Origin of the sequence: Gemmobacter lanyuensis (assembly GCF_014652355.1) — a bacterium.
Taxonomy (GTDB): domain Bacteria; phylum Pseudomonadota; class Alphaproteobacteria; order Rhodobacterales; family Rhodobacteraceae; genus Gemmobacter; species Gemmobacter lanyuensis.
This window is the reverse complement of the sequence record NZ_BMYQ01000014.1, coordinates 1-56879: the sequence shown is the minus strand read 5'-3', so window position 1 is coordinate 56879 and position 56879 is coordinate 1. Positions and strand designations below refer to the sequence as shown.

The 56879-nt window shown below is 63.2% G+C and carries 51 protein-coding genes (1 of these 51 running past the window's edge); 20 read left to right on the top strand and 31 right to left on the bottom strand.

Annotation, left to right across the window (positions count from 1 at the left end):
- Both IE101_RS16810 and IE101_RS16805 read right to left on the bottom strand, forming a co-directional pair.
- Positions 1–583: the 5' portion of a DODA-type extradiol aromatic ring-opening family dioxygenase gene (locus IE101_RS16810; RefSeq protein ID WP_189635010.1), read on the bottom strand. The gene continues 194 nt to the left of window position 1, outside the view; only the first 583 of its 777 coding nucleotides appear in the window; the start codon lies at positions 581–583; the stop codon falls past the left edge of the window.
- Positions 580–1545: a glutathione S-transferase family protein gene (locus IE101_RS16805; protein WP_308429880.1), complete on the bottom strand. Its 966-nt coding sequence runs from the start codon at positions 1543–1545 to the stop codon at positions 580–582. Before IE101_RS16805 ends, IE101_RS16810 begins: the two co-directional genes overlap by 4 nt.
- A gap of 116 nt (positions 1546–1661) precedes the next feature.
- Here IE101_RS16805 and IE101_RS16800 point away from each other — a divergent pair, with 116 nt between their 5' ends.
- Positions 1662–2555, top strand: a complete 894-nt coding sequence (locus tag IE101_RS16800; protein ID WP_189635008.1) for a LysR family transcriptional regulator — start codon at positions 1662–1664, stop codon at positions 2553–2555.
- On the opposite strand, the gene IE101_RS16795 is transcribed toward IE101_RS16800, so the two are convergent.
- From IE101_RS16795 to paaN, 7 genes are all read right to left on the bottom strand, one after another.
- The gene (locus IE101_RS16795; protein ID WP_189635007.1) at positions 2552–4495 is read right to left on the bottom strand and encodes a 3-hydroxyacyl-CoA dehydrogenase NAD-binding domain-containing protein; all 1944 of its coding nucleotides are present in this window, start codon (positions 4493–4495) and stop codon (positions 2552–2554) included. The genes IE101_RS16800 and IE101_RS16795 overlap by 4 nt on opposite strands.
- Before the next feature lies 1 nt (position 4496).
- Positions 4497–5198 carry an ABC transporter ATP-binding protein gene (locus tag IE101_RS16790; RefSeq protein ID WP_189635006.1) on the bottom strand — a complete coding sequence of 234 codons (702 nt, stop codon included), beginning with the start codon at positions 5196–5198 and terminating at the stop codon, positions 4497–4499.
- Positions 5185–5961 carry an ABC transporter ATP-binding protein gene (locus tag IE101_RS16785; protein ID WP_189635005.1) on the bottom strand — a complete coding sequence of 259 codons (777 nt, stop codon included), beginning with the start codon at positions 5959–5961 and terminating at the stop codon, positions 5185–5187. The genes IE101_RS16790 and IE101_RS16785 overlap by 14 nt, the downstream gene beginning before the upstream one ends.
- A complete protein-coding gene (locus tag IE101_RS16780; protein ID WP_189635004.1) occupies positions 5958–6914 on the bottom strand; it encodes a branched-chain amino acid ABC transporter permease in 957 nt (318 codons plus the stop codon). Before IE101_RS16780 ends, IE101_RS16785 begins: the two co-directional genes overlap by 4 nt.
- 2 nt (positions 6915–6916) lie before the next feature.
- Complete coding sequence (locus IE101_RS16775) at positions 6917–7789, bottom strand: branched-chain amino acid ABC transporter permease (protein WP_189635003.1); 873 nt, start codon at positions 7787–7789, stop codon at positions 6917–6919.
- A gap of 85 nt (positions 7790–7874) precedes the next feature.
- Positions 7875–9017 carry an ABC transporter substrate-binding protein gene (locus tag IE101_RS16770; RefSeq protein WP_189635002.1) on the bottom strand — a complete coding sequence of 381 codons (1143 nt, stop codon included), beginning with the start codon at positions 9015–9017 and terminating at the stop codon, positions 7875–7877.
- A 35-nt stretch (positions 9018–9052) separates the two neighbouring features.
- A complete protein-coding gene (gene paaN / locus IE101_RS16765) occupies positions 9053–10705 on the bottom strand; it encodes a phenylacetic acid degradation protein PaaN (protein ID WP_189635001.1) in 1653 nt (550 codons plus the stop codon).
- 114 nt (positions 10706–10819) lie between these two features.
- On the opposite strand from paaN, the gene paaG reads away from it, so the two are divergent.
- The 4 genes from paaG to IE101_RS16745 all read left to right on the top strand — a co-directional run bounded on the left by paaG (position 10820) and on the right by IE101_RS16745 (position 14105).
- Positions 10820–11608 (top strand): 2-(1,2-epoxy-1,2-dihydrophenyl)acetyl-CoA isomerase PaaG, encoded by a 789-nt coding sequence (gene paaG, locus IE101_RS16760; protein ID WP_189635000.1) that lies wholly within the window; start codon positions 10820–10822, stop codon positions 11606–11608.
- A gap of 14 nt (positions 11609–11622) precedes the next feature.
- Positions 11623–12054 carry a hydroxyphenylacetyl-CoA thioesterase PaaI gene (gene paaI / locus IE101_RS16755; RefSeq protein ID WP_373296133.1) on the top strand — a complete coding sequence of 144 codons (432 nt, stop codon included), beginning with the start codon at positions 11623–11625 and terminating at the stop codon, positions 12052–12054.
- Positions 12055–12084: 30 nt separating this feature from the next.
- Positions 12085–13395, top strand: coding sequence for a phenylacetate--CoA ligase PaaK (paaK, locus tag IE101_RS16750; RefSeq protein ID WP_189634998.1), 1311 nt, complete (start codon positions 12085–12087; stop codon positions 13393–13395).
- Between the two features lie 110 nt (positions 13396–13505).
- Positions 13506–14105, top strand: coding sequence for a TetR/AcrR family transcriptional regulator (locus IE101_RS16745; protein WP_189634997.1), 600 nt, complete (start codon positions 13506–13508; stop codon positions 14103–14105).
- Here IE101_RS16745 and IE101_RS16740 read toward each other — a convergent pair.
- From IE101_RS16740 to IE101_RS16655, 18 genes are all read right to left on the bottom strand, one after another.
- Positions 14089–14709 carry an acyltransferase gene (locus tag IE101_RS16740; RefSeq protein ID WP_189634996.1) on the bottom strand — a complete coding sequence of 207 codons (621 nt, stop codon included), beginning with the start codon at positions 14707–14709 and terminating at the stop codon, positions 14089–14091. The genes IE101_RS16745 and IE101_RS16740 overlap by 17 nt on opposite strands.
- Entirely contained in the window at positions 14706–16784 is a 2079-nt protein-coding gene (gene paaZ / locus IE101_RS16735) for a phenylacetic acid degradation bifunctional protein PaaZ (RefSeq protein WP_189634995.1), read from the bottom strand. The genes IE101_RS16740 and paaZ overlap by 4 nt, the downstream gene beginning before the upstream one ends.
- Before the next feature lie 78 nt (positions 16785–16862).
- Complete coding sequence (locus tag IE101_RS16730; RefSeq protein WP_189634994.1) at positions 16863–17621, bottom strand: Phenylacetic acid catabolic protein; 759 nt, start codon at positions 17619–17621, stop codon at positions 16863–16865.
- Positions 17622–17632: 11 nt separating this feature from the next.
- On the bottom strand, positions 17633–18709 hold the full coding sequence (gene paaE / locus IE101_RS16725) for a 1,2-phenylacetyl-CoA epoxidase subunit PaaE (protein ID WP_189634993.1): 1077 nt from the start codon (positions 18707–18709) through the stop codon (positions 17633–17635).
- Between the two features lie 37 nt (positions 18710–18746).
- A complete protein-coding gene (gene paaD / locus IE101_RS16720) occupies positions 18747–19271 on the bottom strand; it encodes a 1,2-phenylacetyl-CoA epoxidase subunit PaaD (protein WP_189634992.1) in 525 nt (174 codons plus the stop codon).
- Between the two features lie 4 nt (positions 19272–19275).
- On the bottom strand, positions 19276–20067 hold the full coding sequence (paaC, locus tag IE101_RS16715; protein ID WP_189634991.1) for a 1,2-phenylacetyl-CoA epoxidase subunit PaaC: 792 nt from the start codon (positions 20065–20067) through the stop codon (positions 19276–19278).
- On the bottom strand, positions 20067–20351 hold the full coding sequence (paaB, locus tag IE101_RS16710; protein ID WP_189634990.1) for a 1,2-phenylacetyl-CoA epoxidase subunit PaaB: 285 nt from the start codon (positions 20349–20351) through the stop codon (positions 20067–20069). Before paaB ends, paaC begins: the two co-directional genes overlap by 1 nt.
- Positions 20352–20418: 67 nt before the next feature.
- Complete coding sequence (gene paaA, locus IE101_RS16705; RefSeq protein ID WP_189634989.1) at positions 20419–21420, bottom strand: 1,2-phenylacetyl-CoA epoxidase subunit PaaA; 1002 nt, start codon at positions 21418–21420, stop codon at positions 20419–20421.
- 16 nt (positions 21421–21436) lie between these two features.
- Positions 21437–22642: a 3-oxoadipyl-CoA thiolase gene (pcaF, locus tag IE101_RS16700; RefSeq protein ID WP_189634988.1), complete on the bottom strand. Its 1206-nt coding sequence runs from the start codon at positions 22640–22642 to the stop codon at positions 21437–21439.
- Positions 22643–22809: 167 nt separating this feature from the next.
- Positions 22810–23652, bottom strand: a complete 843-nt coding sequence (locus tag IE101_RS16695) for a PaaX family transcriptional regulator C-terminal domain-containing protein (RefSeq protein WP_229804261.1) — start codon at positions 23650–23652, stop codon at positions 22810–22812.
- A 145-nt stretch (positions 23653–23797) separates the two neighbouring features.
- The gene (locus IE101_RS16690; protein ID WP_189634987.1) at positions 23798–24703 is read right to left on the bottom strand and encodes an FAD:protein FMN transferase; all 906 of its coding nucleotides are present in this window, start codon (positions 24701–24703) and stop codon (positions 23798–23800) included.
- A gap of 2 nt (positions 24704–24705) precedes the next feature.
- Positions 24706–25272, bottom strand: a complete 567-nt coding sequence (locus IE101_RS16685) for a nitrous oxide reductase accessory protein NosL (protein ID WP_189634986.1) — start codon at positions 25270–25272, stop codon at positions 24706–24708.
- Entirely contained in the window at positions 25269–26090 is an 822-nt protein-coding gene (locus IE101_RS16680) for an ABC transporter permease (RefSeq protein WP_373296132.1), read from the bottom strand. Before IE101_RS16680 ends, IE101_RS16685 begins: the two co-directional genes overlap by 4 nt.
- Before the next feature lie 2 nt (positions 26091–26092).
- A complete protein-coding gene (locus IE101_RS16675; protein ID WP_189634984.1) occupies positions 26093–26983 on the bottom strand; it encodes an ABC transporter ATP-binding protein in 891 nt (296 codons plus the stop codon).
- The gene (locus IE101_RS16670) at positions 26949–28283 is read right to left on the bottom strand and encodes a nitrous oxide reductase family maturation protein NosD (RefSeq protein WP_189634983.1); all 1335 of its coding nucleotides are present in this window, start codon (positions 28281–28283) and stop codon (positions 26949–26951) included. Before IE101_RS16670 ends, IE101_RS16675 begins: the two co-directional genes overlap by 35 nt.
- A complete protein-coding gene (gene nosZ / locus IE101_RS16665) occupies positions 28283–30217 on the bottom strand; it encodes a TAT-dependent nitrous-oxide reductase (protein ID WP_189634982.1) in 1935 nt (644 codons plus the stop codon). Before nosZ ends, IE101_RS16670 begins: the two co-directional genes overlap by 1 nt.
- A gap of 13 nt (positions 30218–30230) precedes the next feature.
- Positions 30231–32423, bottom strand: coding sequence for a NosR/NirI family protein (locus IE101_RS16660; protein ID WP_189634981.1), 2193 nt, complete (start codon positions 32421–32423; stop codon positions 30231–30233).
- Complete coding sequence (locus tag IE101_RS16655) at positions 32420–32896, bottom strand: hypothetical protein (protein WP_189634980.1); 477 nt, start codon at positions 32894–32896, stop codon at positions 32420–32422. Before IE101_RS16655 ends, IE101_RS16660 begins: the two co-directional genes overlap by 4 nt.
- A 212-nt stretch (positions 32897–33108) precedes the next feature.
- Between IE101_RS16655 and repA the strand changes: the two genes are divergently transcribed.
- Together repA and repB are read left to right on the top strand one after the other, a co-directional pair.
- The gene (repA, locus tag IE101_RS16650) at positions 33109–34281 is read left to right on the top strand and encodes a plasmid partitioning protein RepA (protein ID WP_373296130.1); all 1173 of its coding nucleotides are present in this window, start codon (positions 33109–33111) and stop codon (positions 34279–34281) included.
- A 1-nt stretch (position 34282) separates the two neighbouring features.
- The gene (gene repB, locus IE101_RS16645) at positions 34283–35320 is read left to right on the top strand and encodes a plasmid partitioning protein RepB (protein WP_189634978.1); all 1038 of its coding nucleotides are present in this window, start codon (positions 34283–34285) and stop codon (positions 35318–35320) included.
- A 60-nt stretch (positions 35321–35380) separates the two neighbouring features.
- Here the strand turns inward: repB and IE101_RS16640 are convergent, their stop codons facing one another.
- Positions 35381–36175 carry a pyrroline-5-carboxylate reductase family protein gene (locus IE101_RS16640; RefSeq protein ID WP_189634977.1) on the bottom strand — a complete coding sequence of 265 codons (795 nt, stop codon included), beginning with the start codon at positions 36173–36175 and terminating at the stop codon, positions 35381–35383.
- Between the two features lie 167 nt (positions 36176–36342).
- On the opposite strand from IE101_RS16640, the gene hpbA reads away from it, so the two are divergent.
- A complete protein-coding gene (gene hpbA, locus IE101_RS16635; RefSeq protein ID WP_189634976.1) occupies positions 36343–38379 on the top strand; it encodes an N-methyl-L-proline N-demethylase HpbA in 2037 nt (678 codons plus the stop codon).
- Positions 38380–38474: 95 nt separating this feature from the next.
- Here the strand turns inward: hpbA and IE101_RS16630 are convergent, their stop codons facing one another.
- Entirely contained in the window at positions 38475–39701 is a 1227-nt protein-coding gene (locus tag IE101_RS16630) for a replication initiation protein (protein ID WP_189635045.1), read from the bottom strand.
- A gap of 658 nt (positions 39702–40359) precedes the next feature.
- Between IE101_RS16630 and IE101_RS16625 the strand changes: the two genes are divergently transcribed.
- Together IE101_RS16625 and IE101_RS16620 are read left to right on the top strand one after the other, a co-directional pair.
- Positions 40360–41739: an AAA family ATPase gene (locus tag IE101_RS16625; RefSeq protein ID WP_189634975.1), complete on the top strand. Its 1380-nt coding sequence runs from the start codon at positions 40360–40362 to the stop codon at positions 41737–41739.
- Between the two features lie 2 nt (positions 41740–41741).
- Entirely contained in the window at positions 41742–42791 is a 1050-nt protein-coding gene (locus IE101_RS16620; RefSeq protein WP_189634974.1) for a ParB/RepB/Spo0J family partition protein, read from the top strand.
- A gap of 4 nt (positions 42792–42795) precedes the next feature.
- On the opposite strand, the gene IE101_RS16615 is transcribed toward IE101_RS16620, so the two are convergent.
- Positions 42796–43350 carry a helix-turn-helix domain-containing protein gene (locus tag IE101_RS16615; RefSeq protein WP_189634973.1) on the bottom strand — a complete coding sequence of 185 codons (555 nt, stop codon included), beginning with the start codon at positions 43348–43350 and terminating at the stop codon, positions 42796–42798.
- Positions 43351–43550: 200 nt separating this feature from the next.
- On the opposite strand from IE101_RS16615, the gene IE101_RS16610 reads away from it, so the two are divergent.
- The gene (locus tag IE101_RS16610; protein ID WP_189634972.1) at positions 43551–46001 is read left to right on the top strand and encodes a GcvT family protein; all 2451 of its coding nucleotides are present in this window, start codon (positions 43551–43553) and stop codon (positions 45999–46001) included.
- A gap of 62 nt (positions 46002–46063) precedes the next feature.
- Positions 46064–47053: a GlxA family transcriptional regulator gene (locus tag IE101_RS16605; protein ID WP_189634971.1), complete on the top strand. Its 990-nt coding sequence runs from the start codon at positions 46064–46066 to the stop codon at positions 47051–47053.
- 3 nt (positions 47054–47056) lie between these two features.
- Here the strand turns inward: IE101_RS16605 and oiaX are convergent, their stop codons facing one another.
- A complete protein-coding gene (gene oiaX, locus IE101_RS16600; RefSeq protein ID WP_189634970.1) occupies positions 47057–48316 on the bottom strand; it encodes a 3-oxo-isoapionate-4-phosphate decarboxylase OiaX in 1260 nt (419 codons plus the stop codon).
- A 132-nt stretch (positions 48317–48448) separates the two neighbouring features.
- On the opposite strand from oiaX, the gene IE101_RS16595 reads away from it, so the two are divergent.
- From IE101_RS16595 to IE101_RS16560, 8 genes are all read left to right on the top strand, one after another.
- Positions 48449–49390: a D-ribose ABC transporter substrate-binding protein gene (locus tag IE101_RS16595; protein WP_189634969.1), complete on the top strand. Its 942-nt coding sequence runs from the start codon at positions 48449–48451 to the stop codon at positions 49388–49390.
- Between the two features lie 55 nt (positions 49391–49445).
- Positions 49446–50102 carry a DUF2291 family protein gene (locus tag IE101_RS16590; protein WP_189634968.1) on the top strand — a complete coding sequence of 219 codons (657 nt, stop codon included), beginning with the start codon at positions 49446–49448 and terminating at the stop codon, positions 50100–50102.
- Positions 50102–51637 (top strand): sugar ABC transporter ATP-binding protein, encoded by a 1536-nt coding sequence (locus tag IE101_RS16585; RefSeq protein WP_189634967.1) that lies wholly within the window; start codon positions 50102–50104, stop codon positions 51635–51637. The genes IE101_RS16590 and IE101_RS16585 overlap by 1 nt, the downstream gene beginning before the upstream one ends.
- Positions 51634–52698, top strand: a complete 1065-nt coding sequence (locus tag IE101_RS16580; protein ID WP_189634966.1) for an ABC transporter permease — start codon at positions 51634–51636, stop codon at positions 52696–52698. The genes IE101_RS16585 and IE101_RS16580 overlap by 4 nt, the downstream gene beginning before the upstream one ends.
- A 4-nt stretch (positions 52699–52702) precedes the next feature.
- A complete protein-coding gene (locus tag IE101_RS16575) occupies positions 52703–53719 on the top strand; it encodes a Gfo/Idh/MocA family protein (RefSeq protein ID WP_189634965.1) in 1017 nt (338 codons plus the stop codon).
- Positions 53719–55479, top strand: a complete 1761-nt coding sequence (locus IE101_RS16570; RefSeq protein WP_189634964.1) for a D-apionate lactonase family protein — start codon at positions 53719–53721, stop codon at positions 55477–55479. Before IE101_RS16575 ends, IE101_RS16570 begins: the two co-directional genes overlap by 1 nt.
- A gap of 21 nt (positions 55480–55500) precedes the next feature.
- Complete coding sequence (gene nanR / locus IE101_RS16565) at positions 55501–56274, top strand: transcriptional regulator NanR (RefSeq protein ID WP_189634963.1); 774 nt, start codon at positions 55501–55503, stop codon at positions 56272–56274.
- 158 nt (positions 56275–56432) lie between these two features.
- Complete coding sequence (locus tag IE101_RS16560; RefSeq protein ID WP_189634962.1) at positions 56433–56615, top strand: hypothetical protein; 183 nt, start codon at positions 56433–56435, stop codon at positions 56613–56615.
- Positions 56616–56879 lie beyond the last annotated feature (264 nt).

The window sequence follows — 56879 nt, the reverse complement described above, 5'->3', positions numbered from 1 at the left end:
GGGTAACGCCCTGCACGATCCAGTTGTCAAAGGCGCGGGCCCAATCGGGGGGCGGGCTGCCTTCGCGGCCGATACCACGCAGGTTATGCACCGTGGCGCCCGACCCGATGATCAGCACCCCCTGTTCCCGCAAGGGCGCGAGGGCCTGACCCAGCGCAAAATTCTCGCGCGCGGAGGCGCCGTGGCGCAGTGACAGCTGGATCACCGGAACCTCAGCCTGCGGAAAGGCGAGAAGGAGCGGAATCCATACCCCGTGATCATAGCCGCGCCGACCATCGCGGGCATGGGGCACCCCGGCGGCGGTCAGGGCGGCAGCGACCTCATCAATCACCGCGGGATCGGTCCGGGCGGGATAGCGCAGATTGTAAAGCGCCGGGTCAAACCCGCCGAAATCATGGATGGTTTCGGGGTGCGGCGCGATGCCGATGGTATTGACCCGATCTTCCCAATGCGCGGAAATCACAAGGATCGCGCGCAGGTCAGGGTAGCGGGCGCCCAAACCTTCCGTGAAGGCCCGCGCGGGCGTGCGCGAAAACGGCAGATCCGGCGCGCCATGGGCCAGAAAAAGGCTGGGCAGGGTCATGTCCGGTCCCCCAGCAAGGCCGCGACATGATCAGGTCCGGCAGGTACGATGCCCGATGGGTTCAGCGCCTTGATCGAATAATACCCCGCCTTGATGTGATCGAGGTTGACCGTCTCACGCACCCCCGGCAGCGCAAGCATCTGCCGCAGGAACGCGGTCAGACGCGGGTAATCGGCGATCCGTCGCAGGTTCGTCTTGAACAGCCCGTGATAGGCCGCATCGAAGCGGATCAGCGTGACAAAGAGGCGGATGTCGGTTTCGGTCACCCGGTCGCCAAACAGGAACGGCCCCTGCAGCGCACCCTCCAGCCGGTCGAGCATGGCAAAGACGCCGGCCACCGCCTCATCATAGGCAAGCTGGGTCGAAGCAAAGCCTGCCTTGTAGACGCCGTTGTTCAGCTGGTCATAGATCTCGGGGTTCCAGGCGTCGATCTGCAGGCGCAGGTCTTCGGGATACAGATCAACCGTTTCCGGCACTTGATCCGCAAAGGCGGTGTTGAACATCCGCAGGATATCGGCGCTTTCGTTGCTGACGATGGTCCCGGTCTTTTCATCCCACAGCACTGGAACAGTGGCCCGGCCATTCACTTGCGGGTCGGCATGGGTATAGATCTCATGCATCCATGTCGCGCCGAACACCGGATCGGCATCAGCGCCCGGATAGCCGCCAAAGCGCCAGCCCTCTTCCCCCAGCACCGGGTTCACCACAGTCACGGCGATAAAGTCGTCCAACCCCTTGAGCTTGCGGGCAATCAGCGTACGCGACGCCCAGGGGCAGATCAGCGCGACATAAAACCGGTAACGGCCCTTTTCGGCGACATAGCCCCCCGTCCCGGTCGGCCCCGGCGCCCCATCCGGGGTGATCCAGTTGCGGAAGGTCGACGTTTGCCGCACGAAGCGACCCTGTTCATCCTTGGCCTGCACCGGGTGCCAGTTGTTCTGCCAGATTCCATTCACCAGCATCGTCATTCTCCTTTCGGGGCGGGTCACCCCGGTTGGAAGGAACTATGCGTCCGATTGTTTCCCGTTGAAATGGCGCATATGGTGAATGACTGTCGCCAATATGTTCGGAATTACTGATGGACCTTGTGGATGGAATCCGCGTCTTTGTGACCACGGTGGAAACCGGATCTTTCGCAGCGGCGGCAGCACGACTGGGGATATCCCCCAAGCTCGCATCGAAATACATGGCTGAGCTTGAGGATCGGTTTGGGGCACGATTGCTGCAACGCACCACGCGGCGGATCGGGCTGACGGCGGCGGGCGAACGGCTGCTGCGCCGTGCCCCCGACTGGCTGGAAACGCTGGAGGATATGCGCGGCGATCTGCGCGAAAGTGGCGCGCGGTTGTCCGGCACCCTGCGCGTTTCCGCCCCGCTCAGCTTTGGTGAAATGCACGCAGCCCCGATGCTGCGGCGGTTCCAGGCCCGGCATCCCGATCTGACGGTGGACCTGCGTCTGTCGGACCAATTTGCAGACCTCGCGGCCGAGGGCATCGATCTGGCGCTGCGGATCGGGCAGTTGCAGGATTCGGCGCTGATCGCGCGAAAACTGGGCGAAATCGTGCTGCTGCTGGTGGCGGCACCCGCCTATCTGGACCGCGCGGGGCGGCCGCTTCAGGCGCAGGATCTGACGGCGCATGACTGCATCCGGGACACCAACCTCCGCAGCAGCGGCGGCTGGCCCTTGGTCGAGGCCGGGGTGCCCCGGCGCATCCCCGTTTCGGGCCGGTTTCTGGTGAATAGCGCGCGGGCGACCCGCGACCTTGCGCTGGAAGGGGCGGGCATCGCACTTTGCCCCGATTACATGATCGGCCCGGACCTTGCCGCAGGACGGCTGGAACGGGTGCTGCCTGAAACCGAAGGCGCCCGGCTGGATGTGCACGCGCTGCACCTTGACCACCGGCGCATGGCGCGGCGGACCCGCGCCTTGCTGGATTTCGTGGTGCGTGACCGGTTCGACAGCCTGCTTTAGCCACGCGGGGTGGTGGCGAACATCGGTCCGCCGCGCCAGCGCGGAAAGCCATAGCCATGGATTTCCGTCAGGTCGATGTCGGAGGGTTGGCGTGCGATGCCCTCCGCCAGAATGGCGTGCCCCTCGGCGGCCATTTCGCCCACCAGATGTTCCGCAATCGCGGCGCGGTCCATCTGTCTGGGTGCGGCCAGACGGTCACCCAGCAACTCGGCGACAGTGGCCGAAGGCTGCGGCTTCCGGTCGCCCGGGGTATAATCATACCAGCCGCCGCCGGTCTTTTGCCCTTTGCGGCCTGCACGGACGAGCACATCACCCAGCGTTTCCGCCACCTCTTGCCCCGCCGCCCGCGCGCCTTCGCGCTGCAGGAAGGCGATATCAAGACCACCCAGATCCTGCGCCTCAAACGGGCCCATGGCAAAACCGTAGCCGCGCATTGCCGCATCAATCTCTGCAATGGCCACACCGCTGCGGACCAAGGCCTCGGCGCTAGCGCGATAGCGTTTCAGGATGCGGTTGCCGATGAAGCCCTCGCAAATTCCGGCCTGCACCGGCACCTTGCCGAGGCTGCGCGCCAAGGCAAACCCGGTGGCCAGCGTTTCGGGCGCGGTATCGGGGGTCGGCACGATTTCCAGCAGTTTCATCACATTGGCAGGGCTGAAGAAATGCAGCCCGATGAAGCGGCCGGGGTTCACCACGCCCTCGGCGATCAACCGCGGGTCGAGGTAGGAGGTATTGGTGGCCAGCACCGCATCCGGGCGACAGGCGGCCGACAACTGGGCAAAGACCGCGCGCTTCACCGCGATGTCTTCAAAGACAGCCTCGATCACCAGATCGACCTCGGCCAGTGCGGCGTAATCGGTGGTGCCGGTCACACCCTCCATCCGCGCGGCGGCCTGGGTTTCGGTCAGGCGACCGCGTTTGACTGCACCGGCAAAGATGCTGCGCAGGTTTTCCAGCCCACGGGCCACGGCGGCGTCATCGCGTTCGATCAGCACGACCGGAAGTCCCGCATCCCGCAGTGCAGCGGCGATGCCCGCACCCATGGTGCCACCGCCGACAACGGCCGTCTGGCGCAGAGGCAGGGACTTGGCATCCGCAAGATGTGCCGGTCGCGGGGCGGCGCGTTCGGCAAAGAACACCGCCCGCAAGGCCGCCGCCTGATCCGAGGCGCGCAGGTCAAGGAAGGTGGCGCGCTCGAAGGCCATCGCCTCGGCGAACGGAGCCTCGGCCGCCTTGCGCAGACAGGCGAGCGCCCGCAGGGGCGCAACTTCACCCTTTGCGCGCTTGGCAATCACGGTTTCCTGTTCCGCCCAGAAGCCTGCATCGGGGGCCTCAACCGCACGATCTGCGGCTTTCGCGGGCAGCGGTTGGTCAAGTGCGGCGCGGGCGAAGGCCACGGCCTCGGTCCGCAGATCGCCCGTTACCACCGCATCGATCAGGCCCAGCGTCAGGGCGCGGGCAGCCTTGGCGGGTTTGCCCGTGGTCACCAGCTCGACCGCCGCAGCCACGCCGGCGACGCGGGGCGTCCGCACCGTGCCTCCGGCACCGGGAACGATACCCAAGGTCACCTCGGGCAGGCCCACAGAGGCCGCTTCATCCGCAACGCGGAAGCGGCAGCCAAGCGCCACCTCGAACCCGCCACCAAGGGCCGACCCGTGGATGGCGGCGATCCACGGCTTGGTCGCTGCCTCGATCCGGGCCACGACATCGGGCAGATGCGGCTCCATCGGGGGTTTGCCGAATTCTGACACATCCGCCCCGGCGATGAAGGTACGCCCGGCGCAGATCAGCACCACCGCCCGCACCGCAGGATCGGCGTCTAGCGCAACGGCCGCATCCCAAAGACCCTGACGCAGCGCCTGCGACAGGGCATTGACAGGGGGGTTGTTCACGGTGACGACGGCAATATCCTGATCGCGGTCGATGGTGACGATGGTCATGTCAGATCCCCAGATAGGCTTCGCGGATGCGCGGGTCGGCAATCAGCTCGGCCGCCGTGCCTTCCATGGTAATGTGGCCGGTTTCCATCACATAGCCCCGATCCGCAATCTTCAATGCGCCAAAGGCGTTCTGTTCCACCAGCAGCACGGTGACGTTCAGCGCCTTCAGGCCCTTCACCACATCAAAGATCTGCTGCACGATGATCGGCGCCAGACCCATCGAGGGTTCGTCAAGCAGCAGGCACGACGGCCGCCCCATCAGCGCCCGTGCCATGGCCAGCATCTGTTGCTGCCCACCCGAAAGGCCCCCCGCGGCGAGATTGCGCTTTTCCTTGAGGATCGGGAACATCTGGAAGGCGTCTTCCATATCCCGGTCAACCCGGTCATCGCTGAAAAGAAACGCGCCAAGACGCAGGTTTTCCTCAACCGTCAGGTTGGTGAAGATCTGCCGCCCCTCGGGCGATTGGGCAAGTCCCCGGCGCAGGCGCTTGTAGGCGGGAACGGGGGTCAGAACTTCACCCCGGAAGGTGATCGACCCGCCCGACACCGGCTGCACGCCCGAAAGGCAGCGCAGCAGCGTGGTTTTGCCCGCGCCATTCGCGCCGACGACGGTGACGATCTCGCCGCTGTCCACATGCAGATCGATGCCGTGCAGCACCTCGATGCGCCCATAGCGCGAGCGCAGCCCCTCAACCGTGAGCATGTTCCGCCTCCGTCCCCAGATATGCGGCAATGACAGCCGGATCGCGGCTGACGGTGGCCGGATCGCCTTCAGCGATCTTTTCACCATGGTCCAGCACGACGATATGGTTCGAAATCCGCATGACCATCTTCATGTCATGTTCCACCAGCAGGATCGCCACGCCCGACGCTGCGACCTCGGCAATCAGGTGGTCGATCTCTTCGGTTTCAACCGCGTTGCAACCGGCGGCCGGTTCGTCAAGCAGCAGCACCTTCGGTTGCAGCGCCAGCGCGCGGGCAATCTCTAGACGTTTCAGCGCGCCGTACGAGAGGTTCGCCGCCTCGCGTTCGGCGGCACGGTCCAGACCCACCCGGGCCAGCAGCGCCCGCGCGCCTTCTTCCGCAGCCCGCGCCCTGCGGCGCGAGGACGGAAGGCCCAGCAGGTCCGCCAGGATCGGCCCGCGTTCCTGCAGGTGATAGCCCGACACGGCGTTTTCCAGCACGGTCATGCCCTGAAAGATCTGCAGGTTCTGGAAGGTGCGCGACATGCCGCGCCGCGCCAGAAGATGCGGCGACATCGCCGTCACATCTTCGCCGCTCAGCACCACCTTGCCCGCGCCGGGCTGATAGACGCCCGAAATCATGTTGAACAAGGTGGTCTTGCCCGCGCCATTCGGCCCGATCACGGAAACGATCTCGCCGGGCTTGACCTTGAAGCTGACATCATGGACAGCGCGCAGGCCGCCAAAGGTGATGCCAAGACCCTGAATTTCCAGCAGGCTCATTCGCCCCTCCCCCGGATCTTGCGGAGCACCGAGGGCAGCAGCCCATCCCGCATGAAGATCATCACCAGCATCATCACCGCACCCAGCATCAGCTGTTCATATTCGGCAAAGACGGTCAGCACCTGCGGCAGCAGCGTCAGGATGCCTGCGCCGAAGATCGCGCCTAGCACCGACCCCGCACCGCCCAGAACGGCCATGGTCACCATTTCGATCGAATGCATGAAGCCTGCGACATCGGGAGTGACGAACTTGTTCATCAGCGCCAGCAGCGATCCCGCAACCGAGGCATAGACCGCAGAGATGACAAAGGCCTGCAGCTTGAGCTTTGCCACATCGACGCCCACGGTACGGGCGGCAATCTCCGACCCGTGCAGGGCGCGCAGGGCGCGGCCCGTAGGGCTGTTATACAGGTTCAGCACCAACCACGCGCCGATCAGCAGGCAGATGCCGCTGAAAAAATACCAGAATTCGCCATTCGCCAGCTTCAGGCCCATGTCCTTCAGCAGGTCACGCAGGCCCAGATCCGGCACTTCGATCCCGTCGGGGCCCTTGGTCAGCCAGCGCTCGTTCGACAGCACCATCGACACGAGGATGCCGAAGCCGAGGCTCGCCACACCCAGGTAATAGCCCTTGAGCCGCAGGATGGGCCGACCGACCAGCCAGGCCATGATGGCAGAAATCACGGCGCCCAGCACGATGGCCAGCGCGGGATGCAGGCCCAGATGCACCGGCGCCAGCGCGCAAGCATAGGCGCCGATCCCGGCAAATCCGGCATGGCCAAGGCTGACCTGTCCGGCATAGCCGGTCAGGATCACGATCCCCAGAACCGACAGGCCGTTGACGAAGATCAGGGCGCCCACTCGATAATAATAGCCCGAGGGGAAGAACAGGGGCGTCAGCGCGATCAGCGCCGCCAGCACCAGAAGCGTTGCAGTTTTCGGGGTCAGTTTCATGGTCACACCCGATCCGTGGATTTGCGGCCGAACAGGCCCTGCGGCATGAAGAACAGCACGCCCAGAATGACGATGAAGGCCGCCGCATCCTTGTAGGTCGAACTCAGGTAGCCCGCCGTCAGCGACTCCAAGAGGCCCAGCAGGATACCGCCCACCAGCGCGCCCTTGGGATTGCCCATGCCGCCCAGCATCGCCGCGGCAAAGCCCTTCAGCGCCAGCGCGATCCCCACGTCATAAGAGGTCATGGTGATCGGCGTCACCAGCACCCCGGCCAGTGCGCCGATGCCCGCCGACAGGGCAAAGGACAGCGTCATCACCCAATTCGTGTTGATGCCCACCAGCTGCGCCGCGAGTCGGTTGTTCGAGGTCGCAAGCACCGCCCGCCCCGTCAGAGTCCGGGTGAAGAACAGCCAGAGCGCCACGAACACGACCAGTGCGCCACCGATCACCCAGAGGCTCTGCGGCAGGATCGTCGCGCCCAGGATGTGAAGCGGGTCGTCGCCGGTGAAGGCCGGGAAGCGGTGGATCTGCTTGTCGAACACCAGCTGCGCAGCGCCGCGAATGAAGATCGATGCGCCGATGGTGATGATGATCAGCGACACGACCGGCGCGCCGCGCGCGGGTTCGATGGCCAGCTTGTTCAGCGCCACCCCTAGGGCCGAGGTCGCCACAACCGCAACCAGCGCCGCCAGCGGCAGCGGAAGCCCCGCCGCATGGGCAAAAACCGTGGTCATACCGCCCAGCATGACGAATTCGCCCTGCGCGAAGTTCACCACGTCAGAGGCATTGTAAATGATCGTAAAGCCAAGAGCGACGAGCGCATAGACCGCGCCCACTGTCGCCCCCGACAGAAGGAATTGCATAAGTTCCGACATGAGAACCGCTCCGGCTGGCGTCAGGGGGGCATGGGGCGGCCATATCGGGCCGCCCCGGTCCGGCCCGATTACGGGCCGGGATGGCTCACTCGACGATGGTCCATTTGCCGCCCTTGATCTCGAGCATGCGGAACGCCGAGAGATCAAGGCCGAGGTGGTTTTCCGGCGACATGGTATAGACGCCGGTGGTGCCGACCAGACCCGAGGTCGCCTCGATGGCGTCCCGGATCGCGGCGGGTTCGGCGGAACCCGCGCGGGTGATAGCATCCTTCAGGATCAGGAAGGCATCATGCGCGTAGCCGCCAAAGGTGCCGACCGGGGTGCCGGTCTTGGCCTCGAACGCGGCCTTGTAGGCGGTGACGACCGGCTTTTGCGCGTCGTCTTCCGGCAGGATGTCGGCGATCAGCAGCGCGGTGCCCGGCAGGCGCACGCCCTCGGCCGCATCGGCACCGGCCAGTTCGATGAACCCGTCCGAGGCCACGCCATGCGACTGATAGAGCGGCAGGTCGATGGCCAGCTGCTTGTAGTTACGTGTCACGATCGACGGGCCTTGGCCAAAGCCGGGGTTCAGCACCGCCTGAATGCCATCGGCGCCCTTGATGTTGGTCAGCTGGGCGGTCATGTCGGCATCTTTGGGATCATAGGTTTCGTCGGCGACGATCTCGATCCCGTAGTTCCCCACGACCGATTTGCACTGCGCCTGCATCGAGGCGCCAAAGCCGTCGGTGCCAGAAATCATGCCGACCTTGGTGAAGCCGCGCTTCTGCATGTCTTCGAAGATCTTTTCGCAGGCCATGCGGTCAGTATGCGGGGTCTTGAAGGTGAAGGGCTTCACCGGCTCGATGATCTCGACCGCACCGGCGAGCGAAATGAAGGGCACTTCGGCGTCTTCCGCAACCGAGATGATCGACATGGTGGTGCCGGTGGTCGAACCGCCGATGATGGCGACGACTTCGTCATCTTCGACCAGACGGGTTGCGAAGGTGCGGGCTTTGTTCGGATCACCGCCGTCATCATAGAGCACCAGCTCGACCTTTTCGCCATTGATGCCGCCGGCGGCGTTCAGCTCTTCCACCAGCATTTCCAGCGTCTTGGCTTCCGGATCGCCCAGAAACGAGGCCGGGCCGGTGGCCGAAACGGTCGCACCAATCTTGATATCGGCCATGGCGGCCGTGGCCAAGCCAAGCGCCATGAGGGTGCCGAGGGCAGTCGTCGTCAGGGTCTTCATGAAGTTCCTCCTCCCAGAGAACAGTTTGGAACGGGTCAGGCCGCCACCGGCATCCGCCACATCACGCGGCGGAAACGGGGAGCGACGAAATCGGTATCGGTCAGGCTGGCATTCCCGGCGGGGTTCGCGCCGGTGACGTGGAAGTCGCTGAATGCGGCTGATTGGTTGACGAAGATATTGCCGGTCAGGTTGACTGACAGGTTTACCCCCGCCCGGGCAAAGGCCTGCACGGCGCGGCCGATGCGGGCGGAATCGGTGTCATAAAGCGCAGCGGTGATGGCGCCCTTGGTTTCGGCCAGCGCAGCCGCACGGGTGATCCCCGCATCGGCATCGGCCACCGGCACGATAAAGGCGACAGGGCCGAAACATTCATCCTCGGCCGCCTTGGCCCCCTGCCCTTCCGGCACGACCAGCAGCGGCGTCGCACTGCGACCCTGCGCCAGTGGCGCCGAGGCGCGGATCACACGGCCGAGGGCTTGGGCAGCCTCGACCCGGGCAAGGGTTGCCGGGTTTGCAACCGCACCGCAGACCCCCGCCGCGCGGGCAGGATCGGCCAGCAGACGGTCGATGGCAGAGGCCAGACCTTCGGCCACGGCGTCAAAGCTGAGATGGCCACCCTCTGTCTCAATCCCGTTTTCGGGCACAAAGATCGTCTGAGGCGACGTGCACATCTGCCCGGAATAGAGCGAGAGGGAGAAGGCAAGGTTATCGCACATGCCCGCGAAATCATCGGTCGCGGCGATGGTGACCGTGTTCACCCCGGTTTCTTCCGTAAAGAGCTGCGCCTGCGCCGCATGGCCGCGCAGCCAATTCCCGAAGACCGAAGACCCGGTATAGTCGATCAGCTTTACCGCCGGATCGGTCGCCAGAGTCTTGGTGATTTCGGCCCCCGCCTCATCCACGGCCAGCAGCACGGCATCGGCAGGAAGACCTGCCTCGACCAGAACCTCACGCGCGACACGCACGGTCAGCGCCAGCGGCAGGATCGCCGAGGGGTGCGGCTTGACGATGACCGGGTTGCCAGTCGCAAGGCTGGCGAAAAGGCCCGGATAGCTGTTCCAGGTCGGGAAGGTATTGCAGGCAATGACCAGCGAAAGACCGCGCGGCACGATGGTCCAGTGCTTTTCCATCACGATGGGCGCGGCCTTGCCTTGCGGTTTTTCCCAACGCGCGGTGGCGGCAAAGCGGGTCATTTCGGCATGGGCCATGGCGACGGCCTCAAGCCCGCGGTCCTGCGCATGCGGGCCACCCGCCTGAAATGCCATCGGGAAAGCCTGCCCGGTCGTGTGCATGACGGCATTGGCCATGACGAAGGACAGACCATTGAGGCGCTGCAAGATCTCAAGGCAGACGCCGACGCGGGCTTCGACCGAGGCGGCCGCCAGCGCGGGTGCGGCCGTACGGGCCGCAGCAATCAGCGTGGCGGGTTCGGCGGTGGGGTAGCGAATCCCCAGCTCCGGACCCCAGGGGGAAATCTCAGCCCCGAGGCGCTGTGATTCGGGGTGACCAGGCAGATCGAAGGGTTTGGCCAGCAGTGCGGCATAGGTCGCATCGCCGTCGGCCTTGGCGGTTTCGCCATAAATCTTGCCGCTTGGCACTTCCGGGAAGGGCGTCCAGAATCCGCGTGCGTAAAGGGCCGCAGTTGCGGCTTCCAGCATCGGGCGATGGCGTTCAAAGAAAACGGTCATGGGCGTCCTCCTCCCTGTTGCGCTTTATCATTGACCGGCCGGTCGGTTTATGCAACAAAAAACTTAAGGCGCCGGGAACAGATCTTCTGCTAGGCGAGGGAGAGAGGAAAGATTATGTCCGACACGGTGCTGCAAAGCCTGAATGCTGGCGTGCTCCAGCTGACCCTGAACCGCCCCGACAAGCTGAATTCCTTCAACGAAGAGATGCACCTTGCGCTGCGCGCGGGCATCCAGCGCGCGCATGACGATGCCGAGGTGCGCGCCGTTCTGCTGACCGGTTCGGGACGCGGCTTTTGTGCCGGTCAGGATCTGGGCGACCGTGACCCCCGCAAGGGCGGACCGGCCCCAGATCTGGGCCATACGCTGGACACCTTCTACAATCCGACCCTGCGCCTGATCCGTGCGCTGGAAAAACCCGTGGTTTGTGCCGTCAATGGGGTGGCCGCGGGTGCGGGCGCGAACATTGCCTTTGCCTGCGACATCGTGCTGGCTGCGCGCTCGGCGAAGTTCATTCAGGCTTTCGCCAAGATCGGCCTTGTCCCCGATGCGGGCGGCACCTGGAACCTTGCGCGGATTCTGGGCGAGCCGCGCGCCAAGGCGCTGGCTCTGACGGCCGAACCCCTGCCCGCCGAAAAGGCCGCGGACTGGGGTCTGATCTGGAAGGCCGTCGAGGATGCAGATCTGTTGGCCGAGGCGACCGCCCTTGCCAGCAGCCTTGCCGCCGGGCCGACGCTGGGCTTGGGCCTGACCAAGCGCCTCATTCAGGCCGCCGCCACCACCTCCCTTGACGAACAGCTGGATCTGGAGCGCGATTGCCAGCGCACCGCCGGGCGCAGCGCCGATTATGCCGAAGGCGTGACCGCCTTCCTTGAAAAGCGCAAGCCGGAGTTCCGCGGCCAATGACCGATCTCGCCCAGATGACCCCGCAACAGATTGCGGAAGCCAGCGCCGCCGCCATGTGGAATGGCGACAGCACCTCGCAGCGGCTTGGCATGACGCTGGATCACGTCGCGCCGGGCGCCGCGACCCTGTCGATGACCGTGACCGAGGCCATGTCGAACGGCCACGGCAATTGCCACGGCGGCTACATCTTCACGCTGGCCGACAGCGCCTTCGCCTTTGCCTGCAACAGCCGCAATCAGGTTGTCGTGGGTCAGCACTGCTCCATCACCTATCTAAACCCCGTCCGCATCGGCGACCGTCTGACCGCCGCCGCTACCGAGATTTCGCTGCGCGGCCGGTCGGGGATCTATGATATCCGCATCACCAATCAGGACGGTGTGCATGTGGCCGAATTCCGCGGCCATTCACGCAGCGTCAACGGCACCCATCTGCCGGTCACCGCCTGACCGGCGCACAGCATTCCAAGGGAGGACACCATGGAAGACCTCACCCCCCGCAAGCAGGATCTCGACCCGATCGAGATCGCCTCGCGCGATGAAATCTCGGCGCTGCAATTCCACCGCATGAAGCGGTCTCTGAAGCACGCCTATGAAAACTCGCCCTTCTACCGCAAGCGGTTCATCGAACATGATGTCCACCCAGAAGAGCTGAAGTCGCTGTCCGATATCGCGAAGTTCCCCTTCACCAACAAGCAGGACCTCCGCGACACCTATCCCTTCGGAATGTTCGCCGTGCCGCAGACCAAACTGGTCCGCATCCACGGCTCGTCCGGTACCACCGGCAAGCCCACCGTCGTTGGCTATACCGCCAATGATATCGATGTTTGGGCCAACCTGATCGCACGCTCGATCCGCGCGGCGGGCGGGCGCCCCGGTGACATCCTGCATAACGCTTATGGCTATGGCCTGTTCACCGGCGGTCTGGGCGCCCATTACGGCGCCGAACGTCTGGGCTGCACCGTGGTGCCGATCTCGGGCGGGATGACGGAACGTCAGGTGACCCTGATCACCGACTTCAAGCCGCGCATCATCATGGTGACGCCGTCCTACATGCTGTCGATCCTCGACGAATTCCGCCGTCAGGGCATTGATCCGCGCGAATCCTCGCTGAAGGTCGGCATCTTCGGGGCCGAACCCTGGACCAATGCCATGCGCCAGGAAATCGAGGAAGCCTTCGACATGCATGCCGTGGACATCTACGGCCTGTCCGAAGTGATGGGCCCCGGCGTGGCGCAGGAATGTGTGGAAACCAAGGATGGCCTGCACATCTGGGAAGACCACTTCTACCCCGAAATCATCGACCCGGTGACGGGCGAGGTTCTGCCCGACGGCCAGATGGGCGAGCTGGTCTTCACCACACTGACCAAGGAAGGTCTGCCGATGGTGCGCTACCGCACGCGCGACCTGACGCGCCTGCTGCCCGGCACCGCCCGGTCCATGCGCCGCATCGACAAGATCACCGGCCGCAGCGATGACATGATCATTCTGCGCGGCGTCAATGTCTTCCCGACCCAGATCGAAGAGCAGATCCTGAAGTGCAAGGGCCTTGCCCCGCATTTCCAGATCGAGCTGACCCGAACGGGCCGGATGGACAATATGACCGTCCATGTCGAATGCACGCCGGATATGGCAACCGAAGACGCCCGCGCGAAATCGGCCAAGGAACTGGGCCATCACATCAAGAGCGTGGTGGGCGTCACAACCCGCATCGAAGTGCGCGATCCGAACACGGTTGCCCGTTCCGAAGGCAAGGCCAAGCGCGTCGTCGACAATCGCCCCAAGGAATGACGCAAGGGCAACGGATGGGCGGTGACTCGGCCCGAACAGTCCGTTAAAGCTGGGGGGCCTCGCGCCCCCCTAATTTTTGCGGAGTAGCGACAAGCGACACGGTGACAGGAATGGCTCGAACAAGAGCAAGCGACTTTGAGGAAAAACAGCGCGGTCTGCTGGATAAAGCAGCCGAGGTCTTTGCCGAACAGGGCATGGAGAAAGCCTCGATGTCGCAGATCGCAACACATGCGCAGGTATCAAAGGCGCTGCTGTATCACTACTATCCCAGCAAGGATGCGCTGATCTTCGCGATCATCATGACGCATCTGGAAGAGCTGGATGTGGCGATCGAGGCGGCAGATGACCCCGCCCTGCCCCCCCAACAGCGGCTGCGGAAACTGGTCGGCACTGTGCTTGAGGCCTATCGTGGCGCCGACAACCAGCACAAGGTGCAGTTGAACGGCACCACGGCGCTGTCGGACGAACAGAAGGCGGAAATCACCGCGCTGGAGCGGAGCATCGTCAAGCGATTTTCGCTGGTGCTGGACCAGATCAATCCCGATCTGAACACCAAGGAACGGCCGCTGCTGATGCCGGTGACCATGTCGCTGTTCGGGATGATGAACTGGGTCTACATGTGGTTCCGCGATGGCGGACGCATCAGCCGCGAAGATTATGCCGATGTGGCAACAACCCTGATCCTGGAAGGGATCAAGGCTGTTCGCTGAACCGCGCGCGTTCCAGAACCAGCGGATCATAGGCCGGCGCGGTTGCGCGGCGACGGTCTGGTTCGGCCTCTGTCAAGGGCACAGCAGGGACCAGCTTGTCGCGCGCCTCCAGTGCGAGGCGCTGATAGATCGCTGTGCCGCGGCTTTTCCAGGCGATTTCGTCTTCGGTCAGCGCGCGGATAACCTTGGCGGGGGACCCCACCGCCAGACTGCCGGGCGGGATCTGCGCCCCGGCCTTCACAAAGGCCATGGCCGCGACGATGGTATTTTCACCGATCACGGCCTCGTCCATCACCACGGCATTCATGCCGATCATGGCGTTGCGGCCGATATGGCAGCCGTGCAGCACCGCGCCATGGCCGATATGTCCCGCCTCCTCCACCACGACATCCTTGTCGGGGAAGGAATGGATGACACAGGTTTCCTGCACGTTTGACCCGCGCTGCAGCAGGATCCGCCCGAAATCGCCCCGCAACACGGCGCCTGGCCCGACGTAAACCGCCGGGCCGATATGCACGTCACCGATCACGACCGCCTCGGGGTGGACGAAGGCGGCCGGATCGATGACCGGCACCAGGCCGTCATAGGCGTAGATGCGGCTCATTCCGCAGCCTGGGCGGCCACGGGGGGCCATTCTTTCGCGACCATGGTCAGCACGTCATATTGCGCGACCACGGCCCCATTCTGGTTGGTGACCTGACAATCCCAGCGCACCTCGCCGTGTTCGGCATTGGCGCGGGGGTTGATCTCTTTGCAGGTCAGGCGGACTTGCAGCGTGTCGCCGAAATAGACCGGGGTCAGGAAGCGCAGGTTATCCACACCGTAATTCGCCAGCACCGGGCCGGGGTTCGGTTCGACGAACAGCCCCGCCGCGAACGAGGCGATCAGATAGCCATGCGCCACGCGGTCATCAAAGAACGGGTTCGCCTTGGCGGCGGCACTGTCCATATGAGCGTAGAAGGTATCGCCGGTGAAATGGGCGAAGTGTTCCACATCCTCTTGCGTGATGGTGCGCTTGGCGGTGATCAGCTGATCACCGATCCGCAGTTCGGCCAGTGATTTGCGGAACGGGTGGATGTCGTAGAAGGCATCGGCCCCTTCGATCCAGCGGCCAGTCACGGCCGACAGCAGACGCGGGCTGCCCTGCACGGCGGTGCGCTGCATGTAATGCTTCACCCCCCGCATGCCGCCCATTTCCTCACCCCCGCCGGCGCGGCCGGGGCCGCCGTGGATCAGACCCGCAAGCGGCGACCCATGCCCGGTCGAGGATTTCGCCGAAGCGCGGTTGCCGATCAGCACGCGGCCGTGGAAGGGCGCAACGCCCAGCACGACGGATTCCGCCACTTTCGGATCATCGGTAAAGACCGAAGACACGAGCGAGCCTTTGCCGCGCTTGGCCAACGCCACCGCCTCTTCGATGTCATCATAGGGCATGACGGTCGAAACCGGGCCAAAGGCCTCGACATCGTGGACCGCGGTCGCCGCGAAGGGCTTGTCGCAATACATCAGCACGGGGTTCAGGAAGGCCCCCTTGGCCGCATCGCCCGACGTGACGCGCACATCATCGGGATTCCCAGCCACGATTTCGGCATCGGCCTGCAGATCCTTGATGCGGGCGCGCACTTCATCGCGCTGATCGAGGCTCGCCAGTGGACCCATGCGCGTTGCCTCTTCGCCCGGCAGGCCAAGGGCGGTCTTGCCCAGGCGGTCGCGCAGTGCCTCGACCAAGGCCTGAACATGCGCGCGGGGCGCAATGACGCGGCGAATGGCCGTGCATTTCTGCCCCGCCTTGACCGTCATCTCGCGCGCGACTTCCTTGACGAACAGGTCGAATTCAGGCGTGCCCGGCCCGGCATCGGGGCCGAGGATCGAGGCGTTGAGGCTGTCGGCCTCCATGGTAAAGCGCACCGAATTGGCGATCACCGCCGGGTGGGACTTGAGCTTGCGCCCCGTCCAGGCCGAACCGGTGAAGGTCACGGCGTCCTGTTCGGTGACATGATCCAGAAGATCCCCGACCGATCCGCAGATCAGCTGCAGCGCGCCATCGGGCAGGATGCCCGTTTCCGCGATACGGCGCACCATCAGTTCCGTCAGATAGGCGGTCTGGCTTGCGGGCTTCACAAGGCAGGGCACCCCGGCCAGCAGCGTCGGCGCAATCTTTTCCAGCATCCCCCAGATGGGGAAGTTGAAGGCGTTGATATGCACCGCCACACCCTGCAGCGGCGACAGGATATGCTGCGCGGCAAAGCTTCCGTCCTTGGAGAGAACCTCAACCTCGCCATCCACCAGCACGCGGGTATTCGGCAGTTCGCGCCGCCCTTTCGAAGCGAAGGAGAGCATGGTACCGATCCCGCCTTCGATATCGACCCAGCCATCGGTGCGGGTGGCACCGGTATGCAGGCTTTCTGCATAGAATTCTTCTTTCATGCCCATCAGCGCCATCCCCAGCGCCTTGAGCATGGCCGCCCGGTCATGGAACGACATCGCCCGCAGACGCGGACCCGCGACCTCGCGCCCATAGGCGAGCGCGGCGGCAAAATCGATCCCGGTGGAGTCGATGAAGGCCACGGGGTCGCCCGTCGCGGCATCCAGAAGGGCCTGCCCCTCGCGGGCGCCCGGGGTCCATTGTCCGCAGACAAAGCTTTCAAGACGGCGCGGGGTGCGGGCCGGTGCGGTCATGGCGTTTCCTTCAGTCTTGGTCTTTCAGGGGCAGTCTGGTCAAAAACGGGGGGCGCGAACCGCGCCCCAACCGTGCAATCATCCGTTCAGGTCAAGCCGCGTGAACAGGTCATCGACCTGCCGCTGCCACATCGCCAACAGGGTCTCATTCGGCGCATGGCGCAGGCCGAACTTCGCCAGCGTCTCAAAGCGCGCGGAAGCTGCAACACCAAAGCTCGCCGCAACGCGGGGGCGCCAGTAGGCGATAGCGGCGCGCACATCGCCGCGGCCCGCGTCCGAGACGATCAGCCGTTCCAGACCTTCGATGCCAAGTTCGGCATGGCGGGCTTCACGCGGCGCGATCTCGCGGAAGACCTCGGCCAGCGGACCGTAAGAGACGCGGGTCAGTTCGGTCATCTGCACGCCGGTCGCAAGGCCCATCAGCACATTCATAACCACCGCATCGGCCCAGCCGATGATCGGGTAATGGAAGACAGACAGACGCATGTCGCCACCACTGCGCCGGGTACCAAGATCGGCATCCCGCGCCTCACGCGCAGCCCAGTCATGCTGCACCTGATACCGGGCCGTATCGGTGCCGAAGCTGCCCATCACGGTCAGGACGCGTTCGGCATGATCAGCCTTTTCCAGCGTGATGCGGCTTGCGGCGATGCGCTCTTTGATCCCGGGGGCAAAATTGATCGCCCCCGCAAATCCGGCCGAGGCCGCAAGTTCGCTATCCACGAAAGACCCCATCAGGCGCAGCAGTTCCCCGCGATAGCGCGGCGGAACATTGCCAGGCGAGGTGAGCACCCCGCCCTGGGCCAGATAGTCGTCGATGTTCATCGTCTCGGTCATGGGTCAACCCTTCATTCGTCGAAGGTGACGACGACGCGGTCGGTCAGCGGCGTTGCCTGGCAGGACAGCACATAACCCGCGCGAACTTCGTAATCTTCCAGCGCATGGTTCACGGCCATCTCAACCTCGCCTTCCAGCACCTTGCAGCGGCAGGTCGAACAGACCCCGGCCTTGCAGGAATAGGGCGCGTCCATATTGGCATCGAGGGCCGCATCAAGGATCGACTGACCCGAACGCGGCATGGTGAAGCTGCGGGTTGCCCCGTCCAGCGTGACCGTCGCCTCGGTTCCGGTGCCGGGCGCGATCGCCACCTTCGAGACGGCCTTGGCGCGCGCGCGGCCCGGCTGACCGCTGGCGAAGAGTTCAAACTTGATCTGCGCGTCGGTCAGGCCATGGTCGCGCAGGCTGGCCGCAATCGCCAGCATCATCGGCTCGGGGCCACAGATAAAGGCAGTGTCCACCGTTTTCGGGTCAATCCAGTGCTGGAACAGCGCCTTCATCTTCTCGGCATCGACGCGCCCGGTGAAAAGGTCGATCTCCTGCGCCTCGGCCTCGAGCACATGAAGCACCGAGAACCGGCCCAGATAGGCGTTCTTCAGATCCTCAAGCTCTTCCCGGAACATGATCGAATTGATCTGCCGGTTGGCATAGACCAGCGTGAAGCGGGCTTTCGGTTCGCGCGCCAGCACGGTCTTGATGATCGAAAGCACCGGGGTGATGCCCGATCCGCCCGCAAAACCGAGGTAGTGCTTTTCGGCCTCGGGCTCGATGGCGGTGTAGAATTTGCCCATCGGCGGCATGGCGTCGATTTCATCGCCCGGCGCAAGGTTTTCATTGGCCCAGGTGCTGAAGGCGCCGCCTTCGACACGTTTGATACCCACCTTGAGCACGCCTTCATCCTTGCCGGCGCAGATGGAGTAGGAGCGGCGCAGCTCTTCTCCGTCGAAATCGCGGCGGAAGGTCAGATACTGGCCTTGGGTAAAATCGAACAGCGCGCGGTCTTCGTCGCGCGGGGCAAGCGTCACCACCACGGCGTCACGGGTTTCGCGGCGGACATCGGTGACCTTCAGGGAATGGAAGCGTGCCATTGGGGTGTCCTGCTAAGAAGGGTCGGCAAGCGCAGCGTCAGATGCACTTGAAATAGTCAAAGGGTTCCAGGCAGTCGGCGCAACGATAGCTGGCCTTGCAAGGGGTGGATCCGAACTGGCTGACTTTCTCGGTCTGAGTCGACCCGCAGCGCGGGCAGGCGATCACCAGGTTCGAGGTGCCCGCCAGGCGCGCGGCGCGGCCCAGAAGCCGGCCATCGGCGGCGGTGCCATCCACCGGGGGGGCGATGCCATAGACGCGCAGCTTCTCGCGCGCTTCGGCCGTGATCCAGTCAGTCGTCCAGGGCGGCGACAAGCGGCGATCGAGCCGAAGCTTGGTAACGCCGTGGTCGCGCAGGGCCTTTTCGATGTCGAGGTTGATGACCGTGGTTGCCGGGCAGCCCGAATAGGTGGGCGTGACCGTGACAACCAGCGTATCATCTTCCCAGGCGACATCGCGGATGATGCCCAGATCCGTCAGGGTGATGACGGGGATCTCGGGGTCTGGCACCTGCGAGAGCCAGTGCCAGACCTGCGCCAGTTCGGGACGGGCCGCGCTGTCCATGGCGTTACCAGGTGCCGCCCGGATAGGCGCGTTGCAGGAACTGCATCTCGGCCAGGATATAGCCCAGATGTTCACTGTGAACGCCCCGTTTGCCACCACCAGCGCCCGATACGCCATGTTGCCAGACCTTGCCCGGAATGGTCAGCGTGGCTTCGGTCAGGACCGAGGTCACCGTCGCCTCCCACGCAGCGTGCAGGGTTTGCGGCAGCGGGGCGATCGCGGCCTGAGCGATGGCTTCGTCCACGGCATCGCCAAGGAAAAGCTCGCCCGTATAGGCCCAAAGCCCATTCAGCGCCTTCTGCATCCGGGCATGGCTTTCTTCGGTGCCATCGCCAAGCGCGATCACCAGATCAGCCGAGCGTTCCAGATGGTAGGCAACTTCCTTATCGGCCTTGGCCGCAATTTCGGCCACGCGCGGATCGGACGAGGATTTCAGCGCACCCAGCAGCGCGTGATGCCAGGCGTCGAACAGGAACTGGCGCATCAGCGTATTGCCGAAATCGCCATTCGGGCGTTCCACCAGCAGCACATTGCGGAACTGCGCCGCGTCGCGCAGATAGGCAAGTGCATCAGCGTTGCGGCCCTTGCCCTCAACCTCACCCGCCAAGCCCAGCCAAAGCTGGCATTGGCCAATCAGGTCAAGCGCGGTATTGGCCAGCGCGATGTCCTCTTCCAGCACGGGGGAATGGCCACACCATTCCGAAACCCGGTGACCCAGGATCAGGGCATTGTCGCCCACCCGCTGCAGCCATTCGAAATAGGCGGCCGGATCGACCGCAGGAACTGCGGTTGCCATCACATATGCCCCACTTCGGCAGGAATGTCGAAGAAGGTCGGATGACGATAGACCTTGGAGTTCGACGGCTCGAACAGCGGGCCTTTTTCCGACGGCGCCGAGGCGGTGATGTCGTTCGACTTCACCACCCAGATCGACACGCCCTCATTGCGGCGGGTATAGACATCGCGGGCATTGCGGATCGCCATATCGGCATCCGGCGCATGCAGGCTGCCGACGTGACGGTGGTTCAACCCGTGCTGACCACGGATAAAGATCTCCCAAAGGGGCCATTCGCTGGACATGTCATTCTCCTCCCGGGGCTGGGACAACTGGCTGGGGAACGGGTGCGGACGGGCCGCACCCGCAGCATCATTCGGCGGCAAGGCGCGCGGCGGCGCGGCGGGCATCCTGCTTTTTCGCGTGGGCCATCAGGCCATCACGGAACCAGGCGCCATCTTCCCAGGCGTTCACGCGGGCTTCGAGACGCTCGGTGTTGCAGGGGCCGTTGCCTGCGATCACTTCGAAGAATTCGGACCAGTCCGGCTCGCTGAAGTCGTAGCCGCCCTTTTCCTCATTCCATTTCAGGTTTTCATCCGGAACCTTCAGGCCCAGATATTCCGCCTGCGGCACCGTCTGGTCGACGAACTTCTGGCGCAGCTCGTCATTGGTGTTGATCTTGATCTTCCAGGCCATCGACTGCGCCGAATGGATCGAGTCCTTGTCCGACGGCCCGAACATCATCAGCGCGGGATACCAGAAGCGGTTCAGCGCATCCTGCGCCATATCCTTCTGCGCCTGGGTGCCCTGCAGGCACATCTTCATCAGGATGTCATAGCCCTGACGCTGGTGGAAGCTTTCTTCCTTGCAGATGCGGATCATCGCACGGCTGTAGGGGCCATAAGACGTTTTCTGCAGCTGCACCTGGTTCATGATCGCCGCACCATCAACCAGCCAGCCAACGGCACCGATATCGGCCCAGTTCAGCGTCGGATAGTTGAAGATCGACGAATATTTCATCTTGCCCGCGTGCAGCAGCTCGATCAGCTCATCACGGCTGACGCCGAGCGTTTCGGCAGCGGAATAGAGGTAGAGGCCATGGCCCGCCTCATCCTGCACCTTGGCCAGCAGAATGGCCTTGCGCTCCAGCGTGGGCGCACGGGTGATCCAGTTGCCTTCGGGCAGCTGACCCACGACTTCGGAATGGGCGTGCTGGCCGATCTGGCGGATCAGGGTCTTGCGATAGCCTTCCGGCATCCACTCTTTCGGCTCGATCTTCTCGCCGCGGTCGATGCGCTCCTGGAAGGCGCGCTCTTCGGGGGTCATCTCCTCGGGCGACTTCATGCCTTCGGCTTTGACAAGCTGTGCATACATGTTGGCTGCTCCCTGTTCAGACGCGTTCAATGATAAGGGCGATGCCCTGCCCCACCCCGATGCACATGGTGCAGAGCGCGTAGCGCCCGCCGGTGCGGTGAAGCTGATACATGGCCGTGGTGATAAGACGGGCGCCCGACATCCCCAGCGGATGGCCAAGCGCGATGGCGCCACCGTTCGGGTTCACATGGGCGGCGTCGTCCGGCAGGCCCAGATCGCGCAGCACGGCAAGCGCCTGTGCGGCGAAGGCCTCATTCAGTTCGATGACATCCATCTGGTCCAGCGTCATCCCGGCGCGGGCCAGAACCTTGCGGACGGCGGGGGCCGGGCCCACGCCCATGATACGCGGCTCAACCCCAGCTGCGGCCATGGCGACGATGCGGGCCTTGGGGGTCAGACCCTGGGCCGCAGCGGCCTCGGCCGAGAGAACCGCCAGCGCCGCAGCGCCGTCATTCACGCCCGAGGCATTGCCCGCGGTCACCGAAAGGTCAGGTCCATTCACGCCACGCAGCTTGGCCAACTGTTCGACCGTGGTTGCGGGGCGCGGATGCTCATCCGTATCGACGACCAGCGGATCACCCTTTTTCTGCGGGATCACGACCGGGACGATCTCGTCGCGGAAGATCCCTGCGGCCTGCGCGGCGGCCCAGCGTTGCTGGCTGCGGACGGCAAAAGCATCCTGATCGGCGCGGCTGACGTTATAGTCGGCGGCGACATTGTCGGCGGTTTCCGGCATCGAATGGGTGCCGTAGATCTTTTTCATCGCCGGATTCGGGAAGCGCCAGCCGATGGTGGTGTCGTAGACCGCATTCGAGCGTGAGAAGGCGGTTTCCGCCTTGGGCATGACGAAGGGCGCGCGGCTCATGCTTTCGACGCCACCGGCGAGGACGAAGTCGCAATCGCCGGCGCGGATCGCGCGAGCGGCCATGCCGACGGCATCCATCCCCGACCCGCAAAGACGGTTGATCGTGGTGCCCGGCACGCCAATCGGCATCCCCGACAGCAGCACGGCCATACGGCCCACGTTGCGGTTATCTTCCCCGGCCTGGTTGGCACAGCCGAAGATCAGGTCGTCGACGGCAGACCAGTCCACATTCGGATTGCGCTCCATCAGCGCCTTGAGCGGCAGTGCCGCAAGATCATCGGCCCGGACGCCCGACAAGGCCCCGCCATAACGCCCCACGGGGGTTCTGACCGCATCGCAGATGAACGCGTCGCGCATTCACGTCTCCCTCAGCTTGATCGCAGAAGGCCGACGATTCTCCCAATTCGCCGACCGATTGGTCGACGTATAGCATCAATACATTACACAAATAAACAGTTTTCTTTTTTTGGTGTAATGTTTTGGCGCAAATTCCGCGTTCCGCGTGGCCCGTCAATGACGAGGATTCAGGCCAAGTTATTGATACGATTAATAGTTTCCGGTGTTTCGGCAGGCAGGGGACCATCGCTCCCCTCCAACTTGCGGGCGACCTCAGCATCCGCCAAGGGCGACAGGCGCGCATAGAGATCGTCGAACAGCCGCCGCGCGGCGGCGCCCTGCCAGCGATCCGGCAGGGCGGCAGCGGGCAAACCGGGGTCGCGCAACAGCGCACTGCGGTAGACCTGAACCAGCAAAAGCCGCGCCGTCAACGCATCGGCCGGGGCCAGCGTTTCCCCTACCAGAAGCGCCTCGTGAAGGGGGCTAAAGCGGGCCAGCATCGCCTCATACCGCCCCTGCACCGAGGTCAGATCCCAGAAAGCGGCGATCTTTTGCAAGGCTACGGCGTCTTCGGCCTGCGTCCGTAGAACCAACGAGGCGCCGGTCGGACGGTCGCCCCGGTCGGGGCAGAGCCAGACATCCCCCCCCATCCGCGCCATGCGGAAACGCTTGGCGGTCTCCTCGCCCAAATCCGGGGCGTGAAGGATGAACCAATGATCGGGTTCAGTCTGCCGCGCAAAAAGCCGCTGCGCGGCTTCGGCAAATTCGGCGCGGGCTGCGGGGGCAAGACGATAGAAGCTGCGCCGCCCGTTCCGTTCGCCCAGCAGACTGCCGGCAGAGACCAGCCGTGACACGGCCGTCCGCACCAGATTTTCGCTGATGCCCACGTTGTCACAGATCTCGATCAGGCTGCCCATCCACAGCACCTCGCCGCGCGGGACGACGATGTCACCATAGACCGTGACAATGAAGGAGGCCGCGGTCAGCGGCAGATCCTGCATCAGCCGATCTGTCAGGGCGGTGCGGGGCATGGGTCCTCGTGGCGTAATGGGCACCCTGGCGGGTAGGCCGAGAGAGGCCGAAAGTCAAATCACCACCGCAGCATTGGGAAAACGCACACGACCCCAGAGAGATGTCTCTGACTCAAGCAACAGGACAGGTGCCACGAAAATGCGGTCAGACAAGGGCTTCGAGACGTACATCCGCAAACCGGGCACAAAGGGCCTGCACGGATGCGGCCCCCTCCATCAGGCAGGCCGCCGTTGACAGCGCATCGGCGAGCGCAGCCGAAGGCGCCGAAATCGACACGCCGCGCCATTGTGCGGCACCGGCCAAACCGGTCAAAGGATTCAGGATATGCCCAACGCGCCCCGCCGCATCAAAGGTGGTCCCCAGCGGGGCCGAGGTTGCCAAAGCGCGACCGCGCAAGGCGACCGCGCCCCCCTGAGCAAGCCGGACGGGCCAGGCATCACCATCGGCCCGACCACCCAGAGCGCGCAATTCCCCCGTGTCGATGAGGATGTCGGTCAACCCGTCCGCCTGTAGCATGGTTGCAACGCGATCAGCGATATAGCCCTGCGCAATCCCGTTCAGCGTCAGTCCCATGCCCGGGTCCATACGCAGATGATCGGGCGCAATGCGCAGACGATCCCAGCCAGTCAGACGGCGCGCGGCATCACGGGTGGCGGCATCGGGAAGGCGCCCCTGCACCGCCGCCTCGGCATAGGCTGCCCACAGGGGCTGAACCGTCGGATCAAACAGCCCGCCGCTTGCGCGATGAACGGATCCTGCCAAGCTCAGGCACTCCAACAGCTCAAATGGTGGCGCGTCAAGGCGTCCGCTGCGGTTCAGCTCCATCAAGGCACTGTCGGTGCGGTAAAGACTGAAAACCCCTTCAAGGCGGTCGATTTCAGCCGCGACCCGTGCGGCGATTGCCGGGGCTTCGGGATGGGTCAATCGCAGCGAAGCGCGTGCCCCGAGGGCAACCCCGGTCCAGACGAATGGCTGTGTCTGCGCGCGCAGAGCAGCCGGAGAGGCCGCGCAAGCGGCACTGATGGCAAGAAAGCGACGGCGCGTCAGCATGGTCAATCTCCGTTCCGATTGGAGAGCGCTTTGATCCGGGCGGCAAATTCAGCTTCCGCCCCGGGATCGGTATCTGGGGCATCGTCGGCGATGACAGCCGTATCTGGGATGTCATCCAACCGCATCACTTTGCCCCCCTCGACCCCGGCAAAGGCCTGTGCAGCATCGGCAGCGGCAAAGGGCACAAGCTCGGGCGCCCCCATGCCTCCTTCGCGCCCCGACCCGACGACGTAATAGGCCGTATCGGCCTTGATCCAGTTCATCGCGCCGGGATCATCCCAGGTGGCACCCGCTGCCCCCATGTCATTGACCCAGATCGCCTTAATGACGTGACTTTGTTCCGGCAGCCGCGCATAGGCCACGGCATCGCGCACCTGGCTGAAGAACAACGGCGCGCCAGGTAGCCCGTCCAGATGCACCTGCGCCTTGGGGCCGGGATGTTCCAGAAGGTTCATCTGGCAATAATGGCCCACGGATTCCGCCGTCAGCGGTAGGGGCGCCAGCGTGGCAGTCGGGGTTTCCTGACAGGCGGCAAGAGCCAGCAGCAGGGCAAATGCGGATCGCTTCATGGCCGGACCCTCCGGAACGCAGCTGTGGCAAGGAAAAGCGCAATAAGCGGCCAGAGGAGGACCGAAGCCGCCGATTGCCATAGCGGGATGGTCGCCGCAGCCCCGCCCACACCTGCCGCAGCGGCCGTCGCCTCGGCGGCCGAGAGGTTGAACAGGCGGAAGGCATCAGCGGGATTGGCCAGCAAGGCCAGGGGAAAGACCTCGGTCGTGAAGCGGCCACCGTCATTGGCGACCACCGCGGCGAGAAGGCCGAGGTCATAAAGCACCACAAGGCCCAGCCAAAGCCCGACCGCCAGCCCCGCCGCCCCCGAAGGCCGTCGCGCCAGCGCCGAAAGCGCATAGCCCGCACCAAGGAAAGTGGCGCCCAGCAGAACAGAGCTCCACGTCAGGCGCCACAGCGCGGGCAGGCCCGCGATCGACGCGCCATCAACCAGCAGCGCCGCAGCCCCCGCCGCTGCATAGCCCGCCCCGACCGCCAGCGTCAGCACCACCAGATGCGCGAAAAGTTTGCCCAGCAGGATCTCGACCCGCGGGATGGGATAGGTGAGCAAGAGTGGCAAGGTACCGCGCTCCACCTCGCCCGCGATGGCGTCAAAGGACATGAGCAGCGCCAGAAGTGGCACAAGATAGACCGACAGCGAGGTGAGCGAGGCCACCGTCACCGAAAGCCGGTCAACCCCGACATCGCCGGTCGGCGCGGCACCCGCCGCGGCCAGAACCAGCGCAAACACCACCATCAGCGCCGTGGCGATCGCCACCCAGCGGTTACGCACCGCGATGCGGAATTCCGTGCCCGTGGTGGCAAGGATGCGGTTCAAGGTCATTGCCCGTCCCTCCGGCTGAAGTGGCTGTAGATGTCTTCAAGGCTGGGGGGCGTGACTTCGAGATCCGCCACCCCAAGGGTTGCGATGCGCCCCAGCAGGGCAAGCTTTTCCTCTTGCGGGCAGGTGATCTGATAAGCGCCGCCCACCGGAACCGCGCCGGGCAGGGCAGCGGCAAGGTCCGCGCCCTGCCCCGGCTGCGGGACCACCGTCATCACAATCGGCAGCGCCGCGCGGCGGCGCAGATCCACCAGCGCGCCCTCGGCCACCAGCACACCCTTGGAGAGGATCAGGATATGGTCGGTCCTGGCCTCAACCTCTGTCAGCGCATGCGAGGACAAAAGGATCGCCGCGCCTTCGGCGGCAAGACCATCGAGCAGGGCATAGAAATCGCGCCGCGATACGGGATCAAGCCCGCTGGTCGGTTCATCCAGCACCAGAAGGCGGGGGTGACCGATCAGCGCCTGTGCCAGACCGACGCGCTGGCGCATCCCCTTGGAATAGGTGCCGATCCGGCGCCGCGCGGCATGGGCCAGACCCACCCGATCCAGCAGCGCCATGGCCTGCGCCGGGTTTTCCCCGCGCAGACGCAGATATTGGCGCAACTGCTCTTCTCCGGTCAGGGCGGGATGAAAGGCCGCGTTTTCCGGCAGATAGGCGACTTGGGCGCGGGCCTCGGCCGATCCCGGCGCGGCATTGCAGACGGTGATGCTACCACCGTCGCCAGCGATCAGGCCGAGGATGATCTTCATCATGGTCGATTTGCCCGCGCCATTATGGCCCAGCAAGGCCACACGGCTGCCCGGAGCGACCGAAAAGGACACGTCGTTCAGCGCGGTGAAACCGTCGAACCGCTTAGTGAGATGCGAGATCGTCAGGGTCGATGTCATCATAACTTCCTTTCGCCCAACGGCCTGCGACGGCAGCCTCATCGGCGGCATATTCGGCGGGCACGGCGATGTCGGGCGCTGTCATCAGGGGGGCGCTGTCCTGGACGCCGCCCGGCAGGGTGGCGGGAAAGCTCTGCTGGCTCCAGCGGATCAGCTGCACGGCGGGCGCCCCGGTCAGAAGCGCCGCCGCAGGTTGCGACCACAGGATGTGGTCCATCAGGTCATTGGGGCGGTAGACGCCATCAGCAATACCATCGCCGTTCAGATCATAAGCCGGGTGGTCGGACCAAAAATTGCCCCGGCCGTCGAGGCTCCATTCCATATGGCGGGAACCGACATATTTCACCTGCTCGCGGTTCGTGACAAAGGCATTTCCGGTCAGAACATTGCGCTCTGACCCGGCGGTGAAATGGATGCCGATGCCGCACCCCTGAAAGCGGTTGTCGTAGATCAGGTTCTTGTGTGCGTTATAGATGAAGAGGCATTTCTTCGCCCCCCCGCGCACCAGATTGCCCGAGACATCGGCATTGTTGGCATAGTTCAGCATGAGGCCATGTTCACGGTCCCCGAGGCTCAGGTTGTCTTTTACGACCACCCGGTCGGAAAACATGATGGCAAAGCCCAGATGGTTGCCAATGCTCACATTTCCGGACACTTCCGAGCGGTGGGTATACATGTAATGCACGGCGAAACGCAGGTCGCGGAAGACATTGTTCCGATAGGTTCCATCGCGCGACGCGTTGGAAAAGATCCCGTCGCGGCCAAAGCGCACTGTATTGCCCTCAACCAACGTTCCGGGACTGTTCCAGACGTAGATGCCGTTGCCGCGTTCGTTCATGCGGTCGTTCTGACGGCCGATGATGTCATTGCCGATGACATGGGCGTCGCGCCCGCCATGCACATCGATGCCATGCATGTTGCCCGAAAGATGCGTGTCCTGAATGACAGCGCGGTCCGCGCCTTTCAGGATCTTGATCCCCGCATCAAGGTTCTGGTTCACGCTGCCCGATCCGGTGACGGAAAAGCCGCGCAGCGTCACATCCGGGGCGGCGACGGTGATCACGGTCCCCTGCCCCAATCCGTCGACCACGGCACCTTGCGGGCCTGCGATGGTCAGCGGACGGTCAATGGTGACGGGGCCCGGATAGGCCCCGCCGGTCAGCACCAGCACATCGCCGGGGGCAGCCCCGGCAATGGCCTGCGCCAGCTGCCCCGGCCCCGGCGGCACGGGCCGTTCCCCGGCAAGAACCGGGGTCGTCACCAGAAGCGCAAGGAAAAGGGCAAACCGGCGCAGGGTCATCACTTCGGCTCCACGAACATGCGGCCGCGCATTTCCATGTGCAGCGCGTGGCAGAACCACTGGCAGTAATACCAGTAAACCCCGGCCGCGCCCGCCGTGAAGGTGACAGACGAGGTCATCTGCGGCCCGATTTCCATGGCAACACCGTGGTTGCCCATGGTGAAGCCGTGGGTCAGGTCGTCGATGTCATCAAGGTTGGTGATGATCACCGTCACCTCATCGCCTTCCTTGACAGTGAAGCTTTCCAGGCTGAACTGCGGCGCTTGGCTGGACATATAGACCCGCACCTTGTTGCCATCGCGGATCACCTGATCCTGATAGTCATCAAGGTTCACGCCATCGGCCTCGGCCTGTTTGCGGGTTTCGGCCCACATCACATCCTGACGGTCCCAGACCGACTTGATCCCCGTCATCTTGCTGGCATGAACGGCAATGGCATCATGCGGTTCAGCGAAGTTGGGGCCGTCATGCACCACCTTCATCTTGTCGCCCGAGATATCGATCAGCTGATCGTTTTCCGGCTTCAGCGGACCGACGTTCAGGAAGCGGTCTTTCGAGAATTTGCAGAGGCAGACCAGCCACTTGCCATCGGCATCCAGCGTTTCCCCCATCGAGGTCTTCAGGTGGCCCGGCTGATATTGCACATCGACCTTGTCGAGGATGGGATCAACCTTCTCGCCCTTGTAGGCGGCAATGGCCTTTTCGATGTTCCACTTCACGACCTGGCTGTCGAGGAACAGTGAGGTGAAGACGTTGCCCTTGCCATCGAAGGCATTATGCAGCGGTCCAAGACCCAGTTCCGGTTCCGCCACCACGCAAGACCGCGGCTCCGCCCCTTCAAAGACCGCATCCAGCAGCGTGACATCGATCACCGTGACGGTGGGCGACAGCTTGCCCCCGATGCAGAGGTGCTTCTTGTCCGGCGCCATGTTGCAGCCGTGCGGGTTATTGGCGATGGGGATATAGCGGGTGAACTGGCTGTTGGCGTCCTTGCGCCCGTCCAGAACCTTGACACCGTTCACCTCTTCGAACTTGCCGGCGGCAATGGCCTTTTCGATCTCGGCGATGTTGAAGACAACCACATGGTCCATCTCGCTTGCGGTCATATCCGCCAGCGTCATCCCCATTTCCGAGTTGTAGGAGGTCGAGAAGGCCCATTTGCCTTCATAATCGGCATCGCAATTGTCGAGGTTGCCCGACACCAGCACCTGCCACGCGACCTCCCACTTGTCGGCGTCAATGGCGGTGAAGACGTTCACATAGGTCTTCACATCTGTCATGGTCGAGCCGTCATTGACCAGCGGCGCCTCATCCTCGCCATTGGCGAAGACATAGTTGGTGCGCGGCCATTTCTGCGGGCGCATCCCGTGGATGCCCTTGGCATTCGGAATTTCCAGAATGGCATCGCATTTCATGACATCGCCACGCACCCGCGCCACGCGGGTATTGGCCTTGTCGTTCATGAACAGATAGCGACCATCGTATTTGCCTTCAGTCATCGACATATGGACGTGGTGCAAATCGCCATTGTCGTGGATTTTCTTGCCATTGGCGGCCAGCAGCTTCTTGGTTTTCTCGGTCATGGTCCGCTGGTGGATGCGGATCGATTCATTCGTCTGACCCCAGCCCGTGGCCGAGCAGCGGTTGAAGACCGGGACGCGCATCAGCTCACGCATCGAGGGGATGCCGAGGATCCGCATTTCGCCCGTCTGGCCCGAGGACCAGAAGCCATAGTATTCATCAAGCTGCCCCGGCGCGATTTCGAAGCTGCCCTCGGAAGCCAAGGCTGCCCCCGTGCCCGCGGTGGTGGCCAGACCCAGCGCCCCGGCGCCGAGCGCCAGACGGCCGCCGGTCGCACCCGCCAGCGCGGCACCACCTGCGGTGGCGCCCAGCAACATGCGGCGGCTGATCCCTGTTTTGTGTTCCGATTCCATGGTGGAACTCCTTTCAGTTGGAACGCTGATGTGCGGCTGCATTCGGATGCCCGGCGGGGGGAGACCCCAGCTTCAGATCGGGCACCGATCCCACGGCATCGCGGCGTTTGGCGCGTTTGATGACCACGGGGCAGACGGTTTTGGATTGATAGAGAACCTGGCAATGCAGGCAGTTGACGCATTCGTTCGGGTTGATTTCACCCGTGGGGTGGATCGCCTGAACAGGGCATTGGTTCGCGCAAGACTGGCAAGGGTTGCCACATTCCCGATAACGCTTCAGCCAGTCGAACATGCGGATACGGGCCGGGATCGCCAAGGCCGCACCAAGGGGGCAAAGGTAGCGGCAATAGAACCGCTCGACGAACAGCCCCGCCATCAGAAGGGCCGCCGCATAGGCCACGAAGGGCCAGGCGCGCACGAATTTCAGGATGATCGCCGTCTTGAAGGGCTCGACCTCAGCCAGATGTTCGGCTTGTTCGATGCTCATCAGGCTGACGCCGAAAAGCCCAAGGAAAATCATGTATTTGACGGGCCAGAGCCTCTCATGCAGGCCCCAGGGCAGCGTCCATTGCGGGACATGCAGCGCCCGTGCGATACGGTTGGTCAGCTCTTGCAGCGCGCCGAAGGGGCAAAGCCAGCCGCAATAGGCCCCGCGCCCCCAGAAGAGCAGCGCCGCCGCGACAGCAAACCACAGGATGAAGGTCAGCGGATCAAGCAAGAAGGCCTGCCAGCTGAAGCCCGACACCAGCGCCCCGAACAAGGCCATAAGGTTGACGACCGACAGCTGCGCGTTGGCGTAAAAGCCAAGGAAAACCAACGTCACCGTCAGGAAAGACATGCGGAACCAGAAAAAGGCCCGGGCGTTTCGCGTAGCAAGCCCCTGGAAGAAGAAGACCCCTGTCAGCACCAGCAGCATTGCACCCAGCCCGATGATTTCAGGCTTGGACCCGGCCCAGATCTTTTGCCACAGCTCTGCCTGCGCGGCATCTTCCGGCGTAGCTGCAACAGCATCGGCGGCAGACGCTTCAGGAACTGGCTGCGCCACAGCGCGGAGGTAAGATTGCGGCAGCTGGTAACCGAGGTCGAAGGTCGTGAACAGCTTTTCGATCGGCCCGACTTCGCGCTGCACCAGCAGCTGGATGCGGAACGGTTTCGTCGGATCGAACCCCACGTCCGCCGGAATACGGAAGAGGTCCATCTCGGTGAAGTCGGGCGCGCCTTCGGCAGAAAGACTGACCAGACGGCGATGCATCTTGTCACGGAAGCGCACAGAGACATCGTCCTGGATCAGCACGATCCGGTCGAAAATCCCGCCGCGCACATAGCCTGATCCCTTGAAGCTATAGAGCCCCCGGCCCGCCAGCATCAGTGCCTGTTCGCCGGGCTTGAGCCATCCCTGCACATTTGCGAACTCTTGTTCACCCAATACAGCACGGCCAATCGCGGGAACGGAAACCAGAGCCGCCTGCATCTCGATGAAGGTGGTTTCCGGGGCCTGGGGCAAAGCGCGTTCCGCAGCACGTTTGTCCTCAAGCGCCGCAAAGGCTCCATTGACCTGCCCCACGTCAAGCGAGAGGCGCCGCAAAGTGCCATCCCCTTCCATGGTCATCCAATCGGCCGGGGATGCAGCGTCTGGGTTGATTTCGAACTTCGGCCCTTGGGCGGCAGCATCCGGGACCAGCCCCCCGAGCCCGAGTGCGCGCGCCACCTTCAGGCCGGACCGCACAATGGAATCGTCGATCACCATCACTGTAACGGTGGCGCCCGAGATGATGTCCACATCATGCGAGGTACCACCGGAATTCGCCTCAGCGACCAGATCCAGACCAATGTAGCCAGACACCAGCGCTTTGACCTTGGCTTCGGGAATCCCGATAAGCACGATCGGCTCAGAATGTTTGACGAGCTGCAGGCCAATCACATGCGCTTTGTCATCCAGTGCGACGATCGTATGGATGGGCTTGCCCGAATAGCCGGTCGTGCCGACAAAATCGCTGGTGACAAAAGCCCAACCCAGCGTCTCGGCCCCTTTCATCACCGGAGCAACGGCCAATTCCGGAAGGATCGGGCCATAGCCGTCAGCACCAGGAACAAGATCGCCCGCGGGCACCTGTGTCAGATATTTTGACAGCACGGTGTCTGCCCACGCGGGCAGGGCAAGACAAAGGCTGATGAGCAGGACAAGCAGACGTGACAGCGCAGTCATGGGAAAACCTCAGGGTTCTGCCCATGGAATGGCATCTGCAGCGCAAAAGATTCTTGACGAAACTCAAGAGTCGGGGATTTTCCGCCGTAAGCTAGGGGAATATCCTGATGCAGATTGCTGCGGCAGGGCGGGCCGCGGGGCTGAGGACGCTGGTTCCGAGACGGGATCACGCGCCAGATTTCTGGCCGGAGGTCGAATTGGACCACGTCCGCATCGGCCAAAGATAGAGAAACGGTCGGCGGTACATGTTGTGCAGCAACCGGATGACAGCCCATGCATGAACAGCAGTCCTGCCCCGGTTCAGCAGGATTTCCGTTCATATCCAACAGGATATGGGTAGGACCGCCTTCAGCGCAAATCACCATGTCGGTCAACGTCGCCGAACGAAGGGCCGCCTGCGCTTGGAAGGCCCCCGAAACCGCCAGTGCGATCGAGAGCAGCAAAATCAGAATGGGGGCAAGGCGGCAATCCATGCCCTCCACCTAAGCGAGCGGCGCACCCGAATCCTTGATAAAGATCAATTATTGGAAAGAATCTGAAACGGCCCGGGTCGGCGCGACAAACAGAAAGACCTTGCCAAATTTGCGATTGCCGACCTAATCACAGATAGTAACGCAAAATGGCGATATTCATGCGGCCATGCGTTTCCAAGACAAGAACCCCCGACAAGCAGAGTGAGGCGAGCGTGCGCATCGACGAGAAAATCCAGCAGTTGGCAAGCAGGCTCAGCACCGCGCTTGACCACAACATGAAGCGATCGTTCCTGTCCGAAGCCAGCAAATCGCTGCGCAGCTTCAGCTCGGCCGAGGTGACGGAATTGCTTGGGATATCGCAGCCTTATTTGCGCAAGCTGCATCTTGAGGGCCGCCTGCCCCAGTTGGAATCCGACAATCGCGGCCGTCGCCACTATACGGCCACTGACATATGGGAAACGCGAAAGGCACTTGCGATTGGTGCCCGCAATCCCCGTCAGTTCCGGCCGGGGCGAACGCCGGGAGACGCCCTGCAGGTTATCAGTGTTGCGAACTTCAAAGGCGGGGCCGGCAAGACCACGACAGCGGTACATCTGGCGCAAAAGCTCGCTCTTGATGGATATCGCGTCCTCGCAGTGGATATGGACCCGCAAGCATCGCTGACGACCATGTTCGGTTTCCGCCCTGAAATTGAGTTTTCCGAGTCCGGAACCGTCTATGACGCCTTGCGCTATGACTCTCCGCTACTATTCCGGGATGTCGTGAAGAAGACCTATTTCCACAACCTTGATTTGGCGCCCGCCGGATTGCTGCTGTCGGAATATGAAACAGAAACTGCCCATGCGCTGCATCACAACCTGCACCCGCCGTTTTATCAGCGACTTGCACTGTGCCTTGCAGATGTCGAAGCGGATTATGATGTTGTTGTCATCGACTGCCCGCCGCAACTGGGATTCATCACGTTGACGGCGCTGGTAGCTTCTACCGGCGTTCTGGTCACGGTTGTTCCCAGCATGCTCGACGTGGCGTCAATGGCGCAGTTCCTGCAACTCGCCTCAAGCCTGATGACCACGATTGCCGATGTGGGCGCAACACCGGATTGGCACTTCATGAAGTTCCTTCTCACGCGGTTTGAACCCAATGATGCCCCTTCGGCGCAGATGGCCGCGTTTCTGCGAACCATGTTCAAGGACGACGTGCTGACGCAGACCTTTCTGAAATCCTCGGCGGTATCAGATGCCGGTCTGACCCAGCAGACGCTTTTTGAAGTGAACCGATCCGATTTTACCCGCCAGACCTATGACCGCGCCCTGGAAAGCATCGGGGGCGTGGTCAAGGAAGTCGAAACACTGATCCAGGCTGCCTGGGGCCGGAAGGAGAGCTGAGATGAGCCGCAAGATCTCTTTCGAAATTCCGTCGGATCCTCCGCCCGTCGCACCGGCTGCAGCCCCCGCCAAGGCACCGGCCCTTTCCGGCATGGCTGGATCGCTGCAAAAGGCCGCCGCCGATACCCAGGCAACCCGACGTCGTCTGGAAGAGGTCGAAACGGCCTTGGCCGATGCGCGCGCCATGGGCGTGGTGGAGCTTGCGCCAGATTTGATCGATCAATCGGAATTTTCAGACCGCTTTTCCCATGACGATCCTGAACTGGCCGGACTTACCGCTTCGCTGGCTCAATTCGGCCAAAGGGTGCCCATTCTGGTTACAGCCAAGCCCGATGGCCGCTACCAAATTGTTTATGGTCGCCGCAGGCTGGAGGCGATGCGTCAGCTGGGTCGACCGGTGCAGGCGCTCATCCGGCATCTCGATCCTGTCGAGGCCTTGCGCGCGCAAGGCCAGGAAAACACCTATCGTCGTGATCTGAGCTGGATCGAGAAGGCCGTCTTTGCACTGACGTTGGCGCAGCACGGCAAAGATTCTGATTTTATTCGGTCCACCCTGAACGTCGATATTTCAGGGTTAAGCCGGATGGATACGGTGACGCGCAGTCTGCGTCAGTGGACGGGAACGGATGCAGCGCTTCGCTCATTCCTGATGAAGATCGGCCCTGCACCGACAATTGGGCGGGACCGCTGGTATGCGATCGCGCAACTGCTTGATAAGGTGACGTTTCCGGCCGGAAACCCCGAGGTGATTGCAGGGGCAATTCACGCTGCAGCCCATACGAGCAGCGATGACCGCTTTCTTCTGTTCCAGCGCCTTATAGAACAAGCGATGCCAAAGGTGACAAAACGCCTGTCTGCCGGGCCCGTGACGGTGGCCTTGTCAGGGAAGCACCATGCGACGGTCAAAGCAGGTGCCGCAGGCGTGGCCATCACCATCCCGTCAAAAGGTGATCCGGCATTGACGGAATGGATTTCGAAAAACCCGGAAGCCGCGATTGCTGCGCTACGCAAGGCGGCCGAAGGTGACGGCGATCTGTAAAACGACAAGGGGGCTTACGCCCCCTTATTTTCCGGACGGAAATCCTTTTACTTCAGATACTTAGTAATTTTCTTCTGGCCCCAGAAGATCGCGCGAAGCGCGGATGGCAGCATCAAGGGCGGCGGAAACCGCGGCCTCGAACCCGGCGGCACTGGCTGCGCGTAACCCTGCAGCCGTCGTACCATTGTAATCGAGATAGGCCTCAAGATAGGTCGCGGCAGATTCAACCCGGCCTTCCAACATGCGGGCGCCATCACAAACTGCCGCTTCAACGGATTTGCGGGCAATCTGTTCGGGCAATCCATGGTCGCGCAGGTAAGTCAGTATTGCCTGCGCCAGAAGCGATGGATAGGCGGCGCCTGATCCGGGAACCGCGGTCATCAGGTCAATATGGTCCTCGCGGTCCAGCGGGTCTGATGTTCCAAAGCCTGACAGCACACGAGACACGACATCGCGGTCGTCCACTGTCACCCCTTCCGCTGCAAACCACGGAGAGTATGACGCGCCCATCTCGGCTGCGGCATTGGGCATGGCCCGCACGATTCGCCCGCCGCAGCGCTGTAGCTCTGCACAGGGCACACCGGCCATGAATGACAGGACCAGCTTGCCGGGCGCCGCGAGCTGCAGGCCACGCCAATCTTGCGGACGAACCGACAGCACGATGATTTCGGATCGTTGCACCAATTCGGGCACGTCTTTTGCCCAAAAGACATCGCTGTAACCGTGGTAGTCGGACGGCGGACCACCACGGTTCAGCAGGGTGAAGTCACCTGGGGCGACAATCCCTTTTTCAAGCAGGCCCTTGCCCAAAGCCGAACCCAGCCAGCCGGTGGCACCGATCAGTCCCAGTTTCATCCGACGTCCTTTCACGAGGGCCCTCTGCAAAGGCGAGCATAGGCCTAGAATGTTCAGTAATGTCTACAATACTTGACGGAGCTGTTTCAAGGCGGAACATTTACTTGACATGTGTGAACATTTGCCCAGACTGGCGCGGAACGTCCAACCAACCGGCAGGCTCTTCCATGTCCAATGACCCGCTTTTGCAACCCTATAAACTGAAGCACCTGACGCTTCGGAACAGAATCATGATCACCAGCCACGAGCCGGCCTATCCCGAAGACGGGATGCCAAAAGGCCGGTATCGGGCCTATCATGTGGAACGTGCGAAGGCCGGCGTGGCACTGACCATGACCGCCGGGTCCGCTTCTGTCGCACGCGACAGCCCGCCGGTGTTCAACAACATCCTTGCCTGGAAAGATGAAGTCGTAGGCTGGATGAAGCAACTGACCGATGAATGCCATGACCACGGCGCTGCCGTGATGATCCAGCTCACCCACCTCGGTCGCCGGACCCGCTGGGACAAGGGCGACTGGCTGCCCGTCGTGGCCCCCAGCCATGAGCGTGAAGCCTCGCACCGCGCCTTCCCCAAGCGGATGGAAGACTGGGACATGTCCCGCATCATCAGCGACTTCGCCGATGCCGCGGAACGCATGAAGGCGGCAGGCGTCGACGGGATCGAGCTTGAGGCCTATGGCCACCTCCTCGAACAATTTTGGTCGCCGCTGACCAACGACCTGGAAGCGCCTTATGGCGGCAGCCTCGACAACCGGCTGCGCTTTACCTTCGATGTGCTGGGCGCCATTCGCAAGCGCGTGGGCGATGATTTCATCGTCGGCCTGCGCTATACCGGCGACCAGGATCTGGCAGGCGGCATGACCAAGGCAGAAGGTCTTGATGTCAGCCGCAAGCTCAAGGACAGCGGACTGGTTGATTTCCTGAACGTCGTGAAGGGCCATATCGACACCGACCCCGGCCTGACCGACCTGATCCCGATCCAGGGTATGAAAAACGCCCCTCATCTGGATTTTGCGGGCGAAGTGCGGGCCGCGACCGGCTTCCCGACCTTCCACGCCGCGAAAATCCCCGATGTGGCGACCGCCCGTCACGCCATCGCCAGCGGCAAGCTCGACATGGTCGGCATGACGCGCGCCCATATGGCTGACCCCCATCTGGTCCGCAAGATCATCGAGCGCCGCGAAGATGACATCCGCCCATGTGTCGGCGCGAACTACTGCCTCGACCGGATCTATCAGGGCGGGCTTGCCTTCTGCCTGCACAATGCGGCCACCGGCCGCGAAGAAACCATGCCGCATATCATTCCCGCGGCCGAGCAGAAGAAACGCATCACCATCGTCGGCGCCGGTCCTGCCGGGGTCGAGGCCGCGCGAGTAGCCGCCGAGCGTGGCCATGAGGTGACGGTCTTCGAAGCCGCCGATCAGCCGGGCGGCCAGATCCGCCTGACCGCCCAGGACGAGCGTCGGCGCGAAATGATCTCGATCATCGCCTGGCGCATGGCGCAATGTGAAAACCGTGGCGTCAAGTTCCACTTCAACACCTTCGCCGATGCGGAAACCGTGCTGGCGACCCGTCCTGATGAAGTCATCATCGCGACGGGCGGCCTGCCCCACACCGAAGTGCTTTCGGAAGGCAATGACCTGGTACATTCGACCTGGGACATTCTGGCCGGGGACGTGAAACCTGCACAGAACGTGCTGATCTTTGATGACGCAGGCGATCACGCGGCCCTGCAGGCGGCCGACATGATTTCCGCGACCGGGGCCAAGGTCGAAATCGTGACGCCGGACCGCAGCTTCTCGCCCGAGGTTATGGCGATGAACCTGGTGCCCTATATGCGCAATCTGCAAAAGCGCGACACCACCTTCACGGTGACTTGGCGCCTGCTGTCAGTCGTGCGTGACGGCAATCAGCTACGCGCACGCCTTGGCAGCGACTATGGTGATTTCACCCGCGAACGGCTGGTTGACCAGGTGATCGTCAACCACGGGACACGGCCGCTGGATGAACTGTATTTCGACCTGAAGCCGCAGTCCAGAAACCTGGGCGAAGTGGATTATGAGGCGCTGGCAACTGGCGCCCTGCAAGAGGTGAACCGCAACCCCGAGGGCAGCTTCCGCCTCTTCCGCATCGGTGATGCAGTGGCTGCGCGCAACACCCACGCGGCGATCTATGATGCGCTGCGTCTGGTGAAAGACCTCTGATCCTGTTCCTTGCCCTGCCTTGCGCAGGGCAAGGTTTTCATCCCGGAAATCTCAGGTTCGTCCCGTCGGGGCGGACCTTTTCAGGCGTTGCACGGTCACAGACCGTCAAAAATACCCGGATCGCGGTCTTCCCAGAAAGCAAATATCGCGTTTGCATTCAATGCGCTGGCCCATCCATGGCGTTGAAACTCTTCCCGTGCCAGATCATCCGCGAGGGTTGATAGGAACAGGCGTCGATCCGCGTCGCGTTGGGTCGGGTTTCGCCGCGAAACCGCCTGCTCTACCGCCGCAAACCGACGTCGCCGCGCGTCACGATCAGCAATGCGCCGATCCAGTTCAGCCTCGGCCTCCGCTTCGGCACTGCGCCATTTCTCGACAGCCGCCACAACCTCCTTGGGGACAGGCGCAACCTCCGGTTTGGGTTCCTGGGCCCCGTAACCCTTTGACAAAGCGTCGCGCAGATAGCCGGCGGTATTGCGCACCTTCCCTTTCCCCGAAATATAGGAAAGCTTCTCGGAGACGACAGCCTCGCCGTGCTCTGCAAGCCACTGCCGCGCCAGACGGTCCGAGACACCCTGCCCCAACAGCTGGGCGTAAACCGCACTCTCACGGACGGCATGATCCCCCTTGATGTCGAACATCGCAAGCTGTGGGTTTTCTTCGATCAGAAACCGAATTTCTGAAACCGCACGCCCCATCCGCCGAAGCTCTGGCGTCAGACGCACGTTGGAGGTCCGATTAACCTCATCCACGGCGGGTTTGATGATCTTGGCATTCAGATGCTTGAAGACCTCGTAATAGGCGCTGTCCTCGACCCCCATCAGGCGTCGGAACGTCTCGATCGGCCACCAACCTGTCGATCCCGTACGAACGAAGCGATAGCAGTTTTCATAAAGCGCCAGCCCATGCCCCGACGTGAACCGCCGCTGGATGTTCAGATTGATCAGCGCATAGATTTTGGGATCATAGAGCTTTTCGGCCAGAGCCGGTGAATAGGCGTATTCGCAGATGCCGCCCTTCAGCTTTGCGTAGGACAAAAGCGAAGACACCCCCCATTCCTGCCGCCCCCGTTCGTCGAGCATGTCCCATTCAGCCACAGTCTCTGCAAGGCCACGCAGCGCATCCCGCAGAGTATCCATATCATTTGAATTGTACCCGATCATCAGCGCCAAGGTCCGCGCATCAATCTGATGGCGGTTCTGGGTCAACAAGGTATCATAGGCGTTCAACAGCAAAACATTCGACAGCTTGCGCTGCAGCAGAGTGAGTTTGCCCGAGACGTGAATGGCCGCGACGTTTTTCTTGACGGATCCGCGCCGCATGGCCCCGGCGAGCCGAGGATCGGAACTGAAATCAATGTCGGGGCTTTGCGAATCTGCGCGCGCCAAGGTCTGCTCCTGTTTTGCACAGTTATCCAGAAAAGGTATCCAAGTGCAACCGGCCCTTAGGTTCCTCTAAACCGCATCTCGACGATCCTGTATCCGGGTACCTTTGGGGACCCGGCAGATCAGATTCGCTCCAAGAAGGTGGTTCAAAGGACTGATTTACGAATCACTGAACGAATCGAGATTGCGAAGCGCCCCAAAACTGCGGAAAAGACCCAGGTTTCGCGCGAAAACACCCCCCGAATTCGGGTACCGGCAATCCTGCCTGCGGGCACCATCCACCCTGTAGATGGGCACCAACGATCCCGTAAACAGGTACCAAAGACACCGAAAACTGGTACCACTTAGGAGATAAACCATATAAAATCAGATGGTTACGTTTCCTAAAGATCTTAAATATTCTTAATAATCAAAACACTTTGTTTCATGCTTTTCCGATGAGAAATGAACTGATTTCGAAAGGAACAGGGCCGGGACCGCGGCAGTTTCGCGGCGAAACCCTGCTATCTGTTCTCAGACTTTGACTTTTCATGCAGATGTGCGCTAAATTCAGCGACAACCACCAAAACTACGCACATCGAGCAAGCAGCCGAACATGACGCGCAAGATAGAGACGGGGCTTCCCCCGTATTTCAACATCGATCCGGCGAAGGCCGCAAGCAAGCTGGGTGAAACCGTTACCACTGAGCGGTTTGCAAAAGCAGCCGCCTTTTGTGGTCGCGGGCGGGACGATCTCGCCCGCAGGGGCTATTCGCCAGACGGCAGAAAACACCTCCGCCGCTTTTCCATGTGGGAGGTAACGCGCTACCTTCTTCCGGTGGCTTCCGCCCATCTGCGCCGTGTGCTGAAAGCGCATCCTGAATTGCCGCAGGGCGAAGGGGATGCGAACTCGCGCAGCTTTACGCTGGAAGAGGTATTGGCCCTGCGCGACTTCTTTGATCGAGAGGGGTCGTCTGCGAAAGAGTATCGTCCTTGGCGCCCCGAGGGCCTGCCCGCGAAAATCTGCGCTGTGACCAATTTCAAGGGCGGGTCGGGCAAGACGACCACCTGCGCCCATCTGGCGATGGCTGCGGCGCTTGACGGATATCGCGTGCTGGTGATCGATCTCGATAGTCAGGCCTCGATGACCTCGCTTCTGGGCGGGAAGGTGCAGGATGAATGGGGTACCGTGTTCCCGCTTATCGCGCGCGATTACGCCCGCGCCGTCACCGCAGAGAATGAACTGCGCGCCGTCCGCGGCGAAGCTGCGCTGCCATTGGACGAAACCCTGACCGAGGCGCTGACGGTTTCGTCGCGAAACGTCGTGCAGAAAACCCACTGGCCGAATATCGACCTGATCGGGGCGCAGCTGAACCTCTATTGGGCCGAATTTCAGATTCCCGTCTGGCGTATGGGGTTGAAGACCTGGCCGCTCTGGGATGCACTGTCCCATGTGCTGGAAGAAGACGGTTTGCTCAATGACTATGACATCGTCTTCCTGGATACGCCGCCCGCTCTTGGCTATCTGACCATCAACTCTCTGGCTGCGGCGGATATTCTGCTGGTCCCGCTCGGGGCTTCGTTCCTCGAATTTGACTCGACCGGGCGCTTCTTCGATATGCTCTATTCCACCTTCGCCTCGATCGAGGACGGGGAAAACGCACAGCGCCGGATCGCAGGCCTGCCGGAGATGCGGTTCGAATGGGATGTAGTCCGCGCGATCATCACGCGGTTCGATGCCAACCAGCAGACAGATCTGGCCAATGTCATCCAGGCCTATTTCGGTGATTTCATGACCGCCTATCGCCAGGAATATACCGCGCTGGTCGGGCAGGCGGGCGAACAGATCAACGGCATCTATGAGGCCGATTACCGCGAATTCAACCGTGACACCTATCTGCGGGGCCGCGAAGCCTTTGACCGCACCTATGCCGAATTCAAAGAGCTGCTGCTTGGCACCTGGTGGCGCGATGATCAGGAACGGAAGGCAGGCTGACCATGGCGAAACGTCGCAAGCTTGAACCGCCAAGCGCCGAGGCGCTGGCCGAAATCGCAGCGGAACTGTCGCGGCCCGCTCTGGTGGTCCGCCCCGGCGCGGCACCGATTGCCCAGATCGCGGCTGAGGTCGCGGCCGTGCGCCCGGCAGAGGATCATCAGACCCAGCTCGCGCGGCAGCGGGACAGCCGCGATGCCGCCGCCTGGCGTGAGGCTGAGGACGAGGGGCGGGTGCTGCAATCCCTGCCCATCGCCGCCATCGACCTCGACCACGTCGTCCGTGACCGTATGGCGAGCGATGCGGAAGAGATGGAGGAGCTCAAGTCCTCGATCCGCGCCTCGGGGCAGCGTCTGCCGGTTGAAGTCGTGGCCTTGCCGGAAGGGCGCTTTGGTCTGATCTCGGGCTGGCGTCGGATCGCCGCGCTGAAAGAGCTGGCCGAGGAGGCGGGCGAAACGGCGCCAGAGGTTCTGGCGCTGGTGCGGGAAGGGCGAGAGGCCGGGGCGATCTACGCGGGCATGGTGGAAGAGAACGAACTTCGCGCCGCGCTGACCCCCTATGAACGCGGGCGCATCGCGGCAGTGGCGGCGGGGCAGGGGGCCTTTGCTTCGGTCGATGCAGCAGTCGATGCAATCTTTGCCGCGGCTTCAAAATCCAAACGGTCGAAGATCCGCGGATTTGCCCTCGTGCATGAGGTGCTGGGCGATCTGCTGGCCCATCCGGCGGCGCTGGGGGAAAAGCAGGGCCTCGCATTGGCGCAGGCCTTGCGCGATGGGCAGGCGGATCGGCTGCGTACGGCGCTGGCCGAGGCTGATGCCGCAGACGCCCGCGCCGAATGGAAAGCCTTGGAGCGCGCCATGGCCACCCCGCAGCCCGCACCGGCCAAGGGCGGGCGCCCGCGCGTCTTGCCCACGGTTCAGCGGGAAAACTTGCCTTCGGGCGGTGTGCTGGAATTTGGCTGGTCGGCCGAGGGTGTCATCCTAAAGGCCACGGGTGTGTCGATCCCCGAGGCGGAGTTTCAGCGGATGCTGGATCGGCTTCGTAGCGCGAAATGAGGCGTCAGTAGATCGGCGGTGACACGACCCAGATCACCACCGCCGGTTCGTCATAGGGATTGGCCCAGCCATAGGGTTTCCCGGCGAATTGAAAGCTGTCACCAGGTGCAAGCTCGGTGTTCAAAGCGCCAATGGTGATCTGCAACCGGCCGCTGATTAGCACGCCGCCATCTTCCTTTTCCCGCGCCGGGGCGAGCCCACCGCTGCTGGCACCGGGGGCGAAGATCGACTTGATCATCTCGAACGACCCCGACAGGGTGGGCGAGAGCAGCTCTTCCGTCAGGCCCGTCTCGCTGGATCCGATGGGGGTGCGGTCGGCGGCGCGCAGGATCAGCCCGCGCTCTTCCTCGCTGCGGCTGGCCGAGCGGAAGAAAAAGCTGATGTTGATGCCGAAATAATCCGCGATCAGCCCCAAATCCCGCACCGAGGGTGTGGTCTGCCCGCGTTCGATCTGGCTCAGCCAACCCAGCGAACGGCCAATCGCGCTGGCCAGTTCGCGCAGCGTGATGGCGCGCGATTTCCGCAAGGCCCTGATGTCATCGCCGATTTGTCTGGTCATCCACGCCGGTCCGCAAGGTTTAGTCTGCCTTCTGCGGTGATATGCCGTGGCGCGCGTCAGTCCAAGGCGATTCACGCGAGAATGAACGGATATGAAATTTTGCGGCGAAAAATGAAATTTCATGTTGAAATTTCATTTTGGCTGCGGCACCTCTATCGCACTGCGCCGCCGTGGCGCGCCCCTGATTCAAGGAATCCGCAATGGCACAACTTCCGTCACAGGCCCGCGTCGTGATCATCGGGGGCGGCATTTCCGGCTGCTCGGTGGCCTATCATCTCGCAAAACTGGGGTGGCAGGACATCGTCCTGCTGGAGCGCAAGCAGCTGACCTCGGGTACGACATGGCACGCGGCGGGGCTGGTGGGCCAGCTGCGCGCCAGTCAGAACATGACCCGTCTCGCCAAATACTCTGCCGATCTTTACACCAAGCTTGAAGCGGAGACCGGCCTTGCCACCGGCTTCCGGCAATGCGGGTCGATCACCGCGGCGCTGACGGCCGAACGCAAGGAAGAAATCCTGCGCCAGGCAAGCCTCGCCCGCGCCTTCGGCGTTGAGGTGAATGAACTTTCCCCCGCCGAGGTGAAAGACCTTTATCCCCATCTGAACATTGATGGCGTCACCGCCGGGGTGCATCTGCCGCTCGACGGGCAGGCCGATCCGGGGAATATCGCGCTGGCGCTGGCCAAGGGCGCGCGCAACCGCGGCGCGCGGATTGTCGAACAGGTCAAGGTCACCCGCGTGACGCAGGCGAACGGCCGGGTGACCGGGGTTGATTGGACCTCGGGCGGCGAACAGGGGCATATCGCCGCCGATCTGGTGGTGAATTGCGGCGGGATGTGGGGGCGCGATCTGGCGGCGCAGAATGGCGTCACCTTGCCGCTGCATGCCTGCGAACATTTCTACATCGTGACCGAGGGCATCCCCGGCCTGACGCAGATGCCTGTGCTGCGCGTGCCCGACGAATGCGCCTATTACAAGGAAGACGCAGGGAAAATCCTGCTCGGCGCCTTTGAGCCCAAGGCCAAGCCCTGGGGCATGAACGGCATTTCCGAAGACTTCTGCTTTGACCAGCTGCCTGAGGATTTCGACCATTTCGAACCGATCCTCTCGGCGGCGATCCACCGCATGCCGATGCTGGCCGAGGCGGGTATCCATACCTTCTTCAATGGGCCGGAAAGCTTTACCCCCGATGATCGCTACTATCTGGGCGAGGCACCCGAGCTGCGCGGCTATTGGGTTGCGGCGGGCTACAACTCGATTGGTATCGCCTCTTCCGGCGGGGCGGGCATGGCGCTGGCGCAATGGATGAACGATGGCGAGGCGCCCTTCGATCTGTGGGAGGTCGATATTCGCCGCGCCCAGCCTTTCCAGAAAAACCGCCGGTATCTGAAGGAACGGGTCAGCGAAACATTGGGCCTGCTTTACGCCGATCACTTCCCCTATCGGCAGATGGCAACGTCGCGCGGGGTGCGCCGCACGCCCCTGCATGAACACCTGAAGGCGCGCGGCGCCGTCTTCGGTGAGGTCGCGGGCTGGGAGCGCGCCAATTGGTTCGCCAATCCGGGGCAAGACCGCGAATACCGTTATTCCTGGAAGCGGCAGAACTGGTTCGAAAACCAGAAGGCCGAACATATGGCGATGCGGACCGGGGTCGGGATGCTCGACATGTCCTCGTTCGGGAAGATCCGTGTCGATGGTGCTGATGCGCTGGCCTTCCTCCAGCACCTTTGCGCGAATGAGATGGACGTGCCGGTGGGCCGGCTGGTCTATACCCAGATGCTCAATGCCCGGGGCGGCATCGAAAGCGATCTGACGGTGACGCGCCTTGGCGAAACCTCGTTCCTGCTGGTGGTTCCGGGGGCCACGCTGCAGCGCGATCTGGCCTGGCTGCGCCGCCATGTCGGCGATCAGCGGGTCACGATCCTCGACATGACCGCGGCCGAGGCGGTTCTGCCGGTAATGGGGCCGAAATCGCGGGATCTGCTGCGGCTGGTCTCGCCCAACGATTTCTCGAATGAAGCGCATCCCTTTGGCACTGCGAAGGAAATCGAGATCGGCATGGGTCTCGCCCGCGCCCACCGCGTGACCTATGTCGGCGAGCTCGGGTGGGAGCTTTACGTCAGCGCCGATCAGGCCGCCCATGTCTGGGAGACGCTGGTCGAGGCGGGCGAAGGGCTGGGCCTCAAGCTCTGTGGTCTGCATGCGATGGACAGCTGCCGTATCGAAAAAGCCTATCGCCACTTTGGCCATGACATCACCGATGAGGATCATGTGCTGGAGGCGGGGCTTGGCTTTGCGGTCAAGACCGGCAAAGGCGAATTCCTCGGCCGCGATGCCGTGCTTCGCAAACGCGAAACCGGCCTTTCGCGCCGCATGATGCAGTTCCGCCTGACCGACCCCGAGCCGCTGCTTTTCCACAACGAACCGATCTTGCGGGATGGCAAGATCGTCGGCCAGCTTTCGTCCGGCAATTACGGCCATGCCCTTGGCGGTGCCATCGGCCTTGGCTATGTGCCCTGCCGCCAGCCCGATGAAAGCGCGGAATCGATGCTGGCTTCCAGCTATGCGATTGAGGTCGCGGGAAAAACCTATGGCGCAGTGGCCAGCATTGCCCCGATGTATGATCCGAAGTCGGACCGCATCAAGCAGTGACCCCACTCAGGCTGCGGCCCGGTCGGGGCCGCAGCGACCATCCTTTGCAAAGGAATGTGCCGGTGAACGCCCATGCCCGCCTTCCGCTTGCGCGCGCGGTTTCGCGCACGGTGTTCCTTCTGTCGGATGGGTTCGATGCCCTGACCCTTTCCGCTGCGATTGCGCCGCTGCGTGCGGCCAATCTGGCGGCGGGGGAGGGGGGCTTTGCCTGGTCCTTTCACGCGGCGCAGGCAGGCAGCGCCGCCTCAAGCGATGGCTGGTCGGTCGAGGTGCGCCCGCTGGATGAAACGATCTGGCAGGCAGATCAGGTTCTGGTCTGTGGTGGTGCCCGGCCAGATCCTGCGCGCCCTTCGCCGCTGCCCGATCTGCTGCGCCGCATGTGGCGCATGGGCAAACGGGTGGGGGCCTTGCAGGGGGGGATCTTCACGCTCGCCCGGTCCGGTATCCTGAAGGGCCGGCAATTCGTCGTGCATCGGGATCAGCTGGCGGCCTTTCACGCGATCTGGCCCGATCTCGACCCGCTGCAGGACATCTACGCCGTCGATGACCGTATCCTGACCTGCGCCGGTGGCATGGCGGCCACCGATCTGATGCTGCATCTGGTGCAGGGCCAGTCAGGCGGCAATTTCCGCAGCGAGGTGATGCAAACCTGCATGATTTCGGGCCTCCGTCCCGGCGCCGTGCCGCAGACGGGGGCGGCCTCGGCCCGTGTGGCGGGGCGCAACCCGGTCTTGCTGCAGGCGGTGCAATGGCTCGACGATCATTATCTTGAGGACGACTGCGTGCAGCGTCTGGCCGCCACCTGCCGGATCTCGGTCCGCCAGCTCCAGCGTCTGTTCCGCGCGCATCTCGACCAGACCCCGCAGGGTTATATCGCCCAGTTGCGGCTGAAACAGGCGGCGCTGCTGCTGTCGCAGACCGATCTGGATATCAGCGAGATTGCGGGGCGCTGCGGATATGAGGTGACGGCCAATTTCTCCAAGGCCTTCCGCAAGCGGTTCGGCGTGGCACCTTCGCGTTATGGGCAGCGCCGGGTTGCCCCGGCGGCCTGAGCGTTACTTGCGGAATTTCTGCAGGCTTTGCGCCAGTTCCGGGTGATCCTTGGCATAGTCCTCCAGCGGGATGCCCGCCTCGGCTGCGGCCCAGGCTTGACGGATGGCCGCAACCCCCGCCGCCGCCCCGCCGGGATGGCCATGGATGCCGCCCCCACCCAGATACATCAGGTCCAGCCGCTGCCCGGTACGGGCGTAGGTTTCCGGTGCCTGCCCGCCCCATTGCCCCGAACAGACCACCGGCAGCGCGCGGTCGTCCGCGGAAAAGATCGGCGTCAGGCAATCGTCAAAGCTTTTGACAAAGCTCTCGTCGGGTTCCCAGTATTTGGCGGCTATGCCGTTGACCTGAAACTGGTCCACGCCCAGCAGGCGCCAGATCTTCTGATAGGCGCGGAATTCCATCCCCAGGGCGGGGTGACGGGTCAGAATGTCCCACCCGTTTCGATGGGCATGCAGGCAGAGCGCCGAGCGGCGGCGCAGAAAGCTCATCCCGCCATAGCCGATGGAGTTGATGTTGATCACCGCGGCATTGCCCCCGGCCGCCACTACGCAGTCATGGTTCCTCATCATCAGGTCCGGATCGGCCGAGGAAATGCCGAAGGCATACATCACCCGCTTGCCCGTGCGCTGTTCATGGTCGCGGATCACCGGCATGATGGCTGCAACACGCGCTTCAAGCGGCGAATAGGCCGGACTCATCAGCTTTTCATCATCCTTGATGAAATCGACCCCCGCGACGCAGAGCGTCTTGACCACCTCGGCCGTCTCTTCCGGCGAAAGCCCCAGCGAAGGCTTGATGATCGAGGCGATCATCGGCCCCGCGGCCACGCCCATCAGGCGGCGCGACCCGGCAACCCCGAACTGCGGCCCCGGATGACAGGCCCAGTCGGGCGGCAGGTCAATGTCCATCACCCGGATGCCGGAAAGACCCCGCGCGGCATAGACGCCGCCTACCGTGATCGTCATCAACGCGGCAAGATCGGTGCCCACGGCCTCCAGCGGATAGCCGATCACCGCATCGGCGCGGTGATAGACCGTCCCCGCCAACGCACCGGGCTGCGGCAAAGCCGGGGCAGGGGTCGGGGGCAGGGCCGTGACCGAAATCACCCGGGCCGCATAACGGGCCTTCAAGGCCTCTGTCTCGCCGGGCAGGTCGGTGAAGGTGCCCGTCGATTGGTCAGACGCGATCTTGGCGGCCATCGCCTCGGGCGAACCTGCCGTTTCGATCCGGTATGTCACCCGGATTTCCGCCCTTTGCGTCATCTTTGCCTCCGTGTCTTTCGAATAGATATACTCATCATACCTGTTGACATCAATATCATTTCACCTCACCTTCCGCCCTGTCAGTATGGAGACTGTGGCCCTGTCGGCCCAGACTGACCCAGGGAGGTTCATATGAAAATTTCGCGCCGGCTGATGCTCTCAGCCATCGGTATCGCCATGACTGCCACCATGCCCAGCTTTGCGCAGGCGGAAGGTCTGATTGCCATCCTTACCCCCAGCCATGACAACCCGTTCTTCAAGGCCGAAGCCGTCGGCGCTGAGGCGCGGGCCAAGGAACTGGGCTATGAAACGCTCGTCCTTGTGCATGATGATGACCCGAACAAGCAGTCCGAACTGTTCGACACCGCGATTGCGCGCGGCGCCAAGGCGATCATCCTCGACAATGCCGGGGCCGATGCGACCGTGGCCGCCGTGCAACGCGCCAAGGATGCCGGGATTCCGTCTTTCCTGATCGACCGGGAAATCAAGGAATCCGGCATCGCGGTCAGCCAGATCGTGTCGAACAACTATCAGGGCGCGCAGCTTGGCGCCGAGGAATTCGTGCGCCTGATGGGCGAAAACGGCAAATATGCCGAACTTCTGGGCCGTGAGGCCGATACCAATGCCGGGATTCGCTCTTCGGGGTATCACGACATCATCGACCAATATCCCGAGATGGAAATGGTGGCCCAGCAATCCGCCAACTGGTCCCAGACCGAGGCCTATGAGAAGATGGAAACCATCCTTCAGGCCAACCCCGATATCAAGGGCGTGATCTCGGGCAATGACACCATGGCCATGGGGGCCTGGGCCGCGCTTGAGGCCGCAGGCCGCACCGATGTGATCGTCGTGGGCTTTGACGGATCGAATGATGTGCGCGACAGCATCCTCAAGGGCGGCATCAAGGCCACCGTGCTGCAACCGGCCTATCGTCAGGCGCAGCTTGCGGTCGAACAGGCGGACCAGTTCCTCAAGACCGGCGCGACCGGGGTCGAGGAAAAGCAGCTCATGGATTGCGTGCTGATCAACGGCGACAACGCAGCCAAGCTGGAAACCTTCGCCCTGGCCGAATGATCCTGTCGGGCCCGGCATGGAGCCGGGCCCCCTTTCCCCGGAACGGAGCCGCCCCATGACACGCGTGCCCCTTGCTGCCCTTGCGCTGACGCTGGGCCTGACCGGCCTTGCCGGTTGCAAGATCGTAAAAAACCCCGAACCCGGCAGCGAAACCGCGAATGCGGCCAGCGCCACCCCCGCCAGCGATGCTGAACGCATGGGCAAGCTTGCGGCGGATCTTTACCGCGCGCGCCTCCTGCCCTTTGTCACCGAACAGGCGGTCGAGATTGCTGTCCTGCGCGGCGCCCTTGCCAGTGGGCTGGAGGCCGCGGGCGCGGCCCATGGCCACCGCCCGCCCAGCGAAGGCAGCCCCTGGAACTTTCTGGTCAAGGGGCAGGGCCGGGTGATCAAGGCCGATACGGCGGCCCGCGCGGCGAAACTGGATCTGGATACCGATGGCGACGGTGCGGCCGATCTGGTGGTTCAGCTTGGGCCGGTCATCAAGGGCACCGCGCTGCGCGATGCTGCCGATTTCATTGTATTCACTGATTTCCGCGATCAGATCGAATTCGCCAAGCTTGCCCGCGCGCTGAATGACGCGGCGCACAAGGCGCTGGCGCTGCCTGCGGGCGATCTGACCGGCAAGACCTTTGCCTTTGAAGGCGCGTTCACGCTCCGCACGGCGGCAGACGCCATGTCCCTTGTGCCGACGCAGTTGAAAGAGGTGCCGTGATGGACCATCCGGTCGGCCTGCAGATCCGCGGCGGCGTGAAGGTTTATCCTGGCACCCGGGCGCTCAAATCCGTGGACTTTGACCTGCGGATGGGGGCGGTCAATGTGCTGGTGGGCGAAAATGGCGCTGGCAAATCCACCATGATGAAGGTGATCGCCGGCGTCGAACAGCTGACCGAGGGGCGCATCTTGATGAACGGGCAAGAGGTGCAGTTTCGCGGCACCGAAGACGCCCGCCGCCACGGCATCGGCATCGTATTTCAGGAACTGAACCTCTTTCCCAATATGACCGTTGCGGAAAACATCTTCATCGGGCGCGAAATCACCCGCGGCGGCGTCGATATCGACATGGCGGCGCAACGGGCCGAAACCCGGCGTCTGATGCAGCGGCTGGAACATGACATCGACCCCGACACTTTGGTGGGCGAATTGCGCGTGGGCCAGCAGCAGATCATCGAGATTGCGAAGTCGCTCGCGCAGGATGCGCGCATCCTGATCCTTGATGAACCCACTTCTGCGCTGTCGGCAGCCGAGGTCGACATCCTGTTCCGCGTCATTGCTGAACTGAAGCGGGACGGCGTCGGCATCGTCTATATCTCGCATCGTCTGGAAGAGCTGATCCGCATCGGCGACTACATAACCGTGCTGCGCGACGGCGCCATCACCGGCGCCCGGTCGATGGAGGGGGTCGATGTGCCCTGGATCGTACGGAACATGATCGGTGAGGCCTCCAAGGACTTCGCGAAAGAGGTGGACCATCCCTATGGGGATGAAATTTTCCGGGCCGAAGATGTCTGTCTGCCCCGCGCAGGCGGCGGTCTGGCGGTGGATCACGTCTCGCTGTCGCTCCGCGCGGGCGAGATCGTGGGGATTTACGGCCTGATGGGTGCGGGGCGGTCCGAATTTCTGGAATGTGTGATCGGCCGCCACGCCCATGCCACGGGGCGCATGTTCATCGCCGGCGCCCCCCTGACAGATCGCAGCATCGCAGGCCGTATCGCGCGGGGCATCGCGCTGATCCCCGAAGATCGAAAGAATGACGGGCTGATCCAGCTGGCCACCATCCGCGAGAATATGACGCTGTCCAGCCTTGGCCTTTTCACCCGGTTTTTCCATATGGACCTCGGCGCGGAACGCCGCAGTGTGGCCGATTTCGTGAAACGGCTGACGGTCAAGATCGCCTCGATGGAAAACCCGGTTTCCAGCCTCTCGGGCGGGAACCAGCAGAAGGTGGTGATCGGCAAGGCGCTGATGACCGGCCCCAAGGTGCTGCTGATGGACGAACCCTCACGCGGGATCGACATCGGCGCCAAGGCCGAGGTCTTCCGCACCATGCGCCAGCTGGCTGCACAGGGGCTTGGCATCCTTTTCGTCACCTCGGACCTTGAAGAGGTCATGGCCCTGTCGGACCGCATCATCGTGATGTCCGAAGGCCGCATCACCGGAGAATTCGACCGCAGCGTTGCGACCGATACGGCGGTCGTCGCTGCCTCAGCGCCCGGACAGGCGCGCCCCGAACAGGAGCTTGTCGCATGAGCCACGCCGTCGCCCACCCGCCCGTGACCGGGGCCTCCCCGAACCTCGGGCTTTTGCTGTTGAAGGCGCGGACCTTCATTGCACTGATCCTGGTTTTTGCCTTTTTCGCCGTCGCCGCGCCGAATTTCTTGTCGGCGGCGAATATGGTGATCATGTCGAAACATGTGGCGCTGAACGCCTTTCTGGCGATCGGCATGACCTTTGTGATCATCTCGGGCGGAATTGACCTTTCGGTCGGCTCGATCGTCGGTCTTTGCGGCATGGTCGCGGGGTGGCTGGTGCTTTACGGCATCGACTTCGGGCTGGGCTGGTCGATCCAGTTTAATACGTTCGAGATCTGTGTGCTGGTCTGTCTGGTCGGCATTGCGGTGGGGGTGGTGAATGCGATCCTGATCACCCGGCTGAACGTGGCGCCCTTCATTGCGACGCTCGGCACGCTTTACATCTGCCGGGGGGCGGCGATGCTGGCCTCGGACGGGCGGACCTTTCCCAATCTGGGTGGCAATCCCGAATATGGCTCTGATACCTTCCGGCTGATCGGGGCGGGCAGCTTTCTGGGCCTGCCGATCTCGATCTGGATGCTGATCGCGGTTGCGGCGCTGGCAGCCTATATCTCGCGTCGCACACCGCTGGGACGGTATATCTATGCCGTCGGCGGCAATGAACGCGGCGCGGCGCTGTCGGGCGTCAAGGTCAACCGGATCAAGCTCTTCGTCTATATGTTCTCGGGCTTTTGCGCGGCGCTGGTGGGGCTGATCGTCAGTTCGCAACTGGTTGCCTCGCATCCCGCCACGGGCGAGACTTTCGAGCTGAATGCCATTGCCGCGGCCGTTTTGGGCGGCACATCGATGTCGGGCGGGCGCGGGCGGATCGGCGGGACCATCGTCGGGGCCTTCGTGATCGGGGTGCTGTCGGATGGTCTGGTGATGATGGGCGTCTCGGCCTTCTGGCAGACGGTCATCAAGGGGCTTGTCATTGTCGCCGCCGTGGTGGTGGATCAGGCGCAGCAGAAACTTCAGGCCCGTGTCGCGCTGCAGGCGCAGGCCGCTTTGGGAAAGTGACACCATGCTGAACGGGGCATTGATTGGCTGCGGGTTCTTTGCACAGAACCAGATGCACGGCTGGGCCGGGATTGACGATGTGACCATCACCGCCGTCTGCGACCGGGACTCTGCAAAGGCCGAGGCCACGGCCACCCGGTTTGGCGCGCGCGCCTATACCGACGCGGCGGCGATGATCGCAGCCGAACGGCTCGACTTCGTCGATATCGCCACCACCGTGGCCTCGCATCGGCCGCTGGTAGAGATGGCCGCTGGCGCCGGGCTGCATGTGATCTGCCAAAAGCCTTTCGCCGAAACCATGGCCGACGCTCATGCCATGGTCGCCGCGGTGGATGAGGCTGGCAAGCTTCTGATGGTGCATGAAAACTTTCGCTGGCAATCGGCCGTCCGCGCCGCAATCGCGGCGGTGCGCGGGGGGGCCATCGGTACGCCCTTCTTTGGGCGTGTGACCTTCCGGTCGGGTTATGATGTCTATGCGGGCCAGCCTTATCTGGCGACGGATGAGCGGTTCATCATTCAGGATCTGGGCATCCATATCCTGGATATCGCCCGCGCGCTTCTGGGGGATGTGGTCACGATCAGCGCCACAGCCCGCCGCGTGAACCCGAAGATCCGGGGGGAGGATGTGGCGACCATGCTGCTGGAACATGAAGGCGGTGCGACCAGTGTCGTGGATTGCTCCTACGCCACGCGCCGGACGCCCGAAACCTTCCCCGAAACCCTGCTGGAAATTGACGGCGATCTTGGGACGCTCCGGCTCGATGCCGGGTATCGGCTGGTCATCCAGCTTGAGGGCGAGGTCATCCGCGATGTCGCCCCGCCGCTCCTTGCTTGGGCGGAACGGCCCTGGCACAACATTCAGGAAAGCGTGCAGATCATCCAGCAGCACTTTGTCGATTGCCTGCGCGAAGGGCGCGAACCCGAAACCTCGGGGCGGGACAATCTGAAAACCCTCGCGCTGGTCGAGGCCGCCTATGCCTCGGCGCGGGATCGTTCCCGCATTGACGTGCGGGGCTGGTGATGGATGCGCGTGCGCTTTACGGCACCGATGTTCCGCCGGACCCTGCGCAGCGTCTGACACGGGGTCCGGTCTCGGTCACGCTGGAGGGGGGGAACCTGCGGCATCTCCGCGTCAATGGGGCCGAGATGATCCGCGCCGTGGCCTTTCTGGTGCGCGACCGCGACTGGGGCACCCTGACCCCCACCATCCGCGATCTCCGGATAGCCGGGGACGATGAGACGCGCATCACCTATGCCGCGCAGTATCAAGCGGGCGGCGCGCATCTGGATGTGTCGGTGGTCATTACGCTTTCGGACACCGCCCTGCGGTTTCAGGCCGAGGCCCGCGCCACGGGTGATTTTGAAACCAATCGCACCGGCTTTACCGTGCTGCACCCGATTTCCGGCGTGGCCGGTGCCCCCCTGCGCGTTGAACATGGCAGCAGCCCGGCCGAGGACACCTGCTTTCCCGCGCTGATCGAACCTTGGCAGCCTTTTCAGGATATCACAGCGCTGATCCACCAGACAGGCGGGCTGCAGGTCGAATGCAGGTTCGAAGGCGATGTGTTCGAGATGGAGGACCAGCGCCAATGGGGGGATGCCAGCTTCAAGACCTATGTCCGCCCGCTTGCGCTGCCTTGGCCTTATCAGATTGCCGATGGTGCGGTGATGCGGCAGGCGGTGCAGATCCGCTGGACGCCCGCCATGGCAGGGCAGGAGGCCGAGCCGATCACCTGCGCTGTGCCCGACGCGCGCTTTCCCGAAACCGCCCTGCTTTTGACCGGGGCCGAGGCCGCGCGCCCGGATGCCGCCGCGCTGCTGCGCCAGATCGCGCCGCAGCGGTTGCTCTGCCATCTGGACACCGCAGCGGGGCAAGGCGTGCCAGAGCTGCGGGCCTTTGCCGCCTTGCAGGCACAGGTGCCGGAAATGGCCTTTGACCTGGAGCTGATCGCCCGTTGCCCGGTTGAGGGCGACCTCGCGGCGGAATTTGCGGGCTATGCGCGGGATGTGGCGGCCGCGGGGCTGCGGCCCGCCTCGGTCATGGTTTGCCCTGCCGTGGATCGGCAATCAACGCCGCCCGGTTCGGCCTGGCCGTCCTGTCCACCGCTTGAGGCGATCCACGCCGCCGCGCGGCAGGCCTTTCCTGGCATCACGCTTGGCGGTGGCATGGCCAGCTTCTTTCCCGAACTGAACCGCAAGCGCCCGCCGGTCGGGATGCTGGATTTCGTGACCCATGGCTTTTGCCCCATCGTCCATGCGGCCGATGATCTTTCGGTGATGGAGACGCTGGAAACCCTGCCGCATATCCTGCGCTCGGCCCGGGCGATCCTGGGGGAATGTACCTATCGACTGGGCCCCTCGACCATCGCCATGCGGCAAAACCCTTATGGCAGCCGCACCATCCCCAATCCGGGGCGGGGGCGGGTCTGCATGGCAGACGATGACCCGCGGCAGGATGGCGCCTTTGCCGCCGCGTGGACCTTGGGCTTTGCCACCGGCATCGCGCCCGCCGGGGTGCAGGTCTGGACGCCTGCGGGGCTGACCGGGCCGCGTGGCCTTTTCCGCGACGATGGCAGCCCCCGGCCGGTGGCCGCCGTGGTCAGGGCACTGGCCGCCTGCGCCGGGCAACCCGTGCGCCGGGCCGAGGTCGCGGCTGGCCGCGCCCGGCTGCAGTGCGGCGATCAGGTCTTTACGGCAGACCTGACCCCCGAGGGTGCCTTTGGCTGGACCGCGGCAATGGCAGGGGATTTGCAACCCCCGCTGCAAAGCTCTATGCCTTGAGCAGCGCCGCAAGGAGATGCCATGACCCGCCGAGACAGCCAGATCGCCGCTTCCGACAGTCTCACCCCGGGCCGGATCTCGCTTGAAAAACCCGCCGCGGAAAAGATCGTGCGGCGCAAGCTTTCGGATCAGGTCTTTGATCGCCTGCGCGAACTGATTGCGCGGGGGGAACTGCAGCCGGGCGATCCCATGCCGTCCGAGCGGGATCTGATGGAGCGGTTCGGCGTTGGTCGCCCCGCCGTGCGCGAGGCGCTGCAATCCATGCATACCATGGGGTTGATCACCATCACGCATGGCGAACGCAGCCGGGTCAATGAACTCAGCGCCGGAAGCGTGCTGGGCCGGGTCGACGAGGTCGCGCGGCTTTTGCTGTCGGCCGAGCCGGAACAGCTCGATCACCTCAAGGAAGCGCGCGGCATGTTCGAATGCGGCGTCGTCCGCAAGGCGGCCGAAATGGCGACCGAGACCGACATCGCCGATTTGCGCGCGCTGGTCGAACAGCAGCGCGCGCAACTTGCCGACCGGGCCGCATTTGTGGCCGCCGATGTGGCCTTTCATGCCCGCATTGCCGCCATCACCGGCAACCCGATCATCGCAGCGGTCAGTCAGGCCATGCTGAAATGGCTGTTCCAGTACCATGACGTGCTGCTGCATTGGTCCGGGAACGAGGCTCTGACGTTGGATGAGCATCAAGAGATCGTCAAGCTGATCGCGGACCGGGATGGCGCGGGGGCGGCAGTTGCAATGCGGGCGCATCTTGACCGGTCAAATCCGCGCTATCAGCACCACGGCTAGACCCGGATCCATATGTGGGGGCAGAACAACAGTCTGGGCTGAAGTGTGGCTTGACCATCGGCCTCAAGACACCTGGGCCCGGAACAATCCCCGAGCCTGTCGGTTGATCCCTGTGCTGGCCCGGTCGTCGGGTCCGCTACAAGACAGGAGAAGCCGCCATGGCAAACCAAAATCGCACCGACCAAAACCCGCAGCAGCAGCAACAGCAGCAGAACCAGACCGACCAGCGCGGCCAAGGCCAGCAGGATCAAGGTGGCGGTCGTGCCCAGCAAGATCAGGGCAAGCAACGTCAGGACAACCGGCAGGAACAGGGCAGCGGTCGTCAGAACCAGCCGCGCTGATCTGATCGCCTGATCCGGTCCTGACCGGAAAAGAAGCAGAAACAGATCCGGGCGTCCCTCCCGGATCTGCAGGGGCGCGGGGCGGAGTCGTGCCGCCCTTGCCCGAGGGGGGCCGCCGCGCGGCGTGCCTGTTCAGGAGGAATGACTCATGCGATCGCTGTTGAAACTCGGGCTTGTCTTTGCGGCGGGAAGCCTTCTGGTCAAGGCCTTAGGCTCCAGACTCATTGATTTTCACAGCCAGAACATGACGGTGGCCGCGAGAGC

Bases quoted from the DNA above. Each gene is read 5' to 3' on its own strand.
- paaG (WP_189635000.1), top strand. From the start codon at position 10,820: ATGTCCGACACGGTGCTGCAAAGCCTGAATGCTGGCGTGCTCCAGCTG.
- IE101_RS16780 (WP_189635004.1), bottom strand. From the start codon at position 6,914: ATGAAACTGACCCCGAAAACTGCAACGCTTCTGGTGCTGGCGGCGCTG.
- IE101_RS16695 (WP_229804261.1), bottom strand. From the start codon at position 23,652: ATGCCCCGCACCGCCCTGACAGATCGGCTGATGCAGGATCTGCCGCTG.
- IE101_RS16630 (WP_189635045.1), bottom strand. From the start codon at position 39,701: ATGCGGCGCGGATCCGTCAAGAAAAACGTCGCGGCCATTCACGTCTCG.
- IE101_RS16745 (WP_189634997.1), top strand. From the start codon at position 13,506: ATGGCTCGAACAAGAGCAAGCGACTTTGAGGAAAAACAGCGCGGTCTG.
- paaE (WP_189634993.1), bottom strand. From the start codon at position 18,709: ATGGCACGCTTCCATTCCCTGAAGGTCACCGATGTCCGCCGCGAAACC.
- IE101_RS16560 (WP_189634962.1), top strand. From the start codon at position 56,433: ATGGCAAACCAAAATCGCACCGACCAAAACCCGCAGCAGCAGCAACAG.
- IE101_RS16580 (WP_189634966.1), top strand. From the start codon at position 51,634: ATGAGCCACGCCGTCGCCCACCCGCCCGTGACCGGGGCCTCCCCGAAC.
- IE101_RS16590 (WP_189634968.1), top strand. From the start codon at position 49,446: ATGACACGCGTGCCCCTTGCTGCCCTTGCGCTGACGCTGGGCCTGACC.
- IE101_RS16625 (WP_189634975.1), top strand. From the start codon at position 40,360: ATGACGCGCAAGATAGAGACGGGGCTTCCCCCGTATTTCAACATCGAT.
- IE101_RS16800 (WP_189635008.1), top strand. From the start codon at position 1,662: ATGGACCTTGTGGATGGAATCCGCGTCTTTGTGACCACGGTGGAAACC.
- IE101_RS16785 (WP_189635005.1), bottom strand. From the start codon at position 5,961: ATGAGCCTGCTGGAAATTCAGGGTCTTGGCATCACCTTTGGCGGCCTG.
- IE101_RS16615 (WP_189634973.1), bottom strand. From the start codon at position 43,350: ATGACCAGACAAATCGGCGATGACATCAGGGCCTTGCGGAAATCGCGC.
- paaC (WP_189634991.1), bottom strand. From the start codon at position 20,067: ATGGCAACCGCAGTTCCTGCGGTCGATCCGGCCGCCTATTTCGAATGG.
- paaN (WP_189635001.1), bottom strand. From the start codon at position 10,705: ATGACCGTTTTCTTTGAACGCCATCGCCCGATGCTGGAAGCCGCAACT.
- IE101_RS16640 (WP_189634977.1), bottom strand. From the start codon at position 36,175: ATGAAACTGGGACTGATCGGTGCCACCGGCTGGCTGGGTTCGGCTTTG.
- IE101_RS16795 (WP_189635007.1), bottom strand. From the start codon at position 4,495: ATGACCATCGTCACCATCGACCGCGATCAGGATATTGCCGTCGTCACC.
- paaI (WP_373296133.1), top strand. From the start codon at position 11,623: ATGACCCCGCAACAGATTGCGGAAGCCAGCGCCGCCGCCATGTGGAAT.
- IE101_RS16690 (WP_189634987.1), bottom strand. From the start codon at position 24,703: ATGCTGACGCGCCGTCGCTTTCTTGCCATCAGTGCCGCTTGCGCGGCC.
- hpbA (WP_189634976.1), top strand. From the start codon at position 36,343: ATGTCCAATGACCCGCTTTTGCAACCCTATAAACTGAAGCACCTGACG.
- IE101_RS16620 (WP_189634974.1), top strand. From the start codon at position 41,742: ATGGCGAAACGTCGCAAGCTTGAACCGCCAAGCGCCGAGGCGCTGGCC.
- IE101_RS16685 (WP_189634986.1), bottom strand. From the start codon at position 25,272: ATGAAGCGATCCGCATTTGCCCTGCTGCTGGCTCTTGCCGCCTGTCAG.
- paaZ (WP_189634995.1), bottom strand. From the start codon at position 16,784: ATGACCGCACCGGCCCGCACCCCGCGCCGTCTTGAAAGCTTTGTCTGC.
- IE101_RS16585 (WP_189634967.1), top strand. From the start codon at position 50,102: ATGGACCATCCGGTCGGCCTGCAGATCCGCGGCGGCGTGAAGGTTTAT.
- IE101_RS16570 (WP_189634964.1), top strand. From the start codon at position 53,719: ATGGATGCGCGTGCGCTTTACGGCACCGATGTTCCGCCGGACCCTGCG.
- paaB (WP_189634990.1), bottom strand. From the start codon at position 20,351: ATGTCCAGCGAATGGCCCCTTTGGGAGATCTTTATCCGTGGTCAGCAC.
- nosZ (WP_189634982.1), bottom strand. From the start codon at position 30,217: ATGGAATCGGAACACAAAACAGGGATCAGCCGCCGCATGTTGCTGGGC.
- paaA (WP_189634989.1), bottom strand. From the start codon at position 21,420: ATGTATGCACAGCTTGTCAAAGCCGAAGGCATGAAGTCGCCCGAGGAG.
- IE101_RS16575 (WP_189634965.1), top strand. From the start codon at position 52,703: ATGCTGAACGGGGCATTGATTGGCTGCGGGTTCTTTGCACAGAACCAG.
- pcaF (WP_189634988.1), bottom strand. From the start codon at position 22,642: ATGCGCGACGCGTTCATCTGCGATGCGGTCAGAACCCCCGTGGGGCGT.
- IE101_RS16670 (WP_189634983.1), bottom strand. From the start codon at position 28,283: ATGACCCTGCGCCGGTTTGCCCTTTTCCTTGCGCTTCTGGTGACGACC.
- IE101_RS16770 (WP_189635002.1), bottom strand. From the start codon at position 9,017: ATGAAGACCCTGACGACGACTGCCCTCGGCACCCTCATGGCGCTTGGC.
- IE101_RS16740 (WP_189634996.1), bottom strand. From the start codon at position 14,709: ATGAGCCGCATCTACGCCTATGACGGCCTGGTGCCGGTCATCGATCCG.
- IE101_RS16675 (WP_189634984.1), bottom strand. From the start codon at position 26,983: ATGACATCGACCCTGACGATCTCGCATCTCACTAAGCGGTTCGACGGT.
- IE101_RS16790 (WP_189635006.1), bottom strand. From the start codon at position 5,198: ATGCTCACGGTTGAGGGGCTGCGCTCGCGCTATGGGCGCATCGAGGTG.
- nanR (WP_189634963.1), top strand. From the start codon at position 55,501: ATGACCCGCCGAGACAGCCAGATCGCCGCTTCCGACAGTCTCACCCCG.
- paaK (WP_189634998.1), top strand. From the start codon at position 12,085: ATGGAAGACCTCACCCCCCGCAAGCAGGATCTCGACCCGATCGAGATC.
- IE101_RS16730 (WP_189634994.1), bottom strand. From the start codon at position 17,621: ATGACCGAGACGATGAACATCGACGACTATCTGGCCCAGGGCGGGGTG.
- paaD (WP_189634992.1), bottom strand. From the start codon at position 19,271: ATGGACAGCGCGGCCCGTCCCGAACTGGCGCAGGTCTGGCACTGGCTC.
- IE101_RS16595 (WP_189634969.1), top strand. From the start codon at position 48,449: ATGAAAATTTCGCGCCGGCTGATGCTCTCAGCCATCGGTATCGCCATG.
- IE101_RS16610 (WP_189634972.1), top strand. From the start codon at position 43,551: ATGGCACAACTTCCGTCACAGGCCCGCGTCGTGATCATCGGGGGCGGC.
- IE101_RS16775 (WP_189635003.1), bottom strand. From the start codon at position 7,789: ATGTCGGAACTTATGCAATTCCTTCTGTCGGGGGCGACAGTGGGCGCG.
- repB (WP_189634978.1), top strand. From the start codon at position 34,283: ATGAGCCGCAAGATCTCTTTCGAAATTCCGTCGGATCCTCCGCCCGTC.
- IE101_RS16655 (WP_189634980.1), bottom strand. From the start codon at position 32,896: ATGGATTGCCGCCTTGCCCCCATTCTGATTTTGCTGCTCTCGATCGCA.
- oiaX (WP_189634970.1), bottom strand. From the start codon at position 48,316: ATGACGCAAAGGGCGGAAATCCGGGTGACATACCGGATCGAAACGGCA.
- IE101_RS16660 (WP_189634981.1), bottom strand. From the start codon at position 32,423: ATGACTGCGCTGTCACGTCTGCTTGTCCTGCTCATCAGCCTTTGTCTT.
- IE101_RS16805 (WP_308429880.1), bottom strand. From the start codon at position 1,545: ATGCTGGTGAATGGAATCTGGCAGAACAACTGGCACCCGGTGCAGGCC.